The sequence below is a fragment of the Methylobacterium sp. Leaf89 genome, from assembly GCF_001422215.1.
In the GTDB taxonomy this organism is placed as follows: domain Bacteria; phylum Pseudomonadota; class Alphaproteobacteria; order Rhizobiales; family Beijerinckiaceae; genus Methylobacterium.
On the sequence record NZ_LMML01000003.1, the window covers coordinates 139,993 to 194,164 of the forward strand.

Below are 54,172 nucleotides of genomic sequence, written 5' to 3' on the forward strand. Positions count from 1 at the left end.
ATTCCCAATCCTTCCAGATCCCACCCAGCGCCCTCCGGGGCGCTTTTTCGTTGGCGGGCCATCGCTCGGCGGCGCGGCGTCAAGGTCGCGTGCGCGCGGTGGCCCGGTAGGCCGCGGGCGTCACCGCGTAACGCCGGCGGAACTGCTGGGGCAGGGTCGCTGCGGTGGCGAAGCCCGCCGCCTCGGCGACGGCCTGGAGCGGTTGGTCCGCCTGCTCCAGCAGGTCACGGGCCCGGGCGAGGCGCAGATCGAGGAGCCAACGGGCCGGCGTCGTGCCGGTGGCGGCGGAAAAGCGACGCAGGAGCGTTCGGGGACTCATGCCCGCACGGTCTGCCAGATGGGCGACCGGCCAGTCCCGGGCCGGCGCCGCCCGCATGGCATCGAGCGGCGGCCCGATCCGCGCCGCCTCGTGGAGCGTCGGCACCGCACCCGCGACCACCTGGGCCTGGCCGCCGTCCCGGTGGGGCGGCACGACGAGGCGCCGGGCGACGGCATTGGCGGCGGCCGGCCCGAAATCGCGGCGCACGAGGTGCAGGCAGAGGTCGATCCCGGCGGCCGAGCCGGCGGAGGTCAGGATCGCGCCCTCGTCCACGTAGAGCACGTCGGGGGTGAAGCGGATGCCGGGATGGCGTGCGGCCAGGGCCTCGGCATGGCGCCAATGGGTGGTGGCGCGGCGCCCCTCGAGCAGGCCCGCCGCCGCGAGCACGGAGACCCCGGAGCAGATCGACAGGATGCGCACCCCGCGGGCCGCGGCCGCCCGCAGGGCGGTGGAGAGGGCTTCGGGGACCGGCTCGTCCGCACCCCGCCAGCCTGGCACCACGATGGTGCCGGCACGCTCCAGGAGATCGAGCCCGCCATCGGCGAGGAGGCGCACGCCGCCCTCGGCCCGCATGGGCCCGGGATCGAGCCCGGCCACGGCGAAGCGGTACCAGTCCGGCCCCATCTCGGGGCGGGGCAGGCCGAAGATCTCCACGGCGACGCCGAACTCGAAGGTGCAGAGGCCGTCATAGGCCAGCACCACCACGAGACGGTCGGCGGGGGACAGGCGCGCCTGCGATTTTGGCATGATCGCGACGCTAACCGGCAATCCGGGCCGCCGCCAAGGGGCGCGCCCGCTGCTAGGTCTGCCGTCCCCTGCGACGGAGAACCCCAATGAGCCCCGTGACCGCCATACCCGCCTGTCCGCCCGCCATCGCCCGCGATCACTTCCGGCGTCGCCTGGAGTTGGAGACCGATTGCGCCGACGTGGCGGCGGCCCTGGAGGCCGGCCCGCCCGACTTCGTGCTGCTGCACGCCGTCGGCTCGGCGGCGGCGTTCCGGCGCCGTGACCTCCCCGGCGCCGTGCACCTGCCGCACCGGCTGATCACGGCCGAGCGCCTCGCCGCCTGGCCCGCCGACACGCTGTTCGTGGTCTACTGCGCCGGGCCCCACTGCAACGGAGCCGACCGGGCGGCCCTGCGGCTCGCCGAGCTCGGGCGTATGGTCAAGCTCATGCTCGGCGGCCTGACCGGCTGGGCGGACGAGGACTTGGCCTTCGCGGGTGAAGACCAGTCCGGCGGGGGCCAATCCTGAAATCGGGCATCGTGCGCGAGCCGGCTCTTCAATCTTCCTTTACCATAGGGAGAACAAAGTTGCCGTTGGGGCGGCGCCTGGGTCCGCCCCCAGCCGGACGGCCATGTTCCTCTTCACCACGCCCCCCGCCACTGCCCGCGATTCCGGCGTCAGCCGGGACCTGGGCACGCGCGACGGCGCCGCCGGGCGCACGGGGGCGTCGAGCGGGGTCATCGAGGCGATCCGCGACGGGGCACAGACCTCCGGCGCGGGCTTCGACTATCTCCTGGCCACGGCCCAGCGCGAATCCGCCCTCGACCCCTCCGCCAAGGCGGGTACCTCCTCGGCCACCGGCCTGTTCCAGTTCATCGAGCAGACGTGGCTCGGCACCCTGAAGACCGCCGGTCCCCGCCTCGGCCTCGGGACCTACGCGGACGCGATCACCAAGAGCGCCGACGGCACCTACGCGGTGAGCGATCCGGCGGCCAAGCAGACCATCCTCGACCTGCGCCGCGATCCGCGGATCGCCGCCACCCTGGCGGGGGCCCTGACCGAGCAGAACCGGGAAGCCCTGACCGGCGCCCTCGGGCGCGAGCCCACCGGCGGCGACCTCTACGCCGCCCACGTCCTCGGCGCGCGCGGCGCCGCCGCCCTCATCGCCACCGCCCAGGCGAGCCCGGCCCGGGCCGCCGCCCTCGACATGCCGGAGGCGGCGGCCGCCAATCGTGGCCTGTTCTACGACAGGACCGGGCGCCCCCGCGGCGCGGCCGAGCTCTACGCCCACCTCGCCGCGGCCCGCACGGGCGCGGCGCCGGCCACCCCCGCCGCCACGATCAGCCTGCCCGAGGGCACCACCGCCTACGCCTCCCTCAACGAGGGCGGCCTGCGCTCGATGTTCCAGACGGATCCGCGCCAGCAGGGCGGCGTCTCGGCCGGGGTCGCCCGCCTTTGGCAGGGGCGCAGCGGCGGGACCGATGCGGTTCGGCCGGAGCCGGCTCGCGCGGCGCCGACCTATTTCCCGCGCTCGGACGGCACCGAGAGCGTGACCGGGGGCGCGCCCCCCGTCGCCGCGCCGGCGATTGCCGCCAACCCCGTGCCGGCCGCCTCCGCGGCCCTGGTGGGAGCCCCCCTACCGCCGCGCCGTCCGGCGGAGTTCGGCGCCTCCGGCCAGTCGCCCCGCCCCGGCGCCCCCCTCGACCTGTCCCTCTTCACGATCCGGAGCGGCTCATGATCATCCGCCAGTTCCTCGCCTGGACGCAGCACACCTCCGCGGCGCGACGGGCGGAGGCCGCGGGTGCGCTGGCCCGGGCCTACCTCTACGACGGTCTCGGCGAGGACGTGGCCTGGGAGGCGGAGGCCGCACTCCTCGCCCTCCTGGACGACCCCTCCAGCCTGGTGCGCCGAGCCCTGGCGGAGGCCTGCGCCGCCTGCGCGAACGCCCCCCGTCCCCTGATCGTGGCGCTGGCGGGCGACCAGGCCGAGATCGCCACCCTGGTGCTGGCCCGCTCGCCCGTGCTGAGCGACGCCGACCTCGTCGACGGCGTCGCCATCGGGTGCCTCGCCGCCCGCCGCGCCATCGCGGGCCGGCTCGACCTGTCGCCGGCCGTCGCCGGGGCGCTCGCCGAGATCGCCGAGCCCGAGGCCCTGGTCGTGCTCGCCCGCAACCGCAGTGCCCACATCACCACCGGCAGCCTGATGCGGATGGTGGAGCGCCACGGCGACGTAGCCGCCCTGCGCGAGGCGGTCCTGGCCCGGCCCTACCTGCCCCTCGAAGTGCGCCAGAGCGTGACCACGCGCCTCGCCGAATCGCTCTCCGCCTTCGCGGTGTCCTCCGGCTGGCTCACCCCGGCCCGCAGCGCGCGCGCCAGCCGCGAGGCGCAGGAGCGCACGACGCTCGCCTTCTGCATTGAGGCCCATCCCGTCGACCTCGCCCGGCTCGTCGCCCACCTGAAGGCCTGCGGCCAGCTCAATGCCGGCCTGCTGCTGCGGGCGATCCTGTCCGGCAACATGGCCTTCGCCGAGATGGCCCTGGCCGACCTGGCCGGCCTCCCCGTCCGCCGGGTGGCCGGGCTGATGCACGATGCCTCCACCGCCGCCTTCGCGGCCCTGCACCGCAAGGCCGGCCTTCCGCCGGTGCTGCTGCCGGCCTTCAGCGCCGCGCTGTCGGCTTGGCGCGAGGCGGGGCAGGGTGCCATCGCCAGCGCCGGAGCGGGCCTGTCGCGCCTGATGATCGAGCGGGCGCTGACCGCCTGCGAGACGATGCCCTTCGCGGAGGCGCAGAGCGTCATGGCGCTCCTGTCCCGCTTCGAGGCGGAGGCCGCCCGCGACGAGGCCCGGGTGCTCGCCCGCGAACTCGCCGCCGAGGCCGAGCGCAGCGAGATCCTGCGGATCGAGCGCGAGATCCTCGACGCCGAATGGCGCGAGGCCCAGCGCCAGGTTCTGGCCGACTGGGACGCCCCACAGGCCCTGGAGGCCGCACCGGGCGCCGCAGCCCCCGAACCGGTCGCCGAGACCGTCGCGGCGATCGCGCGCGCGGCTTTGGAAGGAACCTCGGAAGCGATCCAGGAAGAGACCGCGCCGGTGGCCGTCGACTCCGCTGCGGAGGCGCCGCCCGTCGTCGCGGACCTGCCGACCTCGGATGCGCCGGTGGAATCGGACGTCGCCCCTGTCGTGGCGATCCGGGCCGTCGTGCCGGCCGAGGCGCCAGCCGACGTCGAGACGGGGCGCACCGACCCGGTGGGCCTGATCCTCGACGGACTCTCCGACGCGCTGCTCGCCGAGTTCGAGGGCAGCCGCGCCCGGCGCCGTGCCCTCGCCACCGAGGTCGTGCTCGACGCGATCCCCGAGGCGCTGATCGCCAGCTACCGCGAGGACCGGGCGCGCCTCGCCGCGTGAGGGGCAATCAGCCGAACTGCTCGCGCAGGATGCGCTCGTCGAGGCTGTGGCCGGGATCGTGCAGCAGGGTCAGGTTGGTGGCGTGGTCGAGCCAGGTCTCCACCGTGCAGACCCGCCGAAACTCGGTGTGGTCGGCCACCGCCGCCACCGGGCGGTGCGCGGCGTCGAGCACCTCGATGAGAATGCGGGCATAGTCCGGCAGCAGGGCCCCGTGCCAGCGCCGGGGCCGGAAGGCCGAGATCGGCGTCAGGGCCAGGAGCCGGGCGTTGAGGGGCAGGATCGGGCCGCCCACCGACAGGTTGTAGGCGGTGGACCCCGCCGGGGTCGCCGCGAGCACGCCGTCGGCGATGAGCTCCGGCAGGCGGACATGACCGTCGATCGAGATCCGCAGCTTGGCGGTCTGGTGCGTCTGGCGCAGCATGTAGACCTCGTTCAGGGCGCGGGCCTGGTGCCGGCGCCCCTCCGTGTCCACGGCCTCCATCATCAGCGGGTGGATGATGCTGCGCTTGGTGTTCTCCAGGCGCTCGATCAGCCCGTCCTCGCGGAACTCGTTCATGAGGAAGCCGACGGTGCCGCGGTTCATGCCGTAGATCGGCGTGCCGGCATGCATGAAGCGGTGTAGGGTCTGGAGCATCAGCCCGTCGCCGCCGAGCGCCACCACCACGTCGGCCTCGTCCGGCGGCACGTGGTCGTAGCGCCGCATCAGGGTCGCGGCCGCCTGGCGGGCGTCCTCCGTGGGACTTGCGACGAAGGCAAGCCGTTCGAAACGCCGGGCCATGGGCTCACATCCGCCTTGCCGACCACCTTGCCGACGCGGAGCCTTCGCTCCAGCGTCCCGTTCCCAGTCCTGCCGGCAGTCCCGCCGGCCCGCTCCCGCCGGTGGAGCGGCGGAACCCTGGTCGGAGACCCATAGCATGGAGCGGCCGCTTCTCGTCTACACCACCTTCCCGGATGCCGGCACCGCCCTGACCGTCGGAGAGGCGCTGGTGCGTCTGCGCCTCGCGGCCTGCGTCAACGTCCTGCCGGGGATGCTCTCCGTCTACGCCTGGAAGGGCGCGGTGAAGCAGGGCTCGGAGGTCGTCGCGATCCTGAAGAGCCGCGAGGGCCTCGCCGAGGCCCTCGGCGCCACCCCTACGAGACGCCGATCATCCTGCACCTGCCGGTGGCGGGGGCCGATCCCGACACCGCGGCCTGGATCGCGGCGGAGACTCAAGGGCCGCCGATCGGGTAGCTCCGGCCCTTCCACAGAGGCGTGCCGCTGCCCTTGCGCCGCAGGAGGGCGGTCCACTGGATCGCCAGGGCGACGAGGACCGTCGCCGGGTGGAGCAGAACCGTCCCCAGGGGCTCGCGGGTGACCAGGGTGATCGCCGCCCGGGTCGCCAGGGAGACGAGGGCGGCGGCGAAGGCCAGGAACGCGGCGTGGCCGGATTCAAGGCCGGTCAGGGCCGCCAAGAGGAGGAGCCAGGGCAGGACGTGCCCGCCGACCAGGAGCAGGGTCCAGACCGGCAGGGCCCGCGGGGTCGCCATGCCCTCGTGGGCGTTCTTCGAGAAGCCGGCCCAGCTCTGGGCGAAGCCGCGGTACATCCGGCAGGTCGCCAGGGCGTGCCCGGCGACGAGGTCGGTCCGGTAGCCGGCCTGCCGGAAGCGGCGCGGCAGTACGACCCCGTCGTGCAAGCTGGTGCGCACGGCGCCGTGCCCGCCGGTGGCCGCGTAGGCCTCGCGACCGACGAGAATGAGCTGGCCGCAGGCGGCCCCGAGGCTGGGGCGCGGGGAGGCCCGCATCATCGCCATCGGCAGGTAGCCGAGGAGCAGGAAGTTGATCATCGGCACCGTCAGGCGCTCGCCCAGCGAGCCCATCAACTGGCGCGGCACACCGCTCACCAGGGCGCTCTCGGTCCGGCGCGCATGGGCGGCGAGGGCCGCCGCAGCCGCGGGCGCCAGGCTCACGTCGGCATCGACGAAGAGGAGATGCGTCCCGGTCGCGGCCTCCGCCAGCCGCGCGCAGGCGTGGTTCTTCCCCGTCCAGCCCTCGGGCAGGGGCGGGATCGCGACGAGGCGCAAGCGCGGGTCCTCGGCGGCGATGGCGGCCACGATGGCGGCGGTGTCGTCGGTGGAATGGTCGTCGCCGACGAGCACTTCCAGGGCGACACCGGCGCTCGACAGGGCGGCCCGCACGGTGGCGGCGATCACCGCGGCCTCGTTGCGGGCCGGGATCAGCACCGAGACCCGTGCCCGGACGTCGAGATCCGGCTCGGGGGTGCGCAGAATCGAGAGGTTCACCCAGGCGACCAGGGCGGGCAGCAGCGCACAGGCCAGGGCCAGGATCGCGAAACCGAGCATCACGGAACCGGATCTCCCTTCTGGCGGTGGGCCGGCTCGAAGCGCCGGCCCGTGACGACGGCCCCGAGGCGCCGCCAGAGATCGTAGATCCCGCCGATCCCCTTGGCACCGGACGCGAGCGGCGTGAAGCGTCCGGCCTCGCGCGCGACTACGTCGGCGCTGAGCCAGTCGAGGGTAGCGGTCAGGTCCGCCTCCATCCGGGCGAGGCGCTCGGCCCGGGACAGGGCGAGCAGCTCGGCTCCGGGGATCGGCGCCCCGAAGGCCGCGAAGGCCTCGCCACCGCGCTCCTCCCAGAACGCGTATTCGAGGGCCAGCGGTACGAACAGGGCGTCGGGTGCGATCTCGGGCAGGCGGCCGACGCCGGCGCGCAGGCCCAGAGGCCGGGCGCGGACGTCCTGGAAGCGCCCCTGGGCGGTGATCCAGATCATCCGGTTCGGCGCCCCCAGGATGCGCCGCGTCGCCTTCAGGAACTGGGCGGCGCCGCGGGCCGAGTCGAGGTCCACCGCGAAGGCCCCCATGCGGGCGAAGACCGCGTACTTCTCCAGCATCCGCGCGTCGAAGGGCGCATAGCTCTCGCGGCGGGGAAACAGCCGTCCGGCCAGGAGGATGACCACGGCGGCGTCCCACCAGGCCGGATGGTTGCAGTAGACCACCACCGGCCCGGGATGGTCGGCGCAGGCTGGCACGCCCCAGCGGGCGAGCCGCAGGGCGTTGAGATGGCGTCGGATGTAGCGGTCGAAATACCCGACCATGAACCGCCACAGGGCGGGCGATCGGGCGGGGCCGTCCTCGCGGGACATGCGTCGGGCCTTCAGGCGCTGGCGCGCTCCTCTCCCCGGGCATCGGTGTCGAGGGCATCCGCCGCGATCCAGCCCGACATCATCACCATCGGCATGCCCGGACCCGGATGGGCCGCACCGCCGGAGAGGTAGAGGCCGCGGACCTGCCGGGAGCGGTTGCCCGGCTTGAAGGCGCCCATGAACTTGCCGTGCGAGGCCAGGCCGTAGATCGCGCCGTTGAGCACCTTGTAGCGCTCGTGGATGTCCTGCGGCGTCAGGTGGCGCTCGACGACGATGCGCTCCTCGAGGTCGGGCATGTTGCCGGTGCGCTTGAGCTTGTCGAGGATGACTTGCCGATAGGCCGGGAACATCTTCGACCAGTCGTGGTGCGGGCGTAGATACGGCGTGTGCACGAGGACGTAGAGCGCCTCGCCGCCCTCGGGCGCCACCGACGGGTCGGTGGAGGAGGGGGCAGCGAGGTAGGCGGTCGGGTCCGGGGCCGGTTCGCCCTTGCGGTAGATGTAGTCGAACTCCTCCTCGGGGTCGCGGGAGAAGACGAAGTCGTGGTGATTCAGGTGCTCGTAGCGCTTGTTCAGCCCGAGATAGAGGACGACACCGGAGCAGGCCGGCTCGAAGCTTTTCTTCTCGTAGGATTTGCCGACGTCGCCGCCGACGAGTTCCCGGTAGGTGCGTACCGAATCCATGTTCGAGATCACGGCGTCGAACGGGGTGACGCCGGAGGCGGTCCGCACGCCCTTGACCGCGCCCTGCTCGATGGCGAGGCCGGTGACCTCGTCGCCGGGCCGCAGGGTGGCGCCGAGTTCGGAGGCGAGCTTGGTCAGGGCCTCGGCCACGGCGCGGGTGCCGCCCATCGGGTACCAGACGCCCTCGGCGGTCTGCATGTGGGCGATGGCGCAGAGCACGGCGGGCGCGCCGTAGGGCGAGGAGCCGACATACTGGACGAAGTGGTCAAGCATCTGCGCGAGGCGCGCATCCTTCACCTTCGAGCGGATGGTGCCGGCGACCGACGAGCCCATGCGCAGGGACAGCACGTCGCGCAAGGTGCCGGGATTCATGTTGGCGCGGATGTTGATCGTGTCGAACAAATCCTCGACCGGCTTCCAGAAGAAGAACTTGTTCGAGACGTCGTGCAGGTGTTCGGAGATCTCGAGGAACTTCTTGTAGCCCTCGCCCGCGCCGGTGTTGGGCGCGAAGCGCTCCATGTCGGCGGCCATGGTGGGCACGTCGGCCATGAGGTCGAGCTGGGTGTCGTCGTCGAAGAAGCAGCGCCACTGCGGATCGAGGCGGCGCAGGTCCAGGTAGTCGTGGATGTTGCGTCCGGCCTCCTGGAAGATGCGCTCCAGCACTTTGGGCACCGTGAGGATGGTCGGCCCCATGTCGAAGCGGAAACCGCCCTCGTGCAGGACCGCGGCCTTGCCCCCGAGCCAGTCGTTCTTGTCGTAGAGCGTGACGGTGTGGCCGCGCGCGGCGCTCACGCAGGCAGCCGCCAAGCCGCCCAACCCTGCGCCGACGACGGCGACCGAAGACCCAGCCCGCATGTTCGTGTCACTCCCCGGGCCGGTCCGAAAGCCCATACCCTGCATGAAGCTAGACCGGATGGCCGCGCGGTCAACGCGCTAACCGGTCGCGGCGTGGACCGACGCCGTCTTCGCCCGTACCTTCCTAGCTCGTTTGCCGCGACACCAGCCCCAGCGCGACCCCCAACCCCGCCGCCGCCACGGCGGCCATCACGCCCCAGGCGGGCAGCGCCGCGGCCCAGCCCTCGCTCAAGGCGTTCTGGTAGGCCTCGATCGCCCAGGCGTTGGGAGTGAGCCAGCCAGCCTCCTGCAGCCAGGGCGGCATCAGGAAGCGGGGCACCATGCTACCGCCCACCGCCGAGAGCAGGAGGACGCCGAAGGTCGCGGCCAGGTGCGCCTGCTGGCGGGTGGCGGAGGCCGCGCACGCGGCCAGGGCGAGGCCGGCCGCCATCGCCGAGACGAGGAGGGAGGTCACCAGCCAGGCGCCCACATGGGGCAGGATGTCGACGCCGTGCAGGAGGGCGGCGGCCGAGAAGATCAGCCCGGCCTGGACGAAGCCCTGGCCCACCAGGAACAGGAACTTGCCCAGCACCACCACACTGAGCCCGCCAGGCCCCGCCATCAGCCGGTCGGCGAGCCCGGACTGGCGCTCGTCGACGAGGGAGAGGGCGCCCTGCATGGCGGCGAAGAGCAGGAACACCGCCGTGATCGCCCCCGCGTAGTAGCTGACACGATCGTTGGTGGCACCCGAGGCGGTGCTGCGTCGCTCCACCAGAGAGGCGAAGGCGAAGGGCTCCTTGCGGGCGCGCTGCTCGGCGAAGGCCTGGTTGAGGAAGGCCCGTTCGTCCGGGCCGATCTTGCCCGAGCGCTCCACGTCGGCGACGATCCGGGCCAAAACCACGTCGGGCAGGGCCTCGTTGAGGACGCGCTGGAGCTGGCCCAGCGCGATCGGGGTGGCGAGGGCCTTGGCGGGATTCTCGATCAGCACCACGGGCTGGTCGGCGCGGGACGAGCCGGCCTCGAGGTCGCCGCGCAGCACCAGGGCGACGTCGACCTCGCCCCGGCGCACCGCCGCGACGGCGCCGTCGAGATCGGAGGCGGCGAGGCGTCCGACCCGGAGGGACGGGTCCGCCTCCAGGGCCTGCATCAGGCGCTGCGTCGTCGGCGTCCGGGCCAAGTCGAGGAGGCCGACATGGATGCGGATGCGGTCGCCCAGGGCGCCGGAGAAGATCGCGGCGAAGATCACGAAGATCACGGTGGGCAGCACGAAGGCCATGACCAGGGCGGCCCGGTCGCGCACCAGGCCGAGCAGCATCACGCGGAAGGCGGCCGAGATCATGCGGGGGTCTCCCGTTCGGCGAGCTCGTCCGCGGCCGGCGGCGCGGATCCCGCCAGCGCATCGCGATACACCGCCTCCAGCCCGGGGGCTCGGATGCGGATCTCGGCGATGGGCACGCCCGCGCTCCGGAGGTCGGCGAGCAGGTCGGCGCCGTCGCGGGGCGTGCCGCTCAGGCGGCGCGCCCGCCAGGTCGAGCCGGTGTCGAGGGGCACAAAGCCCGCTTGGCGCAGGACCGCCTCCGCCGCCCCATCGGCGGGGGCGACGAGGGCCGCCTCGTGCTCGGGGGCCTCGGCGCGGATGCGGGCGAGGAGATCGGACAGGCGGCCGTCGGTGACGATCCGCCCCTGCGCCAGGATGGCGACCCGGTCGGCCAGGCGCTCGGCCTCGGCGAAGTCGTGGGTGGCGACGAGGAGGGCCGTGCCGGCCTCGCGCAGGCGCGCGAGCACCGCATGGATGGCCGCCCGGGCTTGCAGGTCGACGCCCTGCGTCGGTTCGTCGAGGAGGACGAGGCGGGGTCGCGCCATCAGGCTGGCGGCGATGTTGACCCGGCGCTGGTAGCCGCCCGAGAGCAGCCCCACCGGGCGCCGGGCGACCTCGCCGAGGGCGCAGAGGGCGAGGCCCGTCGCCACCGCCTCGGCCCGCCCGCGCCGGGGGATGCCGGCGAGCTGGGCGAAGACCGACAGGTTCTCGGCCACCGAGAGGCGGGGATAGAGGGCGATTTCCTGGGGCACCCAGCCGATCGCCCGGCGCGCCGCCGGCGTCCGATGGGGATCGTCGCCGGCCACGCGGACGCTGCCGGCACGGGGGGCGAGCCGACCCGCGACGAGGCGCATCAGCGAAGTCTTGCCGGCGCCGTTGGGGCCGAGGAGCGCGAGGGTCTCGCCGGCGCCGAGGGCGAGGTCGACGCGCTCCAGCACGCGGGTGCCGCGATAGGCGAGGGCGGCGCCGGCCACCCGCAGGAGCGGCTCGGAAGGGAGGCTCACGCGGCGCTCAGCGGGGCGGCAGCGCGCGCGACAGGCGAACCCGCACGCCGACGCCCGGCTCCCGCACGGTGAAACGCGCGCGCGCGAAATCGGGGCGGGCGGACCGGACGGACTCGCCGGAGAAGCCGTAGGGCTCGAGGGGCAGGCCGAGGCCGGTCCGGTCGAGGCGGCCGTTGCGGTTGGTGTCCTGATAGGCCACCGCCGCGTAGATCCCGGGCCTCACGTTCGCGAAGACGAAGCGCTGGGCAGCGGCCTGGGGCTCGGCCTGCTGCCCGGTCCGGCAATCGGCCTCGGACAGGCCGTCCTGGCACAGGGCGACGGAGACAAGGCCGCCGGGCTCGATGCCCTCGACCTCCACCGCCACGGAGGCCGCCCGGGCCGCCCCCGAAACCAGGACGAGGGCGCAGAGACCGGCCAGGGGCCGCGACAGCCCCCTCAAGTGGCGTCGCCCGAGGTGGCCAGGGGCGCGGTGGCCGGGATGCCGGCACTGGCGGCCCCGACGCGCCCGGCGGAGAGCTCCTCGATCAGGAGGCGGGCGGTGATGCGCGCGCCCTCGTAGATCACCGGCAGGCCGGAGCCCGGATGGGTTCCGCCGCCGACGAGGTAGAGCCCCGGCCCGAAGCGGTTGTGCGGGCGGAAGTAGAGCATCTGCATCAGGTCGTGGGCGAGGTTGAAGGTGGCCCCCTCGTGCACGAAGAAGTCGTCGCGCCACTCGGTCGGGTCGACGATGCGCTCGTACCGGATGCGCGATTCGATGTCGCCGAGGCCGAGCAGCTTCAGGCGGTCGAGGACGAGGCGGCGATAAGTCTCCCGTAGCCCCTTCCAGTCGATGCCCGCCTTCAGGTTCGGCACCGGCACCAGCACGTAGAGGCTGGTCTGACCGGGCGGCGCCATGCCGCCGTCGGTGAAGCCCGCATGCTGCACGTAGAGCGAGGGCTGCATCGGCAGGATGCCGTCGGTGATCTCCCGGATGTTGCGGGCGTAATCCTCCGACAGCAGGATGGTGTGGTGGCCGAGGGCCTCCGGCATCGGCCCGTCGAGGCCGAGATACAGCATGAAGGTCGAGCAGGAGAGGCGCGCCTTCGCGATCTTGGTGTCGCGCCAGCGCGGTCGATGCTGCTGCGGCACGAGGTCCTGGATGACCTTGGCGAAGTCGCCGTTGATGACGACGGCGTCGGCCTGCAGGGTCTCGCCGTTGCAGACGACGCCGCTGGCGCGCTTGCCCTCGAACAGCACCCGCTCGACGCCCGCCCCGAGGCGGATGTCGACGCCCATCCGGCGGGCGAGGCCCGCCATCGCCTCCGAGACGGCGCCGCACCCGCCGACCGGATGGTAGACGCCGTGCTCGTATTCGAGGAACGACAGGATGGTGAACAGGCTCGGGCACCGGAACGGCGACATGCCGAGGTATTTGGTCTGGAACGCGAAGGCGAGGCGGACCCGCGGGTCCTTGAAGTAGCGCTGCAGGTCCTTGTCGACGCTGCGCCCCGGATGGAGGTGGGGCAGGGCGGCGATCATGGCCGGGGAGGCCATGGCCCGCAGGGTATGGAAGGCCTGCTCCAGGACGGGCTTGAAGAACTTCAGCTTGACCCGGTTGTCGGCGAAGAACTTGCGCACGTTCTTGGCGTCGTCCGGCGCGATGCGCGCCACCTCGGCCTCGAGGCGGTCCATGTCGTTCGTGGCGCGGATCTCGCCGCCCGCCTCGAACACGAGGTGGTACTGCGGATCGAGGCGCTCGAGCTTGACGTGGTCTTCCAGGCGCTCGCCGCAGGTCTCGAAGATGTCGGCGAGGATCTGCGGATAGAGGAAGAAGGTCGGGCCGATGTCGAACCGGAAGCCCCCGGGCGCCTCGACGGTCTTTGTGCGTCCGCCCACCGCCGGATCCTTCTCCAGCAACGTGACGTGCACGCCGGCGCGGGCGAGGAGGAGTGCGGTGGCGAGGCCGCCGGGACCGGCACCGACGATGATGACGCGGCGTCCGGACAAAGTCCGCAAGCCGTCCCGTGACTGCAACAACGCTCAAAACTCCATCGTCTACAGGCCCACGCGCCTCATCCATGTGGCGCGGGAGCATGGTCCGTCCAGGGCTCGCGGTCTAATCTTGACCGTAGCGGTGCAGGCGGCAATGGGGGCGCAGTGTCGCGCATCCCCGGCCCATCGGGCCGCGGACGCCCGCGATCCGCCGTCAGGCGGCCCGGGACAGGTGATGCAGCGCGATCGCGCCCGCCGTGGCGACGTTGAGCGAATCGAAGTCCGGCGCCATCGCGATGCGGACGGTGCGCAGGCGCGCCATCAGGTCCGGCGGCAGGCCCGGCCCCTCGCTTCCGAGGAGGAGCAGGGTCCGGTCGGGGGGCGCCAGGGCCGCCAGGGTCTCGGCTCCGCCGGGGCTCAGGGCCAGGGGCTCCAGGGCGTGACGCGCCGCGAAGGCCAGGAGCGCGTCCGCATCGGCGAGTTGCAGGAAGGGGACGATCAGGGCGGCGCCCGCCGAGACGCGGATCGCCTTGCGGTAGAGCGGATCGCAGGTGCCGGCATCGAGGAGCACCGCGTCGGCCCCGAAGGCGGCGGCGTTGCGGAACAGGCCGCCGACATTGTCGTGGTTGGTCAGGCCGACGAGACCGACCACGAGGGCCGGTGCCGGGGCGGGCGGCAGGCCGGGGAGGACGGCATCCGTGGCCTCCGCCCCGCGCAGGCCCACGCCGAGGACGCCGCGATGGATCGGAAATCCGGTGATCGCGCTCATCACGGGCTTCGCCGCGGTGTAGACGGGCACGGGCTCGGGCAGACGGGCCAGGGCCGCCTCCAGGCCGGCCAGGCGCTCGGGCGCCAGCAGGATCGATTCGAGGCCGAACCGGGCTCGGGCCGAGAGCATGACCCGCAGGGTCACCTCGCCCTCGACGATGAAGCGGCCGGCACGCCCGACGAGGTCGCGCTCGCGCATCGCCGTATAGGGCGCGAGGCGCGGGTCGGCGGGATCCTCGATGGCGATCGGCGCGGGTCGGCAAGGGGCGGCCAAGGCGGCGTCAGGCGCTCGCCGGACGCCCGCCCATGCGCACCGCCAGGGGATCGGCCTCAGCCTTGGTCGGCACCTTCACCAGGGCCTCGCCGTCGAGGACGACCTCACCGGCCACCGAGCAGGTGCATTTCAGGCGGGCACGGCGGCGCTCCGGGACGAGTTCGGCCACCTCGACCGTGACCTCGACGGTGTCGCCGATGCGCACGGGCGCGCGAAAGTTCAGGGTCTGGCTGATATAGACCGCGCCGGGGCCGGGCAGGCGCGTGCCGAGCACCGCCGAGATCAGGCCGGCGGTGTAGAGACCGTGGGCGATCCGGGTGCCGAAGGGCGTGCGCGCCGCGAAGTGCTCGGACAGGTGGATCGGATTGCGGTCGCCGGTGATCTCGGCGAAGCCCACCACGTCGGAGGAGGCGATGACCTTGTTCAGCGTCTCGGACAGGCCGACCTCGAGATCCTCGAAGTACAGGACGCGCAGTTCGGGCATCATCGGCAGTTTCCCCTGACTTCGGGTGTGGCACGCGGGTCTCGTGCGGCGTGGCTTTTCGCCTCGCACAGGCGGCGGGCCAAATCCAGTATCCGGCAGCCGAAAAGCATCGCGCCGAGTCGTGAGCCTCGACAGACGGAGGCACTTCGCGCCATGGAGACCCTTGCCGCGAGGCGCCGGGCCCGGGTCCGGGGACCTCACCTTGAAGACCGCACCGTCACGAGACGAGCCGCCGCCCGTGTCCGCCACGCCCACCCCGTCCGCCACCCTGCGCCCGGTGGTCGCCCGCGTCGCCGGGCTGAACCTCGCGTATTTCGGCATCGAGATCACGGTCGCCCTGGCGATCGGCTCGCTGGCGCTCATCGCCGACAGCCTCGACTTCCTCGAGGACGCGGCGATCAACCTGCTGATCTTCGCCGGGATCGGCTGGAGCGTGCTCAACCGGGCGCGGCTCGGGGCCGTCCTCGCCGTCATCCTGCTCCTGCCGGCGCTCGCCACCGCCTATGCCGCCTGGATCAAGTTCGCCACGATGGCGCCGCCGGCCCCGATCCCCCTGACGCTCACGGGCATGGGGGCGCTGGCGGTCAATCTCACCTGCGCGATGATGTTGGCCCGCCACCGCTCGGGCGGCGGCAGCCTGACCCGGGCGGCCTACCTCTCCGCCCGCAACGACGCCTTCGCCAACCTGGCGATCATCGCCGCCGGCCTCGCCACCGCCCTGACCCTGTCGGCCTGGCCCGACCTCATCGCGGCGGCCGGCATCGCCATCCTCAACGCGGATTCGGCGGGCGACATCCTGAAGGCCGCCCGCGCCGAGTGGCGCGCGGCCAAGGCCGTGTCCGAGAGTCCGGTTCCCTGAGAGGCTTCGAGCCCCCGCCATGCGCCTGTTCCCCATCTCCGACCTGCACCTCGAGCGCCGGCGCCTCGACGTCATCCCGCGCCCGACCCGGCCCTTCGACGTGCTGGTCTGCCCCGGCGACCTGCACGAGGGCAGGCCCGAATCGGGGCTCGCGGCCCTGATGACCCTGGCGCAGGGACGCCCGATCGTGCTGGTGCCGGGCAACCACGAGCACTACGCGCCCACCGGCGACCGGCGCACGGCTCCGGAACTCCTCGCCGCCCTGGAGACCGAGGTACTGCGCCTGAACGGGGAGGGGGCGGACATCCACCTGCTCCAGCGCGGGGCGGCGATCGTCCTCGACGGTGTCCGCTTCGTCGGAACGACCCTGTGGAGCGACTGGTCGCTGGCCGGCCTCTGGCTCGACGAGAGCGGCGCCGACGCGCCGTCGGATCCGGTCGCCTACGCGGCCGCGCGGATGACCGATCCGGTCACGGGCTCGCGGGAGTATCGGGGCTCCATCCGCAACGGTGACGGCACGGCCTGGTCGCCCGCCGACGCGATGGCGGCCCATGAGCGGGAGCGTGCCCTGCTGGCCGCCGCCCTGGCGCAGCCCCATGCCGGCCCGACCGTCTGTGTCACCCATCACCCGGCGAGCCCGCGCGCGGCCGAGGCGTTCCGCCACGTGCCCGGCGTGCCCTGGTGGGTCCCGGCCTTCTACGCCACCACCGCCCTGGAAGACCTGCCCGAGGCGGACCGGCCCGACCTCTGGGTCTCGGGCCATTTCCATGCCGGGCACGACCTGTGGATCGGCCGGACCCGCTGGGTGGCGAACCCGGTGGAGGGGCGGGACTTCTCCGCCGATCACATTCTCACGATCGATTGAGACCGGAGGGGCGCCGGTGGCGTACCTGTCCGGCAACGAACCGCCGGAGCTCGCCCATGAACGCTTTCATCGCCGTGGTCCTCGTCTGCGCCAACGGGATCCCGATCGAGGCCTGCACCGACGACAAGGCCAGCGAAGTCCGCAAGGTCCGCGTCGCCAACGAGCTCGGCTGCACCAACGGCTGGCAGGAGATCATCGCCCGCACCGACCTACGGGACGAGGTCGGCAAGACGAGCTACCTCAAGACCGAGTGCCGCCGGGTGAAGCAGGCCGACTGACCCGGACGCGGCCGACTACTTGTCGTACTTGATGTAGGCGAAGCGCGGATCGGTGGGGGTGCCCTCGAGCGCGCCGCCCTCGGTGCCGGGCTGCCAGCCGACCACCTCCTCGATCTTGGCGGCCAGGGCGAAGTCCTTCTCGGTGATGCCCTTGGCGGCGTGGTTGGTCAGCCGAACCTCGACCCAGGCGTAGGAGGCGGTGATGTCCGGGTGGTGCCAGGCGGCCTCGGCGAGGTGGCCGACCGTGTTGATCACCATCAGCGTGCCCTTCCAGCTCGCGGTCTTGTAGGTGCGCCGGATCCAGCCCTCTTCCAGGCGCCAGGCCGGAAGCTCGCGCGCGAGGCGCTCCGTGACGGTGGCGTCGTCGATCACGTCGTCCCGTGTGCCGGCCATGGTCCCACTCTCCCTCGAACACGCAGCGTTGCCGACTCTCTGCGCCCGGCCCCGGCCGTGCGCAAGGGATCACGCCCGGTTCGCAAGGTGTCGCGCCGGATCCGGAAGGATTGGCCAGTTCGGAAGCGACCATCCGCCCGTTGGACTTGCCAATTCGTCCTGTGGACGCCCTGGGCCCGACCTCCTATGAAGATTGCCAACCAACGCCGGCCTTCACGGGACACCCCGAGCGTTCGACTTGGAAACCAGGGAGAGTCCCTCATGCTGTCACGGCGCGGATTGCTCGCGACGGCGGCACTGTTGCCCCTGCCCTGGAGCCTCGCCCGGCCGGCGCGGGCGGCCGGGCCGTCCTTCCGGGTGGGCAGCCTGCCGTTCGGCACGGTCTCCTGGGAAGCGGCGGTGATCAAGGCGCGGGGCCTCGACAGCGCCAACGGCTTCACCCTCGACGTGGTCAAGCTCGCCGGCAACGACGCGGCACGGATCGCCTTCCTGGGGGGCCAGGTCGACACCATCGTGGGCGACCTGCTCTGGGCCGCACGGCTCGGCAACGAGGGCCGCGCGATCCGCTTCTTCCCCTACTCGACCACCGAGGGCTCGCTGATGGTGCCGGGCGACAGCCCGATCCGGACGCTGGCCGACCTCAAGGGCAAGCGCCTCGGCGTGGCCGGGGGCCCCCTCGACAAGAACTGGCTCCTGCTCAAGGCCCAGGCCCGGGACACCGTCGGCATCGACCTCGAGACCCAGGCCACCATCGCGTTCGGCGCGCCGCCCCTCCTGGCGCTCAAGCTGGAGCAGGGCGAGCTCGATGCCGGGCTGCTGTACTGGACCTACTGCGCCCGCCTGGAGCCCAAGGGTTTCCGTCGCCTGATCGGCTCGGACGACATCATGCGCGCCTTCGGCGCCACCGGCTCGATGGCCCTGATCGGCTACCTCCTCGACGACGCCACCGTGAAGGACAAGGGCGAGGCGGTGACGGGGTTCGCCCGCGCCTCCAAGGCCGCCAAGGATCTCCTCGCCAACGATCCCGCTGCCTGGGACGTGGTGCGCCCCCTGATGTCGGCTGACGACGAGGCTACCTTCCAGGTCCTGAAGCGCGACTTCCTCGCGGGCATCCCGCGCCGGCCCCTCGCCACGGAGCGCAAAGACGGCGAGACGCTGTTCAGCGTGATGGCCCGGCTCGGCGGCGAGCGCCTGGTCGGCGCGGGTACGACGCTCCCCGCGGGCCTGTACTTCGACGGCACCGGCAATGGCTGAGGCCGCCCCGCGCCCGCCCTCCGCGCGTCCGACGCCCTGATCCGATGGGCTTTGCCACCCGTCTCGCCTCCGTGCTGGTCCTCCTCGCGGGGTGGCAGGTCGCGGCCTCGGCCGCGGGCTCGCGGCTGCTGCCGGCGCCCCTGGCGATCCTGGACTTCATCGTGCGCGAATCCGCCACCGGCGACCTGTGGTGGAACGTCGGCATCACCCTCTCGCGGGTCGGCATCTCCTTCTTCCTGGCCATGACACTGGGCGTGCTCCTCGGGATCGCCCTCGGGCGCTCGCGCCGGCTCAACCTCGTCCTCGACACCCCGCTCCTCATTCTCCTCAACACGCCCGCCCTGGTGATCACGGTGCTGGCCTACATCTGGGTCGGCCTGAACGAGGCGGCCGCCATCGTCGCCGTGGTCCTGAACAAGCTGCCGAACGTCGCCGTGATCCTGCGCGAGGGGGCCCGCGGCCTCGATCCGCAACTGGAGGAGATGGCGCGCAGCTACCGCTTCGACCGGCGGACCTGGATCGCGCACGTGCTGGTGCCGCAGCTCCAGCCCTTCGCGGTGGCCGCCGCGCGCTCCGGCCTGTCGCTCGCCTGGAAGATCGTGCTGGTGATCGAGCTTCTCGGCCGGCCCAACGGCGTCGGCTTCGCGATCAACTACTACTTCGTCCAGAGCCTGAACGTGGCGGCGATCGTCGGCTACAGCATCGTGTTCATGAGCGTGATGATCGCCATCGACATCCTCATCCTCCAGCGGCTCGAAGCCTATGTCCGACGCTGGCGCTGAGGGGATGGCCGTTTCCGCCTCCGACGGCGCGGGCGCGGCCCTGCGGGTCGACATCCTCCGCAAGGTCTATGGCAGTGCCGGCCCGGAGCCCGTGGAGGCGGTGCGCGACCTCGCCTTCACGGTGACGGCGGCCGCCATCACCTGCCTGATCGGCCCCTCGGGGGCCGGCAAGACCACGACCCTGCGCATCCTCCTCGGGCTCGACGCCGATTACGAGGGCCGCGTCACGCCGCCGCCGGACGAGGCCGGCATCGCCATGGCGTTCCAGGAGCCGCGGCTGCTGCCCTGGCGCACCGTCGAGCAGAACGTCCGCCTTGCCCTGCCGCGGCCGGCCCGCACCCAGAACCTCGATGCCCTGTTCGACTCTCTCGGCCTGACACCCTGGCGGGGCCGCTACCCGGGCGCTCTGTCGCTGGGCATGGCACGGCGGGTCTCGCTCGCCCGGGCGCTCGCGCAGAAGCCGCGCATCCTCATCCTCGACGAGCCCTTCGTCTCCCTCGACGACAATGCGGCGGCGGCCCTGCGCGGCCTCGTGGTCGCGGCGGTGGAGGGCTCCGGCATGGGCGTCCTCATGGTCACCCACAACGTGGCCGAGGCCCTCGAGATCGCCGATCGCCTGCTCCTGGTCTCGGGACGACCGGCGAGCCTCCTCGGCACGATCACCCTGGATCGGCCGCGGGGCCAGCGCGAACGCGGCTGGATGGAGGCAAACCGAGCGTCCCTCGCCGCCCGATTCCCGGGCATCATCGCAAGCTGATTCGCCCTGGATCGGACAATGCTCGCGCCTCGATCGCGCGCTGTCTTCACTTCTGCCATGCCGGATGCGGCGAGACCGCGCATCCGATGAGCATCCTCCAGGGTTCCGCGGATGCCGGATATGACCATCACAATCCCCCGCCCCGGCACGTGATTTTGAAATATACCTCCTTTTTAGCATTTTATTTCACGAACGCATCTCCTCGCAGGGGCTCCTTTGACGCGAACGCAGCTTCGATCGCATGACCACACCGGCCAAGCTCAGGCTACATGCGCCAAACGCATGATGATGAGGCCAAGCTGTTTAAAACACTTTGTCTTACCAATTTGAGATATTGCAACGCACAATCCGATGCTGCGAAGCGTGAGCCTGACAGAATGTCGGCCAAAGGCTCACGAGGACTTGTGCGAAGCCTGGAAGCACAGGGCGCAAGCGAGTTGACGCCGGCCGAATTTTTCTTAGAGTTCATTCAAGCTTCGGTTTCGAGGGGCGCCGCAAAGGGATAGCGGCCCCTGACTACACAAACCCCGTCCTGGCCATTAGTGGTTTGGAAATAAGGGTTTGGCGTCCGCTACCGAGGCGAACCTATCCCTGTCGCAAACAGTCAGATCACGGCGTGATCCTGCGGGTTTTCCGCATGATGGCGGCTGCAAGATCTGTCGGAGGAATCCATGAGAGCGGTACATCTTCTCGCACTCGGCGCCGGCATGGTCGCTTCGACCACGGCGTTCGCCAACGAAGACGTCCTGAAGCGCACGGCCAACCCGGCCGAGCAGGTCCTTCAGACCGTCGACTATGCCAACACGCGCTATTCGAAGCTCGACCAGATCAACGCCAGCAACGTCAAGCAGCTCCAGGTGGCCTGGACCTTCTCGACCGGCGTGCTGCGCGGCCACGAGGGCTCCCCGCTCGTCGTCGGCAACATGATGTACGTTCACACCCCATTCCCGAACATCGTCTACGCCCTCGACCTCGACAAGGACGGCGTGATCGTCTGGAAGTACGAGCCCAAGCAGGACCCGTCGGTCATTCCGGTGATGTGCTGTGACACGGTCAACCGTGGCCTCGCCTACGCCGATGGCGCCATCATCCTGCACCAGGCCGACACGACCGTCGTCTCGCTGGACGCGAAGTCCGGCAAGGTGAACTGGTCGGTGGTGAACGGCGACCCCAAGAAGGGTGAGACCAACACCGCCACCGTTCTCCCGGTGAAGGACAAGATCATCGTCGGCATCTCCGGCGGCGAGTTCGGCGTGAACTGTCACGTCACCGCCTACGACGCCAAGACGGGCAAGAAGGTGTGGCGCGGCCACTCCCAGGGCCCCGACGCCGACATGATCATGGACCCCGAGAAGACCACCTCGCTCGGCAAGCCGGTTGGCAAGGACTCCTCGCTGAAGACCTGGGAAGGCGATCAGTGGAAGACCGGCGGCGGCTGCACCTGGGGCTGGTTCTCCTACGATCCCAAGCTCGACCTGATGTACTACGGCTCGGGCAACCCCTCGACCTGGAACCCCAAGCAGCGTCCGGGCGACAACAAGTGGTCCATGACCATCTGGGCGCGTAACCCCGACACGGGCGCCGCCAAGTGGGTCTACCAGATGACCCCGCACGACGAGTGGGACTACGACGGCATCAACGAGATGATCCTCACGGATCAGAAGGTTGACGGCAAGGAGCGTCCGCTCCTGACCCACTTCGACCGTAACGGCTTCGGCTACACCCTCGATCGCGCCACCGGCGAGCTCCTGGTCGCCGAGAAGTTCGATCCGGTCGTGAACTGGGCCTCGAAGGTCGACATGGACAAGAGCTCCAAGACCTACGGTCGTCCGCTCGTCCAGGCCAAGTACTCCACCGAGCAGAACGGTGAGGATACCAACTCCAAGGGTATCTGCCCCGCCGCTCTCGGCACCAAGGACCAGCAGCCTGCGGCCTACTCGCCGAAGACCAACCTGTTCTACGTGCCCACCAACCACGTCTGCATGGACTACGAGCCGTTCCGGGTTTCCTACACCCCGGGTCAGCCCTACGTCGGCGCGACGCTGGCCATGTACCCGGCCCCCAACAGCCACGGCGGCATGGGTAACTTCATCGCCTGGGACGGCGTCGCTGGTAAGATCAAGTGGTCGAACCAGGAGCAGTTCTCGGTGTGGTCCGGCGCCCTCGCCACCGCTGGTGACGTCGTGTTCTACGGTACCCTCGAGGGTTACCTGAAGGCCGTCGACTCCAAGACCGGCAAGGAGCTCTACAAGTTCAAGACCCCGTCGGGCATCATCGGCAACGTGATGACCTACAGCCACAAGGGCAAGCAGTACGTCGGCATCTTGTCGGGTGTCGGTGGCTGGGCCGGCATCGGCCTCGCGGCCGGCCTGACCGACCCGAACGCCGGTCTCGGTGCGGTGGGTGGTTACGCCGCCCTCTCGAACTACACCAACCTCGGTGGTCAGCTGACCGTCTTCTCGCTGCCGAACTAATCGGTCGCACGCAACGGTAGATCATAGGGTGCCGGCGCGGGTTTCCGCGCCGGCACCTTTATGATTAGAATTGGAAGAACAACACGCGAAACACGCGGCTGGTGAGCCGACGTGGTGTTCCTGGGAGAAACGTCGTTGTACACCTTTAGCAAAGCCGTCATCCGCCCTCTCGCGGCAGCGTTCGCTCTCGCGTCGGTCTCAACGCTCGCCGTGCAGGCCCAGGATGCGAAGAAGGCTGATCCGGCCCTCGCCAATCAGCTCGATCCGAATGCACCCGAGAAGGACCCGAAGCTGATCGACAAGTTCGCGGCCGTGAAGGTCGAGGACGGAAAGTATCAGGACTCGGAAGGTCACCCCACCTACCACATCACCGCTGATGGCAAGAAGTTCGACTGGTACGCCTACTCGGGCTACCGCCGCTATCACGCCGAGTGCCACGTCTGCCACGGACCCGACGCCATGGGTTCGACCTACGCGCCGGCCCTGAAGGACTCGCTCAAGACGATCGGCTACGAGGAGTTCATCGGCATCCTCGCTGGCGGCAAGCGTGACTCGCAGGCCGGCCAGGAGCGCGTGATGCCGGCCTTCGGCGATAACAAGAACGTCATGTGCTACGCCGACGACCTCTACGTCTACCTGAAGGCCCGGGCGTCCGGCGCCATGCCGCGCGTCCGCCCGACCGACAAGGAAGACAAGCCCGAGGCCGCCAAGACGGCTGAGAAGGAGTGCCTGGGCGGCTAATGGCGCATCCAGGCTCCCGGACGGGCCTCGCGCTCGCGCTCCTGTTGCTTGCAGCCGGAGCGCGACCTGCGTTGGCACAATCGCTGCCGGACCTCGTGACGACGGACACTCTGCGTGTCTGCGGCGATCCCGGCAACATGCCGTTCTCCGAGCGCAAGGAGGACGGCTTCGAGAACCGAATCGCCGCGATCATCGCCGACGAGCTCAAGGTCAAGATCCGGTACTACTGGCTGACGCAGGGGCCCGGCTTCGTCCGCAATACCCTCGGCACGGGCCTCTGCGACCTTATCATCGGCTCGGCCGCCGGTGGAGAGCTCGTCCAGCACTCGAATCCCTATTACCGCTCCGCCTATACGCTGGTCACCCGCACGGGCGAGTTCGACGGGGTGACCCGGCTCGACGATCCCAAGCTGAAGGGTAAGTCCATCGGCGTCATCGGCGGCACGCCCCCGGTGAACCGGATGGGCGAGGTCGGCCTCGTCAGCTCCATGAAGGCCTACGCGCCCTATCAGCTCGATCCGGCCCGCAAGCACCAGACGGTCTCGGCCGAGGTCATCGCGGATCTCGCCGAGAAGCGCATCGATGCCGCCATCCTCTGGGGACCCGCCGCCGGCTGGCTCGCCAAGCACAGCGGCGTGCCGATGACGGTGGTGGCGCTGCTGCAGGAGCCCGATCGGCCGCCGCTCACCTTCCGGATCGCCCTCGGGGTGCGCCTGGAGGAGAACGACTGGAAGCGCACCCTCAACACGATCCTGCGCAAGCGCCGCGCCGATATCGAAAAGGTGTTGCGCGACTACGACGTGCCGCTGCTGGAGGAAGAGGGCAACAAGCTCCTCGACGCTCCAAGCCCCTGATATTGTCCCCAAGGATGTCGGGGGCGACAGGAGAGAGAGACCGCGATGGCGGCGATCGGATGGGCTCCGTCGCCGCCATCGTCGTTCAGACCCCTGCGCGCGCATCGTCGACCAGAGCCCATGGCGGCGGTTCGCGACGGCCCTTCGGATCGAACCGGACAGGGCCGATCGCATCCGCGTGGAGCTAGGCATTCGCCGCCTGACGCCTCTCTGCGCGGGAGCTGGGATCCTCGTGCCCCGATCCGGTCTCCCTCGGGGTCAGCCCGGAGGGCCAGAAATCCCGCGCGGGCGACGGGCGCATGCCGGAGAGTACCGACGCGATCGCCGAACGCAACTTGGGCTGTCCCGTCTCGGCCCCTTGCACCGCCTCGTCGCCTGGACCGACGGCTGCGTCGGCGTCTCGAATGCCGAGAGGGCGGCTCTTTCCGCCGGGGTCGATCCCAGATCCCCGATCGAGATCCGGCCCAGATCAGACCCGCTCGATGCCGGCGGCGTCGAGCTTGGCGAGGGCTGCGGCGACCGTCTCCGGCCCAATGCGCAGGGTGGGGGCGATCTCGGCCAGAGGCACCAGCACGAAGGCGCGCTCGCGCACGAAACGGTGTGGCAGTACGAGGCGCGCATCCGAGATCGTCGCGCCCTCGTAGGACAGAACGTCGATATCGATCACCCGCGGACCCCAACGGCGTTCGCGCACCCGGCCCATGGCGGTCTCGATGGCGAGGCCCACCTCCAGGAGTTCGTGCGGGGTGAGGCTGGTCTCGATCCCGATCGCGGCGTTGAGGAACCAGTCCTGGTCGGTGTCGCCCCAGGGCGGCGTGCGATAATTCGACGAGCGCGCGGTGACGCGGATGCCCGGTGTGGCCGCCAACCGCGCCACCGCATCGGCCAGGGTCGCGGCCTTGTCGCCGAGATTGCTGCCGAGGCCGAGATAGGCGGCGTGCCAGTCCGGTCCACTCCTCATCGAGCAGCCTCGCGGCGACGCACGATCTCGATGGCGACGCCGTCGATCACGGCCGGGACAGGCGCGCTCGGCTTGTCCACCCGCACGCGGATCTCGGTGATGGGCGAGTGACGGTCGAGGATCTCGCCCGCGATGGCTTCCGCGAGGGCCTCGATCAGGTCGAAGCGCCGCTGCGTGGCGATCCGGGTCACGATCTCGGTGAGGTCGGCGTAGCTCACGGTCCGGGCGACGTCGTCGGAGCGCCCGGCCGCCCCGAGGTCGAGGCGCACATCGAGCGAGACGTAGAAGCGTTGCCCGAGGCGAGCCTCCTCGGGCAGGAGGCCGTGGAAGGCAAAGACCGCGATCCGGTCGACGAGGATGCGGTCGCTCATGCGGAGCGTCCCATCACGGCGTCGACCACCCGCAGGGCATCGACGTGCGGGCGGACATCGTGAACGCGCACGATCAGCGCCCCGAGGGTCGCGGCGAGGACGTGACTGCCGATCGAGCCGAAGAGCCGGTCCACCGGCTTGGTCTCGGCATCGTGCAGGCGTCCGAGGAGGGATTTGCGCGAGACGCCGACGAGGACGGGAAAGCCGAGGGCCACGATCTCGGGCAGGCGCCGCAGGGCTTCGAGGTGCTGCGCCCAGCTCTTGCCGAAGCCGATACCGGGATCGAGCACGATGTCGCCGTCGCGCAGGCCGGCGGCCCGCGCGATGGCCAGCGAGCGCTCGAAGAAGCGCAGCATGTCGGCGACGATGTCGAGGGCCGGATCGATCGTCTCCCGGTTGTGCATGATCATCACGGGCGCGCCGTAATCGGCGGCGACCCGGGCGATGTCGGGCTCGCGCTGCAGGCCCCAGACGTCGTTGACTATGCGGGCGCCGGCCTCCAGCGCCACCCGGGCGGTCGAGGCCTTATAGGTGTCCACCGAGATCGGAACGGGCAGGCGGGCCGCGAGGTCGCGGATCACCGGCAGGATCCGAGCCTGCTCCTCCTCGGCCGGGACGGGCACGTGGCCGGGGCGGGTGGATTCGCCGCCGATATCCACCAGGGCCGCGCCCTCCGCCACCAGGGCCTCGGCCTGGGTGCGGGCGGCCACGACATCCGCGAAGCGGCCGCCATCGGAGAACGAATCGGGCGTGACATTGAGAATGCCCATCACGAGCACGCGCCGACCGAGATCGGGCAGGAGCGTCGTCAGCGGAGCCGGCAGGTCTGGGGGCACGAGATGCTCGGGTTCGAAGGCGGGCGCGACCGGAGCGCGTCCTCGGCCGGGATGCCGCTGTCTTTGAACGCAATGCTCGGTCGGAGCAACGCCCCTGCCGGCGCTGGGGCCGAACGGGGCCAAGTCCTGCGCCGCCGCCGGGCGGCGCCCCTGCGACGTCCGCGTGACCCGGTCAGGTCCCGCCGCGGTAGCAGCGGATCTCGGCCTCGGCCTGGGCCCGGCGCAGGTCGGCCACCTGATCGTCGAAGACCTTGGTCGACTTGAACTGGGCCGTGCGCTGGCCGATGCCCTGGCGCAGGGACAGCACGGTGCTGGCCTGGACATACTTGTCGTAGGGCAGCAGCGAGGCGAGGGCATCCAGGGAGCAGGAGCAGCGCGACAAGGATTCGCGCGACTGGCCGTTCGCCGCCATGCAGCCGAAGATGTAGTCGGCCCGGGCCTCCGTGGGGTAGTCGTTCTCGGACTCGGCCGCGGTCGCCGCACCCGCCAGGAAGGCCGCGGCGCAGGCGCCGGCGGCGAGGTGCGGGAGCCGCTTAACCAGCGTTCGGATCATAGCTCAGGTTCTCCTGCAGGAGTTCGCCGCCCTCGGCGTTCTTGGAGCTCGCCTCGATCGAGACGAGCTCGCCCGGCACGGCCGCGGACGTGACGAAGGTGTATTTCAGGTTCTCGAAGCCGCGCATGCGCTCCTTCATCTTGTCGTCGAGGAAGGGCTGAGTTTCGATGCGCCAGGCGTCGACCTTCTGGCCCTTGTAGTCGATCTGCATCGGCGTCACGGTGGCGTTGTCGCGCAGGCCCTTGCGGATGGCGTTCTTGATGTAGCGCGGATTGGCCATCAGCACGCGGGCGAGATCCATGAGATGGTGCTCCAGGAAGAGCGTCATCACCGGGTTGCCGGGCATGTCCTCGAACGGGCCGGCCGGGAAACGGTTGGCCCCGGAGAACATCTCCACGCGGATGTTGCGGTTCTCCGCAGCGTTGCCGGGCTCGATCCCGAGCTTGATCGTGTCGTTCAGCGGCGGTCCGAACGGGCCCTTCGAGATGCCGCTGCGGCGCAGGTAATCGTAGGTCAGCTTCGACCCGGGCGGGACGTTCTTCATCTGCGGCTGCTCGAAGAGCAGGTCCGAGGCGTCGGGCGTCGTCGCGGTGCTGGCCTTTGTCACGGCGGACGCGTCGGGCGTCGCCGGTGGCGCGGGGGTGGTCGGCGGGGTCTGGGCGAGGGCGGGTGCGCCGGCGAGCATCAGCAGCGCGGCGAGTGTGACGGGCTTCAAAGCGGCGCTTCCTCATTCAGCGGCGGACGCACATTGGGCTGCACGTTACTGCCGATGGTCCGGTAGATGTAGTCGGGCGGGATCTCGGCCGCCTCCTCGGCGGCGAGGCCCCGCACCTTGGCGTGGAGCGGCGAGAGCGAGCAGGCCGGATCGGTGGCCGCCGCATCCCCGGCGAGAGCCAGGGCCTGGCAGCGGCAGCCGCCCCAGTCCTTCTCGCGCCGGTCGCAGGAGCGACAGGGCTCCTGCATCCAGTCCGTGCCGCGATAGGCCGTGAAGGCCGGCGCGTTCGCCCAGATGTCGCCGAGCGAATGGTCGGACACGTACCAGAATTCGAGGTTCGGGATCGTCTCGGCCGCGTGGCAGGGAAGCACCTTGCCCTGCGGCGTCACGTTCATGAGCTTGCGCCCCCAGCCGCCGGCGCAGGCCTTGGGGTATTTCGCGTAGTAGTCCGGCACCACGAGGTCGATGACGAGCTGGCCCTTCAGGCGCTCGCGGGCGGCCTCGACGATGCGGATCGAGCGGTCGACCTCCGCTTTATTCGGCATCAGGGCGGCGCGATTCACGTAGGCCCAGCCGTAATACTGGGTGTGGGCCACCTCCAGGCGCTTGGCCCCGAGCTTTACCGCGAGATCGATGAAGCCCTCGACCTCGTGGATGTTGCCCCGGTGGATCACCGAGTTCAGCGTCAGCGGCAGGCCGAGCTGGGTCACCCGCTCGGCGAAGGCGAGTTTCTGCGGCTGGGCGTTCTTGAGGCCGCCGATCTTCTCGGCATTGGCCGCGTCGACGCCCTGCACCGAGAGCTGCACGTGGTCGAGGCCGGCCTCGTAGAGCGCGTCGAGCTTCTGCAGGGCGCCCCCGACGCCGGAGGTGATGAGGTTGGAATACAGGCCGAGTTTCGCGCAGGTCGCGGTGATCTCGACGATGTCGTTGCGCGCCGTCGGCTCACCGCCCGAGAGGTGGACGTGCAGCACGCCGAGGCCCGCCGCCTCCGTCAGCACCCGCTGCCACGTGGCGGTGTCGAGCTCGCCCGAGCGCCGGTCGAGCTCGAGCGGGTTCGAGCAGTAGGGACAGCGCAGGGGGCAGCGATGGGTGAGCTCCGCCAGGAGTCCGACCGGTGCCGGCAGGGTGGGGACGTTCGGCGTGATCGCGTTCATCGCTCCAGGACCCGTTTCGTGGCCAGATCGTTCAGCATCACGAGGATGTCGGCCTCGATCACGGCGGGGTCCGCCGTGAATTTCTCGCCCAGCAGGGCGGCGATGGCGCGCACGCTGCGCTGCCCGTCGACCAGTTCGAGGACCGCCACCGCGTTGGCGTCGAGGTCGAAGGTGCGCTCGGGCGCCAGGAGGACGTGCTGGTTGCGCACGGCATCGTGGCGCAGTCGCACGCCCCGGGGCAGGCGCGGCACGTCGTGCGCCGCGAGGGTGCCGGTCCCGGCCGCCTGCGCCACGGCGGGCTCGGGGACGAGCCCCGTGCCGGGCGTCCAGGCGTCGGGCGGGGTCAGGCCGGGGGCCACGTAGGCGAAGTAGAGGGCGTCGAGCTGGGTCCAGAGCACATTGCACTTGAAGGTCAGGGCGTCCATCGCCTGGCGCTGCAGGGCCGGCGTGGTGGCGTGCTCCTTGACGTACGCGATGGCGAAGTCGGCGTCGCGCGGAGCCTGGGTCAGGCGCTTGTCGAAATAGGCCAGCGTGTCCTTGGTGATGAAGTCGTAGTTCTTCAGCATCCCGGCCACCCGCTCCGAGATGATGGTCGGCGAGAACATCTCGGTGAGCGAGGAGGCGATGGCCTCCAGCAGCGAGCGCTCCTTCACGAAGTGCACGTAGGCATCCACCGAGAACCGGGTCGCCGACAGGATGCCTTGCGTCGATTCCACGTAGTCGCGGGCAAAGCCCACGCCCTCGGCGAGCTTGAGCCAGCGCTCGATGCCGCCGTCGCCGGGGGCGTCGCCGTCGTGGTCGACGATGCGCTGGCGCCAGACCCGGCGCAGGGACGCGTCGGTCATGCGCGCGAGGACGGCGGCGTCCTTCACCGGGATCATCGCCTGATAATAGTAGCGGTTCAGCGCCCAGGCCCGGACCTGATCCTTGCTGAGCTTGCCGTCGTGCAGGAGTCGGTGGAACGGGTGCAGGTTGTGGTAGCGGCGCGCGCCGATGTCGCGCAGGGCCGCTTCCAGCTCCTCCGGCGAGAGCAGGCGCTGGGCCTCATCGGTCTTCGGGGTCGGGAAGGGCGCGGTCATGGCGTGGCTCGCGGATCAGCGTGGAGCGGTTTTAGGAACTTTTCTTATCAATCGCGCCGCGCCCCGTGAAGGCCGCGGGCGCGCCGACGCAATTCAATCGGACACAATGTATGTCGTCGGCACTAAACTGCCAGATGGACGCCTCACGAAAGAGTCAGCGTCAAACCGTCATGGGCCACGGTCCAGCCCGCAGCCTCGACCTGGCGCCGCGCCTCGGAGCCCTCGACCAGCACCGGGTTGGTGTTGTTGATGTGGACGAAAACCCGGCGGCCGATCGCGACGTCGGACAGGGCCGCGATGGAGCCGCCCTCGCCGGTCATCGGCACGTGGCCCATGCGCCAGCCGGTCTTGGTGCCGACGCCGGCGCGGATCATGTCGTCGTCGAGGAGCACGGTCCCGTCGAAGAGCAGGCCGTCGACCCCGCCGATGCGGGCCTTCAGGTCCTCGGTGACGCGGGCGCAGCCGGGAATGTAGGCGAGGCGCCGCCCGCCGGACTCGATCATCGCGCCCACCGTGGTCTCGGTCTCGGCGCCGATCTGCAGGGTCTCGTCCTCCAGCCAGAGGGGCACCTTGCCGGGCACCGCGAACAGGGTGACGTGCAGGCCCGGCACCGGCTCGAAGCGCCGGTCGAGGGCGATCGGCTCGCGGGCGACGACGCCCGTGGCCATCACGTCGAACACCCGGTTGGCGTTGACGGAGTCGAGGATGCCGGCGGTGCCGTAGAGGGTGAAGGGCTGGCCCTCGCGCAGGGTCAGCAGGCCGGCGACGTGGTCGACGTCGCCGTTGGTCAGCAGCACGGCCTGGATCGGCGAGTGCCGCAGCCCCGTACGCGGGTGCATCGCCGGATTGTCGAACAGCTGCTGGCGGAGATCGGGGGAGGCGTTCACCAGGAGCCAGCGCTCTCCATCGGGGGAGACGGCGATGCTCGACTGGGTCCGCGGCCTGACGCGGGTCTCGTCCTCACGGGCAAGGGAGCAGATCGGGCAGCGGCAATTCCACTGGGGAAGGCCGCCGCCCGCGGCCGAACCGAGGATCACGACATGCATGGTGGAACCGACGCTGCCTTCGGACCCTCGGGTTCGATTAAACTCAGTTGAAGGTGTCGATCTCAGCCGACTCGTAGCTGGTGACTTCCATGCCGACGCAGATCTCGGAAACGATGGGGGCAGCCCAGGTCATGGTGTTTCTCCTGAAGGTTTCTTCTGAACGTCAGCAGCATCCCGATCGCCTCTAAGAAGATCGTAAGACACTGACGGCGCAGAGATTTCTGTCGCCGCGCTGGTATCGACAATTTGGCCCGGCAGTTCAAGCGCTAAATTGCCGGTTCCTCCCGTCCACCCCCGCGAATCCGGTGTCGGCGTTAACGCGGCATGCCCGTTTCAGTGCCGGAAATCCTGTCCCTTCAGGTCCAGCATGAAGCCCCGGCCCCGCACCGTGACGATGACCGGGCCGCCGAGGCGGACGAAGTCGGACAGCTTGGTCCGCAGGTAACCCACGTAGACATCGACGACATTCAGGGAGAGGCCGCCCTGGCCGGCCCAAAGCTTGTCGAAGATGTCGCCCCGCGAGACCGGGTGGTTGGCGTTGTCCATCAGCAGGGCGAGGAGCTCGGCCTCGCGGGGGGTGAGGCGCGCCGTCGCATCCGCGAATCCGACCTGACGGACGGTCAGGTCGAGCATCAGCTTGCCGGCGGTGACCAGGGTGCGGGGCTCCTCCGAGGCCTTGCGGCGCAGGAGGTGGGTCTGGAGGCGGGCCAGGAGCTCGTCGAAGACGAAGGGCTTCACGATGTAGTCATCGGCCCCGAGCGCCAGCCCCTCGGCGCGGTCGCGGACCTCGTCCCGGGCGGAGAGGAAGAGTATCGGCCCCGGATAGCCGCCCTCGCGCAGGGAGCGGCAGACATCGTGGCCGGAGCCGTCCGGCAGGGTGATGTCGAGAACCACCGCCTCGGGCGCCTCGGCGCGGGCGGCCGCGAGGGCGTCGTCGACCCGTCCGGCGACGCCGACGGAGAAGCCCTCCGCCTCCAGGCCGCGGGCGAGCATGGCGCGAATGTCGCTGTCATCCTCGACGATCAGTACGCGCGTCATGCCACGGTCTCCTGGGCGCCCGTCGGGTGAGGCGAGGGGGGATGCTCGGCGTCGCTGGGGGACAGCGCGGGCAGATCGAGGGCCACCTGCGCACCGCGCCCGCCCGGACCCGCCCCGAGGCGGATCGTGCCATCATGCCGCTCCACGACCCAGCGCGCCAGGGCCAGACCGATGCCGAAGCCGGCCTCTCCCGTGGGGCTGTCGCGGCGGAAGCGCTCGAACAGGCCGTCGCCGAGGTCGGGGAAGCCGGGCCCGTCGTCGGTGATCGTCACCACCGCGTGCCCCCCCTCCGCCCGCGCCAGGGCGACCACCACCCGGGTGAGCCCGGTGGCGTGGCGCAGGGCGTTGTCGATCAGGCTCTCGACCACCTGGCGCAGCCATTCCCGGTCGGCGAGCAGCATCGGGTCGGCCTCGACCAGAGCGAGGCTCAGCGCCACGCGGCGGCGGGCGGCCTCGGAGCCCATGCCGTCGACGGCGTCGGCGAGGATCTCCCCCGCGCCCACCGGGCGGCGGTCGAGCTCGATCTGCCCCGATTCGGAGCGGGCGACGCGCAGCAGGTCCTCGACCCGGCGCTTCAGGCGCAGGGCGCGCTTGCGGATGGTGGCGAAGACCGGGGTGACGTCGGTCTGGCGCCCGGCCGAGCGGGCCGCGATGTCACATTCGCCCAGGATGACCGTGAGGGGCGTGCGCAGCTCGTGGCTGACATCGGCGAAGAAGCGCCGGCGCGAGCGGTCCACCGCCTCCAGGCGGGCATTGGCGGCGCGCAGATCGAGGGTGCGGGCCGCCACCGTGTCCTCCAGGGCGGCCCGGTCGGCCGCGAGCCGGCCCTCGCGCCGGGCGAGGCGGGCGGCCATGCGGTTGAAGTTCGCCACGAGCAGGCCGAGCTCGTCGCGGGTCGCCACCGACAGGCGGGTGTCGAGCTCGCCCCGGCCCACGGCGCCGGCGGCGCGGCGCACCGCCTCGATCCGGGCCAGCACGGGACGGGTCACCGCCCGGTAGAGCAGGAGCACGAGGGCGAGCGCCCCCGCCACGGCGGCCAGCGACGCGACCCGCAGGGTGCCGGAGAGCGCGCGCGCCGCGTCCGAGCCGGCGATCATCGAGCGCCGCTCCACCTCGATCAGGAAGGAGAGCGGTTGCCCGGTCATGGCACCGAAGCCGTTCAGGGCGCCCCGGATCGCCGCCCGGCGCGACTCGTCCTCCGACTGGCGCAGCACCTGGGTCACCTGCCGGTCGAGGACGGCGCGGGCCGCGCGCAGCTGGGCGAGGGGCCGGGTGCGGGCGGCGTACTGGGTGCGGTCGAGGGGGTCGTCACTCGACGCGATGGAGCGCCCCAGGGCCTCGTCCACCGCCACCAGGGCGCGGTCGACATGGGCGCGCGCCACCGCGAGTCCCTCCGGCTGCGCATCCGGGTTGCTCACCGCCTCCAGGGCGGCGAGCCCGTACTGGGTCATGCGCCCGGAGAGTTCGACCAGAAGTTCGAGGCGCCCCTGGGCCGCCAGCGTCCGGTCGATGGTACGCTCGGCGGCGCCGATCGAGGCGAGGACGCCGAGGGCCGCCAGGACCACGAGGAGCGCGGTGCCGCCGAGCAGGAGCGCGAACCGGACCTTCAGCGAGCGCATGGTCGTGCCGACATCGTCTTGCCCGATCGTCCTGCCAAACCGTCTTGCGCAATCGTCCCGACGTGTTTCTCGGGCCTTGACCAGGACGGCCACCCGGACTGCACTGCATTCCGCGTTTGCCTGATCATCCCGTCTGCTCCGACGACCTTGCGATCAACATCGGGCGCGCATGCTCTGTAGGCTCAGGGCCGGTTCGGTTGCAAGCGTTGCCGCGCGGCGGGCGCGGGGCGCGCGCCCCTGATCGCGGGCGCCCCGCTTACAGGTCGCGCGGCTGGCTGCCCCGGACGGCGCAGCGCCACCGCGTCACCTGCCATTCCGGGTGCTCCGCCTGCCACTTGGCGATGGCGCTCTGGGAGTTGCGCAGGCAGATGTTCGGGCTGCGCGCCTCGAACGAGAGGTCGATCTTGTCCTCGCGGCACTGCGAGGGCTGCGACAGGAGGCAGATCGAGAGCAGGATGAGCATGAGGAGGCCGGGTTCGCGCTGGGGACAAGCGGGACACCGGCACTATGGTACCGCCCGCGGACCCAGAAAATTGTCCGATCGGGAGGATTGTGCAAGTCCGGAGGGTCATCGGCCCGGCATCGAGGGCCGCCCCTCCGGGGCCGAGACGGTGGGCCCGGCCCTCCAATTCGCCGTGGGCGCGCCCGAAAGAGCCGGAAACGGCCTCAGGCCGCCACCCAGAGCTCGCCCTTGCCGAGGGTGGCGAGGTCGCCGGAGTAGCGCGTCAGGGCCCCGGCGGCGAGATCCGCGTGGGCTGGGCTGAGGGGGCGCAGCGAGCGGGCCAGGAGGCGCAGGAACACGAGATCGTGCGTGCCGGTCTCGACGAAGCTCGGGGACAGGGCCCCGACGGCGCCGGCCAGGAGGGTGCCCCGGCGCATGCCGTAGCCCGGATGGTCGCCCAGACTCGTCGCCGCGATGGTGCCGGCGATCATCCGCGCGCCCGCATGGGCGCCCGCCCGGCCGACCAGGATCAGGCCACGCCGCATGCGGTCGCCGAGATAGTCGCCGGCGCTGCCGCGGATCACCAGGGTGGCGCCGTCGAGGCCGGCCTTGGCGGCGTAGACCGCGCCGCCGGCATGGTCGCCGGCATCGCCCTCGATCGTGATCGTGCCGCCGGTGGCACCCGAGCCCGCGAAGGGACCGGCCGACCCCGTGACCGTCACCGAGCCGCCGGCCATGCCTTCGCCGAGGCGCTGCCCGACATCGCCGGTGACCCGGATGCGGCCGCCGCTGAGCGATGCGCCGACCCGGTCGAGGCGCGACGAGCCCCCCTCGATGACGAGGCCGTCGGAACCGTCGAGGGACAGCGTGAAGCAATCGCCGAGCGTCAGGCCGCGCCGGCTCGTGCCGACGGGGAGCTTGCCCGCCTCGGCCTCGGTCAGGCCGCTGAGCGCGAGCGGGGTGACGTGCCGGAAATCGAGCCGCTCCGGCGGCTCCTGGCGCAGGGTGAGGGTACTCATGCCGCTCCAGCCTCGCTGCCCGGCTCCTTCGAGAGCAGGTTCTTCAGATGATAATGGTGGCGGCCGAGATTGCCGCCGTAATTGCCGGCCGTGACGGCCACGAGCCCGTGCGCCGCCCCCGCTTCGGTCGCCGCATGCAGGGCCGCGCGCATGGATTCGGCCACCGCGTCGGAGGTGAGCGCGTCGATGACGATTTCCAGCACGACGCCGACCTCGGCCGAGAGCTCGGTGCCGGCCCGGCCCTTGAGGGTCGGGCAATAGGCGTCGTTGGTCGAGGCCATCATGCCCTTGGTGCGCGCGCCCACCTTCGAGCCGGAGCGGACGATGCCGCCCGGGAAGGGCAGGATCGCGCCGGAGACCGCGCGGGCGGCCTCCACGGCGATCTCAGCGACCTTCAGGGTGTCGGCGTGCTTGCGCCCGAGGAACAGCAGGTTGCCGCCGCCGACCGCGCCGTCCACCGCGCGGACGAAGTCCTCGCACAGGAACTCGCCGTCCATGACGGGGATGCGCCAGTAGCGCCGGGCCTTTCCGGTGACCGGGTCGGTCAGGCGCTTGGCCACCGCGAAGCCGTCGCCGAAGTAGCGGATCGCGCCGCCGAGCTTGATCTTCGTGGGGCCGTCCACGCCGGCGTAGCAGGCGGTGCCCGGGCAGGTGAGGATGCACTGGCCGACCCGCTTGAGGAGCTGGTCCTTGAGGCCGTTCGGCTCGAAGCCGAACAGCAGCACGCGCACGCCGGGGCGCCCGTCCGGGGTCTCCTCGGGGGAGAGCTCGCAGTCGATCCCGGCCTCGGCGCCGCAGCCGATCACCGAGGTGGCGAAGCCCGTCATCACGGTGGCGGCGATCATCGCCCACTTGGCCGTGTCGTTGGTGATGATGATCGCCGTTCCGGCGACGTCGAACGCCTCCGCGAAGGTGTCGATCACCGGAATGCCGTTGAGGGTGAGGTCCGTCATCTCAGTCACCCGTCCCCACGCGACGCATCTTTCTCACGACCGACATGCGACCTCCGCGAACACGTCCGGCTTCGGGAAGGCCTCGTCCGGCACCGCGAAGCTCTTCAGGCCGGTGCCGAAGCGGTCCTGCAGGTAGGTCTCGGAGCGGGCCACCATCGCCTTGTCGGACTCGACGGCGAGTTCCAGGGTGCGGCCCGAGCGCCAGGCCACCACCTCGCCGTCCTCCACGATGGTCTCGCCGTCCTTGAGCACCAGCTTGGCGCGGGCGAACATGGCCGTGCGGTCGGGGTCGTCGCGGTAGATCGCGACGTCGGCCCGGGCGCCCTCGCGCAGGTGGCCGCGATCGGCAAGCCCGAGGAGCTTGGCGGGACCCGAGCGCGTCAGCTGGGCGATCTCCGAGAAGCTGTACTCGCGCTCGATGGCGCAGAGGCCGGAGCGCTCGGCGATCACCTTGTGCAGGGAGGATATCTCGCGGTCGCGCTCCTCCTTGTCCATCAGGAAGTGGATAATGCGCGGGTAGTCGGTGAAGGGACCGCCGTTCGGATGGTCGGTGGTCAGGATGGTGCGCTCCGGCTCCTTGGACAGGAGCATGAGCTCGAGGCCGATCGCCCATTGCAGGGAGCTCACGGCGCCGCGCGGCTTGTAGAGGAACGGCACCACGCCGCCGCCCTCCGCGTCGCCCGCGGTGACGATCCACTTCTTCGGGTTGGCGCCCTTGCGACCGGCGAACTGGCGCAGGATGTCGAGGGAGATCGTCACGGTCTGGCCGAAGGCGACCTGGCCGACGTCGTAGGTGGCGTTGGGGTGCGCCTCCATGGCCTCGGTGATGCGCTCGGCCGCCGAGCGGAAGCCGCCCGTGAGGGGGTTCTCGGGGTCGGCGACGCCGTAGCCGTAGAACTGGGCATGGGCGAAGTGGATGCGCCGCCCCTCCGCCGCCTCCAGGGTGTCCACGAAGGACTCGTCGGCGCCCGGGATGCCGAGGTTGTTGCAGTGGACGTGCAGCGGGTGCGGCACGCCGATCTCCTCGACCGCGTCGAGGAGGGCGCCCATGATCTTGCGGGTGGAGAGGCCGTAGACCGGGATCTCGTCGTCGAGGCTGAGCTTCAGCATCCCGTCCTTGAAGGCCGAGGCGCCGCCCGCGTTGATGCACTTGACGCCGAGGCCCCGCGAGGTCGCCACCGAGAGGGCGACGAGGTCGCGCACCGCCGCCTTGCCCTCGCGCGCCCGCAGGAGCTGGAGCAGGTGGTCGTCGTTGCCCATCACCGTCAGGGCGCCGCGGTCGAGCAGCGGGATGTCGGCGAGCTCGAGCTGGGTGGCGAGCGCGTTGGCGGGCGGCATCGCCGGCTCGACCGCCAGGGTGTAGCCCATCCGGGCGTAGTTCGCGCCGATCCAGGCGGCCGAGCCGCCCGCATGCGCGAACGGATGGCCCTCGGGCGCAGCCTCGCTGGCGTAGAGTTCGGGCAGCAGCAGGCGGCTCATCACCACGTTGCCGCCGGCGATGTGCGAATGGACCTCGACGCCGCCCGCCATCACCACGCAGCCGGTGGCGTCGACGGTGCGGTCGGGCGCGCGGTCGGAGACGGGCACGACGCGCCCGTTCTCGATCCAGACCTCGCCGACCGCGTCGCGGCCGGCCGTCGGGTCGACGACCCGGCCTCCGTGAATCCGGATCAGCATGCGGCGGCCTTCTTCTGCATGAGGCGGTGTTGAAGTCGATCGTGGATGGCGGTGAGGATGCCGGCCGCGCTCAGCTCGGCGGTCGGGCCGGGGGCCGGCGCGTAGGTGATCGCCGCCCGGCGCTCGTCCCACAGGCTGCCGCCGGCGCTCTCGCCGGGAACGCCCACGGCGAAGACCACGTCGGCGACGTCGCCGCCGGCCTCCGGGCTGCCGACGCCCACGATGGCGACGCTGGGGAGGGTGCCGAGCCAGTCGGGGCGCGGGGCGGGCAGGGAGGCGAGCCACAGGGCGGCGTCCGCCTCGCCGGCGGCGATCTGGCGGGCGCTGTCGAAGCGCCAGGGATCGTGCTCGGGCACGTGCCGGCCGAAACCGACGCGGGGGGCCTGGCCGGTGGTCCAGGCGGCGAGCTGCAGGAGGGCACGGCCCTGGAACGGATCGGCGAGGGGCAGGCCGAAGAAGCGCGTGACCTCGTTGAGGTCCTTGATCATGCCCTGGAGCATCTCGACGCCCAGTTCGCCGATCTCGGCCGGGTCGTACAGCACGACGCCGTACTGCGCGGCGGCGAGGCGCCGGGCCAGGTCGGCATAGGCCGCCTCGCCGCCGAGGTTGCCCTTCAGGAAGGCGCGCAGATGCGCGACCGAGACGGCGAGGCCGCCGACCTCTGCCGGATAGGCTACGTGTCGGGTGGCGCCGTTGCGCGGGCCGCCCAGGGACAGGATCACCCGCTCGGAACCGGCGGCGCGGCCCCGCGTCGCCTGCGTGCCGGCGATGTCCTGGACGATGGGGCGGTCCCAGGGGGCGTTGCCCACGATGAGGACCGCATCGGCCCGGCCGACGGCCTCGGCGGGCGTCGTCGTCATGGCCCCGCTGCGGCTGAGCGATCCGAGCTCGGCATAGAGGCTCGGGCCAGCCACGGGATCGACGGAGGCACCGAGGGCGTCGGCGAGATGGTAGGCGGCGCGCACCGCGCTCAACTCGGCGCAGAGCCCCGCCAGGACAACATTCTGCGCTGAAGCGAGGAGCGTGGCGGCGGCCTCCACCGCCGCGTCCGCGTCCGTCGCACCACCCTTCACCCAGGCCGCCATGCGTTGCACCTTGGAAAATCGAGGGCCCGGCGCGCGCCGTATTCGGCGTCGCGCACGGCGGGACTGAGCCAGTCCGTGTCGTTGGGGCGGCACGTTTGCATCGCCGCCGCCCCCCAGGCAACCCCCCTGAACCGCGTCGGGCGAATCAGACGCCCGGCACCGCGGCGGGAGATTTGTCCGATGCGCTTGCGACGGGTCGGCGCTCCGTGGGAGAAGCCGGCGGCGCGGGATCGGCGGCCCGCGGGGGCACGAGGCCGTTCGGAGCGGGGAGGACGGGGCACGATGGAGGGGATCGACGTGATGCGGATCCCGAGCGGGCCGGGCGGACCCGGCGCCGGCCTTCGCGTGCACGCCCCGGCCCGCCTGCATTTCGGTTTCCTCGACCTGCATGGCGGCCTCGGCCGGCGCTTCGGCAGCATCGGCCTCGCCCTCGACGCCCCCGCCGTGACCCTGACCGCCCGTCCGGCCGAGCGCCTCGACGTGACCGGGCCGGAGGCACGCCGGGCCGCCGCCTACGCGCTGGCGGCCGCGGGCCACCTCGGCATCGCCGGTCACGCCGCACTGACCATCGAATCGGCGATCCCCGCCCATGCGGGCTTCGGCTCCGGCACGCAGCTGGCGCTCAGCGTGGCGGCCGCGCTGGCTGGCCTGGCCGGGCGGCCCTTCGCGCCAGAGGATTTCGCCGACGCCCTCGACCGGGGGAACCGCTCGGGGGTCGGCCTCGCGGCCTTCACCCAGGGGGGCCTCATCGTCGATGGCGGCCGCGACCCCGACGGCAACCCGCCGCCGGTGATCGCCCGCCTGGCCTATCCGGAGGCCTGGCGCGTGGTGCTGATCCTCGACACCGAGATGACCGGCGTCCACGGCACCCGCGAGGTCGCGGCCTTCCGCGACCTGCCGCGTTTCCCGGAGGCGCAGGCGGCCGAGATCTGCCGCATCGTGCTGATGCAGGTGCTGCCGGCCGCGGTCACGGCCGAGCCGGAGGGGTTCGGCGCCGGCATCACCCGGATCCAGCAGCTCATCGGCGACCACTTCGCGCCCCACCAGGGCGGGCGCTTCGCCAGCCCCGCCGTGGCCGCGGCGCTCGCCGCCGTCGCCGACCTCGGACTCGCCGGCTACGGCCAGAGCTCCTGGGGGCCCACCGGCTTCGCCCTGGTGCCCTCGGAGGCCGAGGCCCGCGCCCTCGTGGGCATGCTGGAGCGGCCGGGTCCCCTCAGGTTCCTGATCGCCCGGGGACGCAACACCGGCGCGTCGGTCACCGCGCTTTAAGACGAATCCCGCTAGAGCCGAGCTTCCGCCCACCCGAACCCGGCGGGCTTTGACAATTCGACGCCTCCGCGCACGATCGGGCCGCGTCACAGCACGAAGGGAGTCCGACGATGGCCCGCTCGATCCTGCACATGATCACGCCCCTGAAGCACATGAGCCCGTTCGACGTGAACATGGCGGTGGATGCGGGCTTCGAGACGATCGCGACCTACACCAACGCCACGCTCGCGGACGTGACGACCCTGGTCCAGGACTCGATCTTCTCGCGCAGCCCCCAGGACGGCGTCCGCACCGGCATCTTCATCGGCGGCAAGAACGCCGAGGACGCCCTCGACATGGTCGACCGGGCCAAGAAGGCCCTGGTGCCGCCCTTCGCCAACCACATCTTCGCCGACCCCGCCGGCTCCTTCACCACCGGCGCCGCGATGGTGGCCGAGGTGACCCGCGCCCTGAAATCGAAGTTCGACACCGGCCTCGAGGGCAAGCGCATCGTGATCTTCGGCGGGGCCGGCGTCGTCGCCTATGTCGCGGCCGTGATCGGCGCCCTCCACGGCGCCAACGCGGTGATCGTCGGCCACGACGGCGAGGAGCGGGTCAGCAAGATCGCCAACACCATGCGCTGGCGCTTCGGCGTCGAGGTCGAGGCCGTGGACGGCTCCACCGTCGCCGCGCGCCGCGCCGCGATCGGCAAGGCCGACGTGATCCTCTCGGCCGGCCCGGCCGGCATCCCGATCCTCACGGCGGAGGATCTTGAATCCGCCCCGAACCTGCTCGTGGCCTCCGACGTCAACGCCGTGCCGCCCGCCGGCATCGCCGGGATCGACGTCAACGCCATCGACGTGCCCCTGCCCACGGGCCGGGGCGTCGGCATCGGCGCGCTGGCGGTCGGCAACGTCAAGTACCAGACCGAATCCCGCCTGTTCCGCCGCATGCTCGAATCCCACGAGCCCCTCTGCCTCGATTTTCGCGATGCCTACACCCTGGCGGTCGAGGTGGCGGGCTGAGGGCGGCCCACCCGGGGCTGGGCCCCGGACAGACCCTCCTCGTCGCCGCCCAGTCCGGCCGCGCCCTGGCTCAGGCGGCCCGGCGGGCGGGCCTGCGGCCCCTCGTCCTCGACCTGTTCGGCGATGCCGACACGCAGGCGCTGGCCGAGGGGTACCGCCAGGCCGAGGGCCGCTTCGGGGCCGGGCTTGCGGGTGATGCCCTCGTCGCCCGCTTGGACGAACTCGCGTCCCTGGGATCGGAAAAGCCCCTCGGCATCGTGCTGGGCAGCGGCTTCGAGGCGGCGCCCGCGCTGATGCGGGCCATCGCGAGCCGCTACCGTCTCCTCGGCGCCGGCCCGGATTGCGTCGGTGCGCTGAAGGACCCGGCCACCTTCGCGGCCCTGTGCCGGGCGCACGGCGTGCCGCACCCGGCCGTAACCCGCGCCCCCGTGCCGGATCGGTCCGCCTGGCTCCTCAAGCGGGCCGGGGGCTCGGGCGGCACCCACATCCGCCGGGCGACCGCCGGTGCGGCGCCGCCCGGCGCCTACTTTCAGGCCCGGGTGCCAGGCCGCGCCGTCGCAATCTCGGTCCTGGCTGCCGGCGGCGCCGTCCGAGTCGTGGGCGTGACCGAGCAATGGTGCGCCCCGTCTCCCCTGCACCCCTTCCGCTATGCCGGCGCTCTGGAACGGGGCCGCCACGAACCACCGATCCTCGAGCCACGTCTGCAGGCGGACATCGTCGCGGGCGTGACCCGCCTCGCGGCGGCGACCGGCCTCGCCGGCCTCGCCAGCGCCGACTGCCTCGTCGACGGCGAGGCCTGGTGGCTGACCGAGATCAATCCCCGCCCGGGGGCGACCCTCGACGTGCTCGACCGGCGCGCGACACCCCTGCTCGGCCTGCATATCGCCGCGAGCCTCGGCCGCCTCGGCGATCCGGAACCCGCACCGGTGGATGCGGCGGCGTCCGAAATCTGCTACGCGGCCAGCGGCTACGCGCCGATGCCGCCGATCACCTGGCCGGATTTCGTGCGCGACCGCCCAAGACCCGGCACCACGGTGGCGCGCCACGCGCCCCTGTGCACCCTGTTCGCCACAGGGCCGGACTCGGCCGCCACGAGAGCGATGTTGCGAGGCCGGGCCGCCGAATTGCGGATCCAGCTCGCCCTGACGGAGGGACACCCATGACCACGAGCCCGAGCGGCGCGAAATTCCCGTTTCCGAGCGTCAACGCTCTGACCGCTCCCCTGGTGGAGCGGCTGGTCGCCGATGCCGAGGCCCTGCGCCTGTCCGTGACCACCGAGAACGGCGCACGCATGATCGATGCCGGCGCCACCGTGCGCGGCTCCATCGAGGCCGGCCGCCGCATCGCCGAGATCTGTCTCGGCGGCCTCGGCACCGTCTCGATCGCGCCGTCCGGCCCGATCGCGTCCTGGCCCTACTCGGTGATCGTGCACGCCGCCGATCCGGTCATCGCCTGCCTCGGCAGCCAGTATGCCGGCTGGTCGCTGGCCGACGAGACCGGGGATTCGGGCTTCTTCGCCCTCGGCTCCGGCCCCGGCCGCGCCGTCGCGGCGGTGGAGGACCTCTACGGCGAGCTCGGTTACAAGGACACCGCGCAGCGGACCGCCCTGGTGCTGGAAGCCGCCGGCGGCCCGCCGGCCTCCGTCATCGCCAAGGTGGCCGAGGCCACCGGCCTCAGCCCCGAGCAGCTCACCTTCATCTACGCCCCAACCCAGAGCCTGGCCGGCTCGACCCAGGTCGTCGCCCGCGTCCTCGAGGTGGCCCTGCACAAGGCCCACACGGTCGGCTTCGACCTGCACACGATCGTGGACGGCATCGGTTCCGCGCCGCTCTCGCCGCCGCACCCGGACTTCATCCAGGCCATGGGCCGCACCAACGACGCCATCATCTACGGCGGCCGGGTGCAGCTCTTCGTCGAGGCCGACGAGGCCGACGCCCGGCAGCTCGCCGAGCAGATCCCCTCGTCGAACTCCGCCGACCACGGCGCGCCCTTCGCCGACATCTTCTCCCGGGTGAACGGCGACTTCTACAAGATCGACGGCGCCCTCTTCAGCCCGGCCGAGGTCATCGTCACCTCGGTCACCACCGGCAAGAGTTTTCGCGGTGGCAAGCTGATGCCGGAGCTGGTCGAGGCCTCGTTCCGCTGAGCGGACGTGCAAGAACCCTCCCCCCCTCTGCGGGGGAGGGTACCTGCGGAGCAGGCGGGAGAGGGGGCGACGTATCCGGATATGGCGCTCCCCTCATCCGACCCGCTGACGCGGGCCACCTTCTCCCGCAGGGGGGAGAGGGAACCGACGTTGAGGTTGTGAGAAAGCATGCGGATCGGGCTCGCGGCCGATAACGGCAACTGGCACAAGGCACGCCTGAGGGCCGCCCTCGAACAGCTCGGCGCCGCGCCGGTGCTGTTCTCCATGGCCGACGTCGCAGTGGTGACGGGGGGCCCCGAGCCCCTGCGGGTGCCCGGCTTCGAGACCCTGCCGGACGGCGTCCTCCTGCGCACCATCGCGGGGGGCACCTTCGAGGCGACCACCATGCGCCTGGGCGTGCTGCACGCCCTGGTGGCCAGCGGCACGACCGTGTGGAATTCCCCGAGCGCGATCGAGCGCTCCGTCGACAAGGCCATGACGAGCCTGCTCATCGACCGGGCCGGCCTGCCGACGCCGGAGACCTACGTGCTCTCGAAGCGGGACGCCGCCGCCGCGGTCGTGGCCCGGGAGGCGCGCCCCGGCCGGCCCCTGGTGCTGAAGCCGCTGTTCGGCTCGCAGGGCGAGGGCCTCCAGCTGATCGAGCGCCCCGAGGACCTGCCAGACGAGGAGGCGGTGTCCCGGGTCTACTACCTGCAGCGCTACATCGCCCGCACCGACGGGCTGTGGCGCGACTACCGGGTCTTCGTCTGCGAGGGCCGCGCCATCGCGGGCATGATCCGCGAGGGCGACGGCTGGATCACCAACGTCCATCGCGGGGGCCGGCCGCTGCCCTGGACGATGCCGCCCGCCGCGGCCGAGCTCGCCGAGCGCGCCGCCGCGGCGGTCGGCGTCGACTATTCCGGAATCGACCTCGTCGAGGACGGGCAGGGGGGCTACCTCGTGCTGGAGGTGAACTCGATGCCGGCCTGGTCCGGGCTGCAGCAGGTCACCGAGGTCGACATCGCCCTCGCCGTCGCCCGCGGCTTCCTCAACGCCGTGCGGGCCGCCCGTCCGCCCCGCCTCGTCTCGGCCCTCGGATGATGGCACCCGGGACCGTCGCCGCCGCCTACCGCGCGAGCTGCCTCGACGAGCTCGACGCCCTGAAGCCCGGCAACGTCCACGCCTTCGCCGACGGCCACCGCATGGCGGTGGCGGATTTCGTGACGAGCGCCGAGGTCTCGGCTCCGGCCCTGGCCGAGGCGGGCGCGCCGGCCGGCCGGCGGGTGCTCCGGGCCGTCGAGGCGACGATGGACCGCGTCGGCCAGAACACCAATCTCGGCATCCTGCTCCTCTGCGCGCCCCTCGCCCGGGCGGCGGAGAGCGCCCCTCCGCTGCGGGCCGCCCTCGCCACCGTGCTCGACGGCTTCGACGCCGCCGATGCCCGCGACGTCTTCGCGGCGATCCGCCGGGCCAATCCGGGCGGCCTCGGCCGGGCCGAGCGCTACGACGTCACCGATTCGCAGGGTCCCGATCCACAAGGCCCCGCCTCGCTTCGGGCCGCCATGGCGGAGGCCGCCCCGCGCGACGCCATCGCGCGGGCCTACGTGACGGGCTTCGCCGATCTGTTCGCCATCGGCCTGCCGGCCCTGGCCGCGGCCCGGGCGCGGGGTCTCGCCCCTCCCTGGTGCACCACCGCCCTGTATCTCGCCTATCTCGCCCGGGTGCCCGACAGCCACGTGGCGCGCAAGCACGGCCCCGACCGGGCGGAGGCCCTGCGGGCCGAGGCCGAGGCGCTGCTCGCCCTCGATCTCGCCGCGGCCCCCATGGACGCCCTCCTCGACCGGGACCGCGCCTGGAAGGCGGCCCGACTTAATCCGGGCACCAGCGCGGACTTCACGGTGGCGACGCTGTTCCTCGATCGCCTCCTCCGGGCCGAAGCCTGAATCCGGCCGATCGACCGGGATTTCACGGCCTCTCGGGAAGGTTCCGTCCACCGATGAATAAATTGCCAAGCCGACCGGGCTGCGCAGGGTTGTTCCCGGCCGGACCCCAGAGTAGGGTCCGCGCCGCGATCCGGGCTAACCGGTCCGGTCCCTCGATGGACTGGACGCCGTGAACAAGGATAGCTGCCGGCCGCCCCCTGAGCTCGGGAGCGGCCACGTCTTTTCAAGACTTTGGGAGAAACCCCACATGGCGAAGATCAACAAGGTTCTGGTCGGCGAAGCCCTCGTCGGCGATGGCAACGAAGTCGCCCACATCGATCTGATCATCGGACCGCGCGGTTCGCCGGCCGAGGCCGCTTTCTGCAACGGCCTCGTGAACAACAAGCACGGCTTCACCAGCCTGCTCGCGGTCATCGCGCCGAACCTGCCCTGCAAGCCCAACACCCTGATGTTCAATAAGGTCACCATCAACGACGCCCGTCAGGCCGTCCAGATGTTCGGCCCTGCCCAGCACGGTGTCGCCAAGGCCGTTCAGGATTGCGTGGCCGAGGGCACGATTCCCGCCGATGAGGCCGACGACCTGTTCATCCTGGTCGGCGTGTTCATTCACTGGGAAGCGGCCGACGACGCCAAGATCCAGAAGTACAACTACGACGCCGTGAAGCTCTCCATCGAGCGCGCCGTCAAGGGCGAGCCCACCGCTGCCGTCGTCACCGAGCAGCGCAACTCCGCGTCGCACCCCTTCGCGTCGAACGCTTAGATCGGGGGCAGTCCTGGGCAGAGCGCGCCTCCGCCCGCACCGCGGGGCCTGCTCCAGCGACTGGCTTCCATCTTCCTCGGACGATGAACATGAGACGGGGCGGCCTTCGGGCCGCCCCTCTTTTTTGGGCGCGCCCTCAGCCGCGCAGCGTCCCGTCATGGATGGCGGAGGCCACGAGGGCGCCGGCCACGCCGCGGCGGCGCAGGACCTCCACATCCGCCGGGCCCCGCACACCGCCCGCCGCGTAGAGGCGCGTCGCCGGGCTCGACGCCGCCACCGCCGCCAGACGGTCGAGGTCCGGCCCCGCCCCGACGCCGATCCGCCCGAGGGTCATCACGATGACGTCGCGCGGCCAGTGGGCCGGCGTGTCGTGCAGGCTGGACGGCCCGAGGCGCTCGCCCTCCCGCGTATCGAGCGAGAACACGGCACGCTCCCCCAGGGCGCGCACGAGCCCTTCGTCGGCCTGGCTCTCGCTGCCGATCACCGGCCGGCCGAGACCGGTCGCCAGGAAGGCCTCGACCCCGGCCGGCCCGGAAAATCCCGCATCGACCCAGAGGGTGATGCCGGGGCAGGCGGCCGCGATCGCGGCGAGGCTCGCCCGGTCGGGGGCCGCGCTGTCGACGATCGCGTCGAGGTCGGCCACGTAGAGGATGCGGGCCGGCACCGCCGCCAGGAGCCCGCGGGCGACGTCCGCCGGCGCCGACCCCTTTGCCAAGGGCGTCACGATCGGGGCATAGGAAGCACGGTCTCCGGCCCGCGCCCGCACCACCGCTCCGTGGCGCAGGTCGAGCACCGGAATGATCTCGAATTCGTCCGCCATCCGGCTTTCTCCCGTGTTCAGGCCCGCCCGTGACCCCACAGACTCCATCCCCTGACACGCCGGTGATCGGCTGGGATCTCGGCGGGGTCCATGTCAAGGCGGCCCTGGTCCGCGACGGCCGCGTCGCGGCCGTGGTGCAGGCGCCCTGCCGCCTCTGGCGGGGGCTTCCCGCCCTCGACGAGACCCTGGCGCAGTTGCCCGACTGGGCGCGGGACACGGCCGATCACGTCGTCACCATGACGGGGGAACTCACCGACTGCTTCGCCGGCCGCACCGACGGCGTGCGGCAGATTTCCGCCTGGGCCGAGGCGACCCTCACCGGCCGGGTGCGGATCTATGCCGGCCGGTCCGGCCTCCTCGCCCCCGAAGCCGCCGCGGCGCACGCCGCCGACATCGCCTCGGCGAACTGGCACGCCACCGCCGCCCTGATCGGCCGCCACGTCGCCGACGGGCTCCTCGTCGATATCGGCTCCACCACGGCCGACTTGATCCCGATCGCCGCCGGGGTTCCGGTGGCGGCCGGCTACAGCGACGCCGAGCGCCTGGAGACGGGGGAACTCGTCTATACCGGGGTGGTGCGCTCGCATCTCGTGGCGCTGGCCGACCACGCCCCGTTCCGGGGCCGGCGCACCGGTCTGATGGCCGAGACCTTCGCCACGGCCGCCGACATCCATCGCATCCTCGGCGACCTGCCGGAGGGCGCCGACCAGCAGCACAGCGTCGACCTCAAGGGCAAGTCGATTCCCGAGAGCGAGACCCGCCTCGCCCGCATCGTCGGCCGCGACCGCGACGAGGGCAGCGCCGCCGAGTGGCGCGCCCTGGCGGCCCATTTCGCAGAACGTCAGCTTCGGCTGCTGCACGATGCGGCGGCCCTGGTGCTCTCGCATCGGCCCCTGCCGGACGCGGCGCCCGTGGTGGCGTGCGGCGCCGGCCGCTTCCTCGCCGAACGCCTGGCCGCGCGCCTCGGACGGCCGGTCGTCGCCTTCACCGACCTGATCGCCGGCCGCCTCGCCGAGGCCGGGGCCGACTGGGCCTCCACCTGCGGCCCCGCCGTCGCCGTGGCGCTGCTGGCCGCCGATCCGTCCTGATCCCCTGGAGAGACCCCGCGCATGAGCACGCCGCAGAAACTCGCCCGCATCCTCGCCACCCGCTCCGGCGGCGGCATCGAGCTCGCCCTCGCCACCGAAACCGGCCAGACCGTGCGGGTGCTGGCGACGCAGGACCAGATCGACATGCTGGTGGACGAGCTGGAGGACATCCTCAACTCGCCCGAGGAGCCCGACGCCCCGGAGCCGCCCGCGGCGGCCTGAGGGGCAGGGGGTCGCAGGCTCTCGCGGTCGGAGCTTGATGCCCGGTCCCATCCGTTTGCCACCCCAGAAGCTTCGCTTCGCGCCAGCTTGGTGGAGGATAGGCTACGTTTGGGTGGGGTGGTTTCCGCAGGTCCGCTTTCGAGTGGCTGCGGCATCAGAGCCGACGTCGAAATAGCGTTAGCCCAGGCCACGACGCGGAGGCATCTTGGGCTGATGCAGGAAGCGTCTCGGTTCCGAGCCGGGACGCTTCGCCTGCCGGCTTAGTCGCTGAACCCGGCGAGGACGACCTTGCCCCTCGCCTTCCCGCTCTCGACGAGCGCGTGGGCGCGTGCCAGGTTGGAGGCGTTGATCGGACCGAAGGTCTCGCTCAACGTCGTGTGCAGCCGTCCCGCATCGATCAGGCGGGCGATCTCGGTCAGGATCGCGTGCTGTCGTTCCATGTCGGCGGTCTGGAACAGCGAGCGGGTGAACATCAGCTCCCAATGCAGCGACAGGCTCTTGGGCTTGAGCGGCATCACGTCCAGGGTCTCGGGGTCGTCGATCGGGCCGAGGCGTCCTTGCGGCGCGAGGAGCTCGATGATCTGCGGGAGATGCGCACCGGTCTGCGTGGTCGCGAATACGAACCCGGGCTCGCCGGGAAGACCGAGCGCCGCGACCTCGGCGGCGAGGGGCTTCGCATGGTCGATCACGTGGTGGGCCCCGAGGTCCCGGCACCATTGCGCCGTCTCCGGGCGCGACGCCGTGGCGATCACGGTGAGATCCGTGAGCTGCCGGGCGAGCTGAATCGCGATCGAGCCGACACCGCCGGCGCCGCCGACGATTAGGATCGCCGGTGCGGCACCTGGCACGGGCTTGGCGACGTCGAGCCGGTCGAACAGCATCTCCCAGGCGGTCAGGGCCGTGAGCGGCAGCGCCGCGGCGGCGGCAAAATCGAGGGTGGCCGGCTTGGCACCGACGAGGCGCTCGTCCACGCATTGGAACGCGGCGTTGCTACCCGGCCGGTCGAGCGCTCCGGCATAGAACACCGCATCGCCGGGCTTGAACAGGCGCGCCTCCGGTCCGACGGAGACCACGATCCCGGCCGCATCCCAGCCGAGGATCTTCGGTTCGCAGCCTTGCTTGTAGGCGCCCTGACGCACCTTCGTGTCGATCGGGTTCACCGAGACCGCCTCCACGCGCACGAGGAGGTCGCGTCCGGTTGGAACAGGATCGGGGAAAGTCGTGTCCAGGAGGGCGTCCGGCGCATCGATCCGGGCGCCTTCGGTGTAGGTAACGGCACGCATGAGCATCTCGCAGGATGTGGCGACGGGCGGCTCCGCGCCACCGTCTCAGACCGTCTAATCGCGAGCCGCTTCCTTTGGCGCAGCGGCGTGACGCGCACATCACGCCCGTGCTGCTGAAACCGTGAGGCAGTGGCGGGATGTCGACCCGAACGAATTTCGAGATCGGCAATCTAGCGACCTCGAATCTAGACGTCGATATGCACCCTCGCTTCATCTGCAGCAGAGCTGAGCTGACATGACGACAGGGCCTCGTGGACGCCCCCCCCCGCACGTCCGCGCCTAAGCCGGTGGGAGCGCAGGCGGTGTACCGCGTGCGAGCACTCCGAGTGGCCGACGAATGTCCGCTTCGGGGCGACAGACTCGTACCCTCTCTCCGCACGATCCGGCCCCTCACGCGCGGCGCACCCCGCCTCCGATACTCACCGCAAGAAATCCCCGAACGCGCGCGGCCCGTCCGGGACCTTGATCTCGCCCGTCACCTTGAGCGTGGTCGCGTCGATCAGACTCAGGGTGTTCGAGCCCCAGTTCGCCACCGTGAGGGTGCGGCCGTCGCGGGAGGCGGCGATGCCCTCGGGGTGGTCGCCGACCTCGATGGCGGCGACGTTGGTCAGCGTCTTCAGGTTGAACACCGTGACGGTGCCCGAATACTGGTCGGTGACGAAGCCGCGCGGGCCGGCCAGCGCGATCACGTAGGGCCGCTCGCCAGTGGTCACCCGTCCGATCTCGAGCCGGCCGGGCACGTCGATCACCGAGACGTCGTTCGAGGTCACGTTGGCGGTGTAGGCGCGGGCGCCTTCGGCATCGAGGGTGATGCCGAACGGATGCTGGCCGACCGGGATCTTCTGGACTTCCCGGGCCGTGGCGACGTCGACCACCGAGACCGAATCGCCCTCGCGGTTGGCGACCAGCAGCGTGGCGCCGTCGGGAGTCACGGCGAGGCCGGACGGGGAGGCGCCGACCTGGATCTCGGTCACCAGCGTCGTGCCGTCGGGCGAAACCACGAAGATGCGGCTGCCGTACCAGTCGGCCACGTAGACGGCGCCGGATTTCGGATTGACCGCGATGCCCAGCGGCCCGCCGGGCAGCGCGAGGGTGCGGGTCACCGTGCGGGTGGCGAGGTCGACCACCGCGAGGCCCGGCCCCTCGGGGCGGGTGACGTAGGCGGTCCGCCGGTCGGGCGAAAGAGCGATGCCGGCGGGCGCGCCGTCGATGGGGATCTGGGCGGCCACGCTGCCGGCTTCGAGATCGACGATCGCAAGGGTGTTGGCGCCCTGCGCGGTGACGAGGGCCTCGTCGGCCCGGGCCGGCGCGCCGAGCAGCAGCAGGCCGAGAAGCGGGAGGCCGAGACGTGTGCGGCCGAGATACGTGGGGCCAAGGCGTGACAGGCCGGGGAGGAGAGGGCCGGCGAAGCGCCGGCCCGTCCCCGTTCTCGAACGTGGAGCGATCAAGAACCGCTCTTCTCGAGCTTGGCCTTGAGGGCGTCGAGGCCCGTGCGATAGAGGCCGCGCACCGCCTTCTGGGAGGCCTCGTCGTTCAGCTCGGGCGGCGGATCGTTGTTCATGTAGCCGCGGTAGAAGGCGCCGTCCCAGACGACCTTGGACTTGCCGCCGCCGGCATCCTCGACCTTGAGGGTGGAGGAGTAGTCGTTCACCGGCAGGGTCTTCACGTCGACCTTGGTGATCCGGTACGAGTAGCTCATCTTCTCGGCGGAGTACTTGTACAGCTCTTCGTCGACGGTGGCGCCGCCCTTGAGCGTCAGCGTCCGGGTCGCCTTGACCTCGTTGCCGCCCTTGCCCTCGGTCTTCTCGACCGGCGGCAGCCAGCTCATGTCCTGGAAGTTGCCGATCACGGCCCAGACCTTGTCGGGAGCCGCGTTGATCTCGACGGTCTCCTCGACCTTCTTGCGGGTCGGGCCGTGCGCCTGGGCGCCGAACGACACGACGGCGAAGGCCGCCACGGTCGCCAGAGTGAGTAGCTTCATCGGGTCCTCGTCTCCTCGGGAAAGCACAGTCTAGGGTGCTGGGGGGGAACGCTCGAGGATGCGGTCGTCGCGGCCGAGGGCCGCAGCGACCTTGTCCTCGATCCAGTCCCAGGCCTCGCGCTCGGCGGGCCCGGCGGTCTTGGCGATCGCGATGGCGTGGTAGCGCATCTCGGTCAGGATCTTATCGGGCTCCAGCATGTGCAGGCGGGTGGAGAGGATCGCCGCCTCCAGTACCGCCGCCTGCGCCCGGTTATAGCCGAAGAACGGCATGTGCGCGGCCGAATGGACCATCCGTCCCCGGTAACGCGGCCGCACCGGGTCGTCCTCGATCGCCACCACCTCGAACTCCGCGTGGCCGAAGCTCTCGGCGAGGCGGCGCCCGGCGATCCGGTCGCAGGGCAGGGTCGCCCAGTCGCGTCGGCCGGTGACGGCGCCGGCGATCACCCGCACGTCGCTGGGGCTCGAGGCGGCGAAGACCGGGGTGTCGGCGAGGTTGAGGATGGTGGGGGAGGGCCGGAACGGGGCCAGGATCCAGTCCGCCCCGTCCTGGATCAGCCCGAACGGCACCAGGTGCAGCGCGCCGTCGCGGGCGGTGGTGGTCACCACGGTCTCGAGGATCAGCGGCACGGGATCAGGCCTCGCCCGCCGGCACGCGCTCGCCTGCGGGCACGAGCTTGCCGCAGACGATGCGCGCGTCCGCGTCCGGGGGCGTCTCCGACACCGCGTCGGCGGCCGGCGTCCGATCCGGCCCGGTGGTTTCCGGCGAGGCCGCGCCGGCCTCGACCGGGGTCGCGTCGCGGGCGGCCGTCTCGGCGGCGGACGGCCCGGAATGCTTCGTGTGCCCGGCCTTCTTGAAGGCGGTGGTGTCCTCCACCTCGGCATCGGCGGCCGCGCCCCAGGCCAGGGCCTCGTCCTGCACGTAGCGCTTGCCCAGCCGCCAGGCAGTCTCGGCCTTGGTCAGCTCTCCGCCGAGATAGAAGGCGTGGGCGCCGTCGCTCGCCAGGTCGCCGGTTCTCTGGAGGTCGGGGAAGAACGCCATCGCGTCGGTGCCGATCGCGTGGACGTCGCGGTTGAACACGTGGATGCCGTCCTCGGCCACGGCGATGCGGTAGTTCGGGTCCTTCACCTCGGCCGCCTGCATCGCGATCTCGTCCGGGGTCTGCACATAGGGCCGCTTGTCGTGGAGCGCCAGCAGGCTCCGGCCATAGCCCTTGGGCAGGGCCGAATCGGCACGGGCCGCGAACATCACCCGTCGGGCGGCGTCGTGCTCCTCCACCGTGCGGCGGGTGTGGTTCGAGACCTGGACGATGAGCACGTTGCGGATGGCGAGCTCCGAACACATGCCCACCAGCAGGGCGGTGACGCCGAGGCTGTCGGCCTCGGTCAGCTCGGTGAGGTTGCCGGTGCCCATCATCATCTCGATGCCGGGCCAGCGCCGCCGGGTCTCGTGGTAGCGGGTGATCGACTCGACGAAGCCGAAATGGATCGGCTCCAGGATCGGGTCGGCCATGTAGGGCCGCCCGGCCTTCTCCATGCGTTCGATGGCCCGGTCGAGGGAGGGCAGGTCGTCGGGCCGCACCGGCACCAGCACCGGCACGGCGTCGGTCTCGAAGGCCAGATCCAGGGTCTGCTCGTTGAGGCTGAGCAGGTAGTCGGCTCCCGCCCGGGCCCCGCGCGTCAGCTCGTCGAGGGAGAACGAATCGACGCTCACCTTCAGTCCGGCGCCCTTCAGCAGGCGAACGCAATCCTCGAGATGCGGGAAGTCGGTGTCGGGCAGGCCGCCGAGGTCGATCACGTCGGCCCCGCGCCGGGCGAGGTCGAGGCCCTTGGCCAGGATCTGCTCGGGCGTCATCTTCGAGGCGTCGACGATCTCGGAGAAGATGCGCAGGTCGTGACGCGACAGGTCCACCTGGCGCCCGGCGAGTCCCAGATAGGCCGGCAGGTCGACGATCTCGTCGGGGCCGCGCTCCACCGGCAGGCCGAAATGCGCGGCCAGCGCCTCCGGATTGGCCCGGCAGCGCCCGGGCAGGACGATGCGGGTGGCGCCCTCGGGAATCGTCACCCGGCGGCGGATGATCTCCTCCGTCATCAGGGCGGCGACCTTCACGCCCGCATCGGCGATGCTCCAGGCGTAGCGCTCCGGCGGCAGCGTGGCGGCGACCTTCTCCAGGCGCGCCTTGGCCATGCGGCCGGTGATGAAGACGAGGTGCTCGGGCGAGCCCTGCGCCGGCGGGACCGGCCCGGATGGCGTCGGGGTGCTCATGCGGCGGCCCTCCGCAGGTCCGTGCCGGGGCCGAGGATCTCGATGCGCCCGGGATAGCGTTCGGCGAAGGCCGGGAAGGCCGCATCGACCAGACCCATCCGGGCGAGGTCGGTCCAGCGGGTGCGCAAGGGGCGGTCGACCGACTTCACCAGGAGGCAGAGCGGCGCCCCTACGGCGCCGGCGAGCCAGAGCGCGAGGCTGTCGGAGGTGACCTCCCAGGTTTCCGGAATGTCGGGATGCCCGGCCTTGAGGGCGACGGGGTCCCAGACCGGGACCCGCCCGGCCGCGAGGGCGTCCGCGATGGCCGCGAGGTCGCGGGCGACGACGAGACGCGGCTCCAATTCCGAAACAATCTCGGCCATGTGACCCATGGCGTCGAGGGCGAGGCGATGGGCGAGGGCGTCGGGAAAGCCCAGCGCGCTCTGCGTCGTCCGCACCGCGTCGGCGAAGGGGCCGCCCCCGGGCACGAGGAGGCAGGGGCCGAGTTCGCCGTCGGCGAGGCGCACGAGCTGCGCCCGCAGGCGGCGGGCATCGGCGACGAGGCTGCCGCCGATCTTCACCACGGTCGGGGCGGTGCCCGCGCCCATCAGGCGGCGTCCCGCCGGGACTGGGCGCGCAGGAGGCGCACCGCCTCCGCCACCCGGGCGGGATCGAGACCGCCCCTGCGGTCGCTTGCCGCGCAGAGGC

57 protein-coding genes, 1 tRNA gene and 1 pseudogene (2 of these 59 running past the window's edge) are annotated in these 54,172 nt (G+C 71.5%); 23 read left to right on the forward strand and 36 right to left on the reverse strand.

Features of this window, described 5'->3' with window-relative positions:
- Positions 1–27 (forward strand) — tRNA-Gly (locus tag ASF18_RS24190); it begins 77 nt to the left of the window's first position.
- 52 nt (positions 28–79) lie between these two features.
- Here ASF18_RS24190 and ftrA read toward each other — a convergent pair.
- Positions 80–1,066 (reverse strand): transcriptional regulator FtrA, encoded by a 987-nt coding sequence (gene ftrA / locus ASF18_RS01075; RefSeq protein ID WP_056348553.1) that lies wholly within the window; start codon positions 1,064–1,066, stop codon positions 80–82.
- An 86-nt stretch (positions 1,067–1,152) separates the two neighbouring features.
- Here ftrA and ASF18_RS01080 point away from each other — a divergent pair, with 86 nt between their 5' ends.
- From ASF18_RS01080 to ASF18_RS01090, 3 genes are all read left to right on the forward strand, one after another.
- Positions 1,153–1,572 (forward strand): rhodanese-like domain-containing protein, encoded by a 420-nt coding sequence (locus tag ASF18_RS01080; protein WP_056348555.1) that lies wholly within the window; start codon positions 1,153–1,155, stop codon positions 1,570–1,572.
- Between the two features lie 103 nt (positions 1,573–1,675).
- Positions 1,676–2,782, forward strand: a complete 1,107-nt coding sequence (locus ASF18_RS01085; protein WP_056348558.1) for a hypothetical protein — start codon at positions 1,676–1,678, stop codon at positions 2,780–2,782.
- On the forward strand, positions 2,779–4,446 hold the full coding sequence (locus ASF18_RS01090) for a DUF2336 domain-containing protein (RefSeq protein ID WP_056348561.1): 1,668 nt from the start codon (positions 2,779–2,781) through the stop codon (positions 4,444–4,446). The genes ASF18_RS01085 and ASF18_RS01090 overlap by 4 nt, the downstream gene beginning before the upstream one ends.
- Positions 4,447–4,453: 7 nt before the next feature.
- Here ASF18_RS01090 and ASF18_RS01095 read toward each other — a convergent pair whose 3' ends face one another.
- Entirely contained in the window at positions 4,454–5,224 is a 771-nt protein-coding gene (locus ASF18_RS01095) for an NAD kinase (RefSeq protein WP_056220208.1), read from the reverse strand.
- Between the two features lie 136 nt (positions 5,225–5,360).
- Here ASF18_RS01095 and cutA point away from each other — a divergent pair.
- Positions 5,361–5,677: pseudogene (cutA, locus tag ASF18_RS22695) on the forward strand (divalent-cation tolerance protein CutA).
- Here cutA and ASF18_RS01100 read toward each other — a convergent pair.
- From ASF18_RS01100 to croR, 9 genes are all read right to left on the reverse strand, one after another.
- Positions 5,656–6,786: a glycosyltransferase gene (locus tag ASF18_RS01100; protein ID WP_056348565.1), complete on the reverse strand. Its 1,131-nt coding sequence runs from the start codon at positions 6,784–6,786 to the stop codon at positions 5,656–5,658. The pseudogene cutA and the gene ASF18_RS01100 sit on opposite strands and share 22 nt — an antisense overlap.
- Positions 6,786–7,586 carry a lysophospholipid acyltransferase family protein gene (locus ASF18_RS01105; protein WP_056348568.1) on the reverse strand — a complete coding sequence of 267 codons (801 nt, stop codon included), beginning with the start codon at positions 7,584–7,586 and terminating at the stop codon, positions 6,786–6,788. The genes ASF18_RS01100 and ASF18_RS01105 overlap by 1 nt, the downstream gene beginning before the upstream one ends.
- An 11-nt stretch (positions 7,587–7,597) precedes the next feature.
- Positions 7,598–9,124, reverse strand: coding sequence for a phytoene desaturase family protein (gene crtI, locus ASF18_RS01110; RefSeq protein WP_056348571.1), 1,527 nt, complete (start codon positions 9,122–9,124; stop codon positions 7,598–7,600).
- A 124-nt stretch (positions 9,125–9,248) separates the two neighbouring features.
- The gene (locus ASF18_RS01115; RefSeq protein WP_056348574.1) at positions 9,249–10,442 is read right to left on the reverse strand and encodes an ABC transporter permease; all 1,194 of its coding nucleotides are present in this window, start codon (positions 10,440–10,442) and stop codon (positions 9,249–9,251) included.
- Positions 10,439–11,425 (reverse strand): ABC transporter ATP-binding protein, encoded by a 987-nt coding sequence (locus ASF18_RS01120; protein ID WP_056348578.1) that lies wholly within the window; start codon positions 11,423–11,425, stop codon positions 10,439–10,441. Before ASF18_RS01120 ends, ASF18_RS01115 begins: the two co-directional genes overlap by 4 nt.
- Before the next feature lie 7 nt (positions 11,426–11,432).
- On the reverse strand, positions 11,433–11,864 hold the full coding sequence (locus ASF18_RS01125; RefSeq protein WP_244472513.1) for a DUF2141 domain-containing protein: 432 nt from the start codon (positions 11,862–11,864) through the stop codon (positions 11,433–11,435).
- On the reverse strand, positions 11,861–13,441 hold the full coding sequence (gene crtI, locus ASF18_RS01130) for a phytoene desaturase family protein (protein WP_056220235.1): 1,581 nt from the start codon (positions 13,439–13,441) through the stop codon (positions 11,861–11,863). The genes ASF18_RS01125 and crtI (ASF18_RS01130) overlap by 4 nt, the downstream gene beginning before the upstream one ends.
- 169 nt (positions 13,442–13,610) lie before the next feature.
- Entirely contained in the window at positions 13,611–14,363 is a 753-nt protein-coding gene (locus tag ASF18_RS01135; RefSeq protein WP_056348691.1) for an RNA methyltransferase, read from the reverse strand.
- A gap of 82 nt (positions 14,364–14,445) precedes the next feature.
- On the reverse strand, positions 14,446–14,925 hold the full coding sequence (croR, locus tag ASF18_RS01140; RefSeq protein ID WP_055949554.1) for a 3-hydroxybutyryl-CoA dehydratase: 480 nt from the start codon (positions 14,923–14,925) through the stop codon (positions 14,446–14,448).
- Positions 14,926–15,160: 235 nt separating this feature from the next.
- Here croR and ASF18_RS01145 point away from each other — a divergent pair, with 235 nt between their 5' ends.
- The 3 genes from ASF18_RS01145 to ASF18_RS01155 are packed head-to-tail and all read left to right on the forward strand — an operon-like array spanning position 15,161 to position 16,924.
- Positions 15,161–15,781 carry a cation transporter gene (locus ASF18_RS01145; RefSeq protein ID WP_056348581.1) on the forward strand — a complete coding sequence of 207 codons (621 nt, stop codon included), beginning with the start codon at positions 15,161–15,163 and terminating at the stop codon, positions 15,779–15,781.
- 19 nt (positions 15,782–15,800) lie between these two features.
- Positions 15,801–16,646 carry a metallophosphoesterase gene (locus ASF18_RS01150; protein WP_056220241.1) on the forward strand — a complete coding sequence of 282 codons (846 nt, stop codon included), beginning with the start codon at positions 15,801–15,803 and terminating at the stop codon, positions 16,644–16,646.
- Positions 16,647–16,702: 56 nt separating this feature from the next.
- Positions 16,703–16,924, forward strand: a complete 222-nt coding sequence (locus ASF18_RS01155) for a hypothetical protein (RefSeq protein WP_055949561.1) — start codon at positions 16,703–16,705, stop codon at positions 16,922–16,924.
- 15 nt (positions 16,925–16,939) lie between these two features.
- Here the strand turns inward: ASF18_RS01155 and ASF18_RS01160 are convergent, their stop codons facing one another.
- Entirely contained in the window at positions 16,940–17,317 is a 378-nt protein-coding gene (locus tag ASF18_RS01160; RefSeq protein WP_056348584.1) for a 4a-hydroxytetrahydrobiopterin dehydratase, read from the reverse strand.
- Between the two features lie 261 nt (positions 17,318–17,578).
- On the opposite strand from ASF18_RS01160, the gene ASF18_RS01165 reads away from it, so the two are divergent.
- From ASF18_RS01165 to xoxJ, 6 genes are all read left to right on the forward strand, one after another.
- Positions 17,579–18,571, forward strand: coding sequence for an ABC transporter substrate-binding protein (locus ASF18_RS01165; protein ID WP_056270584.1), 993 nt, complete (start codon positions 17,579–17,581; stop codon positions 18,569–18,571).
- A 44-nt stretch (positions 18,572–18,615) separates the two neighbouring features.
- On the forward strand, positions 18,616–19,353 hold the full coding sequence (locus ASF18_RS01170; protein ID WP_056220251.1) for an ABC transporter permease subunit: 738 nt from the start codon (positions 18,616–18,618) through the stop codon (positions 19,351–19,353).
- Entirely contained in the window at positions 19,334–20,110 is a 777-nt protein-coding gene (locus ASF18_RS01175; protein ID WP_056348587.1) for an ATP-binding cassette domain-containing protein, read from the forward strand. Before ASF18_RS01170 ends, ASF18_RS01175 begins: the two co-directional genes overlap by 20 nt.
- A gap of 671 nt (positions 20,111–20,781) precedes the next feature.
- Positions 20,782–22,584 (forward strand): lanthanide-dependent methanol dehydrogenase XoxF1, encoded by a 1,803-nt coding sequence (xoxF1, locus tag ASF18_RS01180; protein WP_056220255.1) that lies wholly within the window; start codon positions 20,782–20,784, stop codon positions 22,582–22,584.
- A 159-nt stretch (positions 22,585–22,743) separates the two neighbouring features.
- Positions 22,744–23,325 carry a c-type cytochrome, methanol metabolism-related gene (locus tag ASF18_RS01185; protein WP_056220468.1) on the forward strand — a complete coding sequence of 194 codons (582 nt, stop codon included), beginning with the start codon at positions 22,744–22,746 and terminating at the stop codon, positions 23,323–23,325.
- Positions 23,325–24,179, forward strand: coding sequence for a rare earth element methanol dehydrogenase accessory protein XoxJ (gene xoxJ, locus ASF18_RS01190; protein ID WP_056348590.1), 855 nt, complete (start codon positions 23,325–23,327; stop codon positions 24,177–24,179). Before ASF18_RS01185 ends, xoxJ begins: the two co-directional genes overlap by 1 nt.
- 469 nt (positions 24,180–24,648) lie before the next feature.
- Here xoxJ and folK read toward each other — a convergent pair whose 3' ends face one another.
- The 16 genes from folK to ASF18_RS01270 form a co-directional block, all read right to left on the reverse strand.
- Positions 24,649–25,140: a 2-amino-4-hydroxy-6-hydroxymethyldihydropteridine diphosphokinase gene (gene folK / locus ASF18_RS01195; RefSeq protein WP_056348592.1), complete on the reverse strand. Its 492-nt coding sequence runs from the start codon at positions 25,138–25,140 to the stop codon at positions 24,649–24,651.
- Positions 25,137–25,511 carry a dihydroneopterin aldolase gene (folB, locus tag ASF18_RS01200; RefSeq protein WP_056348596.1) on the reverse strand — a complete coding sequence of 125 codons (375 nt, stop codon included), beginning with the start codon at positions 25,509–25,511 and terminating at the stop codon, positions 25,137–25,139. The genes folK and folB overlap by 4 nt, the downstream gene beginning before the upstream one ends.
- On the reverse strand, positions 25,508–26,281 hold the full coding sequence (gene folP, locus ASF18_RS01205; RefSeq protein WP_156649540.1) for a dihydropteroate synthase: 774 nt from the start codon (positions 26,279–26,281) through the stop codon (positions 25,508–25,510). Before folP ends, folB begins: the two co-directional genes overlap by 4 nt.
- Before the next feature lie 238 nt (positions 26,282–26,519).
- Entirely contained in the window at positions 26,520–26,888 is a 369-nt protein-coding gene (locus tag ASF18_RS01210) for a hypothetical protein (RefSeq protein WP_156389802.1), read from the reverse strand.
- Entirely contained in the window at positions 26,881–27,615 is a 735-nt protein-coding gene (locus ASF18_RS01215; RefSeq protein ID WP_244472515.1) for a hypothetical protein, read from the reverse strand. Before ASF18_RS01215 ends, ASF18_RS01210 begins: the two co-directional genes overlap by 8 nt.
- The gene (pqqE, locus tag ASF18_RS01220) at positions 27,612–28,769 is read right to left on the reverse strand and encodes a pyrroloquinoline quinone biosynthesis protein PqqE (RefSeq protein WP_056348602.1); all 1,158 of its coding nucleotides are present in this window, start codon (positions 28,767–28,769) and stop codon (positions 27,612–27,614) included. Before pqqE ends, ASF18_RS01215 begins: the two co-directional genes overlap by 4 nt.
- On the reverse strand, positions 28,766–29,848 hold the full coding sequence (gene pqqC / locus ASF18_RS01225) for a pyrroloquinoline-quinone synthase PqqC (protein WP_056220277.1): 1,083 nt from the start codon (positions 29,846–29,848) through the stop codon (positions 28,766–28,768). Before pqqC ends, pqqE begins: the two co-directional genes overlap by 4 nt.
- A gap of 143 nt (positions 29,849–29,991) precedes the next feature.
- Complete coding sequence (gene pqqB / locus ASF18_RS01230) at positions 29,992–30,894, reverse strand: pyrroloquinoline quinone biosynthesis protein PqqB (RefSeq protein WP_056348605.1); 903 nt, start codon at positions 30,892–30,894, stop codon at positions 29,992–29,994.
- A gap of 43 nt (positions 30,895–30,937) precedes the next feature.
- Positions 30,938–31,027 (reverse strand): pyrroloquinoline quinone precursor peptide PqqA, encoded by a 90-nt coding sequence (pqqA, locus tag ASF18_RS01235; protein ID WP_055889187.1) that lies wholly within the window; start codon positions 31,025–31,027, stop codon positions 30,938–30,940.
- Between the two features lie 200 nt (positions 31,028–31,227).
- The gene (locus ASF18_RS01240) at positions 31,228–31,932 is read right to left on the reverse strand and encodes a response regulator transcription factor (protein ID WP_055951546.1); all 705 of its coding nucleotides are present in this window, start codon (positions 31,930–31,932) and stop codon (positions 31,228–31,230) included.
- Entirely contained in the window at positions 31,929–33,551 is a 1,623-nt protein-coding gene (locus ASF18_RS01245) for a HAMP domain-containing sensor histidine kinase (RefSeq protein ID WP_056270609.1), read from the reverse strand. The genes ASF18_RS01240 and ASF18_RS01245 overlap by 4 nt, the downstream gene beginning before the upstream one ends.
- A 256-nt stretch (positions 33,552–33,807) precedes the next feature.
- The gene (locus ASF18_RS01250) at positions 33,808–34,014 is read right to left on the reverse strand and encodes a hypothetical protein (protein WP_056270611.1); all 207 of its coding nucleotides are present in this window, start codon (positions 34,012–34,014) and stop codon (positions 33,808–33,810) included.
- Positions 34,015–34,217: 203 nt separating this feature from the next.
- Positions 34,218–35,012, reverse strand: coding sequence for a formylmethanofuran dehydrogenase subunit C (locus ASF18_RS01255; protein WP_056348607.1), 795 nt, complete (start codon positions 35,010–35,012; stop codon positions 34,218–34,220).
- Positions 35,009–35,965 (reverse strand): formylmethanofuran--tetrahydromethanopterin N-formyltransferase, encoded by a 957-nt coding sequence (gene fhcD, locus ASF18_RS01260; RefSeq protein ID WP_056220295.1) that lies wholly within the window; start codon positions 35,963–35,965, stop codon positions 35,009–35,011. Before fhcD ends, ASF18_RS01255 begins: the two co-directional genes overlap by 4 nt.
- A gap of 33 nt (positions 35,966–35,998) precedes the next feature.
- Positions 35,999–37,642, reverse strand: a complete 1,644-nt coding sequence (locus ASF18_RS01265) for a formylmethanofuran dehydrogenase subunit A (protein ID WP_056348610.1) — start codon at positions 37,640–37,642, stop codon at positions 35,999–36,001.
- Positions 37,636–38,727 carry a hypothetical protein gene (locus ASF18_RS01270; protein ID WP_056348613.1) on the reverse strand — a complete coding sequence of 364 codons (1,092 nt, stop codon included), beginning with the start codon at positions 38,725–38,727 and terminating at the stop codon, positions 37,636–37,638. Before ASF18_RS01270 ends, ASF18_RS01265 begins: the two co-directional genes overlap by 7 nt.
- 282 nt (positions 38,728–39,009) lie before the next feature.
- On the opposite strand from ASF18_RS01270, the gene ASF18_RS01275 reads away from it, so the two are divergent.
- The 7 genes from ASF18_RS01275 (at position 39,010) to fae (ending at position 45,828) form a co-directional block, all read left to right on the forward strand.
- Complete coding sequence (locus ASF18_RS01275) at positions 39,010–39,996, forward strand: beta-ribofuranosylaminobenzene 5'-phosphate synthase family protein (protein ID WP_082486903.1); 987 nt, start codon at positions 39,010–39,012, stop codon at positions 39,994–39,996.
- A gap of 110 nt (positions 39,997–40,106) precedes the next feature.
- Entirely contained in the window at positions 40,107–41,000 is an 894-nt protein-coding gene (locus ASF18_RS01280) for an NAD(P)-dependent methylenetetrahydromethanopterin dehydrogenase (protein WP_056220304.1), read from the forward strand.
- Positions 41,001–41,212: 212 nt separating this feature from the next.
- Complete coding sequence (locus tag ASF18_RS01285; RefSeq protein ID WP_348271385.1) at positions 41,213–42,163, forward strand: ATP-grasp domain-containing protein; 951 nt, start codon at positions 41,213–41,215, stop codon at positions 42,161–42,163.
- Complete coding sequence (gene mch, locus ASF18_RS01290) at positions 42,160–43,146, forward strand: methenyltetrahydromethanopterin cyclohydrolase (RefSeq protein WP_056220310.1); 987 nt, start codon at positions 42,160–42,162, stop codon at positions 43,144–43,146. Before ASF18_RS01285 ends, mch begins: the two co-directional genes overlap by 4 nt.
- A 168-nt stretch (positions 43,147–43,314) precedes the next feature.
- Positions 43,315–44,226: a RimK family alpha-L-glutamate ligase gene (locus tag ASF18_RS01295; RefSeq protein WP_056270623.1), complete on the forward strand. Its 912-nt coding sequence runs from the start codon at positions 43,315–43,317 to the stop codon at positions 44,224–44,226.
- Positions 44,226–45,068, forward strand: a complete 843-nt coding sequence (locus ASF18_RS01300; protein WP_244472516.1) for a triphosphoribosyl-dephospho-CoA synthase — start codon at positions 44,226–44,228, stop codon at positions 45,066–45,068. The genes ASF18_RS01295 and ASF18_RS01300 overlap by 1 nt, the downstream gene beginning before the upstream one ends.
- Positions 45,069–45,315: 247 nt before the next feature.
- Positions 45,316–45,828, forward strand: a complete 513-nt coding sequence (fae, locus tag ASF18_RS01305; RefSeq protein ID WP_056220318.1) for a formaldehyde-activating enzyme — start codon at positions 45,316–45,318, stop codon at positions 45,826–45,828.
- 136 nt (positions 45,829–45,964) lie between these two features.
- Here fae and ASF18_RS01310 read toward each other — a convergent pair whose 3' ends face one another.
- Positions 45,965–46,648 carry a HisA/HisF-related TIM barrel protein gene (locus ASF18_RS01310; RefSeq protein ID WP_056348623.1) on the reverse strand — a complete coding sequence of 228 codons (684 nt, stop codon included), beginning with the start codon at positions 46,646–46,648 and terminating at the stop codon, positions 45,965–45,967.
- 62 nt (positions 46,649–46,710) lie between these two features.
- On the opposite strand from ASF18_RS01310, the gene ASF18_RS01315 reads away from it, so the two are divergent.
- Positions 46,711–47,736, forward strand: a complete 1,026-nt coding sequence (locus ASF18_RS01315) for a hydantoinase/oxoprolinase family protein (RefSeq protein WP_244472517.1) — start codon at positions 46,711–46,713, stop codon at positions 47,734–47,736.
- Between the two features lie 21 nt (positions 47,737–47,757).
- Positions 47,758–47,958 carry a hypothetical protein gene (locus tag ASF18_RS01320; RefSeq protein WP_056348629.1) on the forward strand — a complete coding sequence of 67 codons (201 nt, stop codon included), beginning with the start codon at positions 47,758–47,760 and terminating at the stop codon, positions 47,956–47,958.
- 260 nt (positions 47,959–48,218) lie between these two features.
- Here ASF18_RS01320 and ASF18_RS01325 read toward each other — a convergent pair whose 3' ends face one another.
- The 7 genes from ASF18_RS01325 to ASF18_RS01355 form a co-directional block, all read right to left on the reverse strand.
- Positions 48,219–49,241, reverse strand: coding sequence for a zinc-binding alcohol dehydrogenase family protein (locus ASF18_RS01325; protein ID WP_056348694.1), 1,023 nt, complete (start codon positions 49,239–49,241; stop codon positions 48,219–48,221).
- Between the two features lie 419 nt (positions 49,242–49,660).
- The gene (locus tag ASF18_RS01330) at positions 49,661–50,566 is read right to left on the reverse strand and encodes a beta-propeller fold lactonase family protein (protein WP_244472521.1); all 906 of its coding nucleotides are present in this window, start codon (positions 50,564–50,566) and stop codon (positions 49,661–49,663) included.
- A gap of 119 nt (positions 50,567–50,685) precedes the next feature.
- Entirely contained in the window at positions 50,686–51,222 is a 537-nt protein-coding gene (locus tag ASF18_RS01335) for an SRPBCC family protein (protein WP_056220328.1), read from the reverse strand.
- Positions 51,223–51,252: 30 nt separating this feature from the next.
- Positions 51,253–51,849, reverse strand: a complete 597-nt coding sequence (locus ASF18_RS01340; protein ID WP_056220330.1) for a DUF447 domain-containing protein — start codon at positions 51,847–51,849, stop codon at positions 51,253–51,255.
- A gap of 4 nt (positions 51,850–51,853) precedes the next feature.
- A complete protein-coding gene (locus ASF18_RS01345; RefSeq protein ID WP_056270631.1) occupies positions 51,854–53,485 on the reverse strand; it encodes a DUF6513 domain-containing protein in 1,632 nt (543 codons plus the stop codon).
- Positions 53,482–54,072 (reverse strand): uridylate kinase, encoded by a 591-nt coding sequence (locus tag ASF18_RS01350; RefSeq protein ID WP_056348632.1) that lies wholly within the window; start codon positions 54,070–54,072, stop codon positions 53,482–53,484. Before ASF18_RS01350 ends, ASF18_RS01345 begins: the two co-directional genes overlap by 4 nt.
- Positions 54,072–54,172, reverse strand: the 3' end of a protein-coding gene (locus ASF18_RS01355; protein ID WP_056348637.1) for a (5-formylfuran-3-yl)methyl phosphate synthase. The gene runs 628 nt beyond the window's last position; only the last 101 of its 729 coding nucleotides appear in the window; its start codon lies beyond the right edge, outside the window; its stop codon occupies positions 54,072–54,074. Before ASF18_RS01355 ends, ASF18_RS01350 begins: the two co-directional genes overlap by 1 nt.

What these genes read in the sequence shown, in the direction of transcription:
- ftrA (WP_056348553.1), bottom strand. Translation starts at nt 1,066, where the DNA reads ATGCCAAAATCGCAGGCGCGCCTGTCCCCCGCCGACCGTCTCGTGGTG.
- ASF18_RS01080 (WP_056348555.1), top strand. Translation starts at nt 1,153, where the DNA reads ATGAGCCCCGTGACCGCCATACCCGCCTGTCCGCCCGCCATCGCCCGC.
- ASF18_RS01085 (WP_056348558.1), top strand. Translation starts at nt 1,676, where the DNA reads ATGTTCCTCTTCACCACGCCCCCCGCCACTGCCCGCGATTCCGGCGTC.
- ASF18_RS01090 (WP_056348561.1), top strand. Translation starts at nt 2,779, where the DNA reads ATGATCATCCGCCAGTTCCTCGCCTGGACGCAGCACACCTCCGCGGCG.
- ASF18_RS01095 (WP_056220208.1), bottom strand. Translation starts at nt 5,224, where the DNA reads ATGGCCCGGCGTTTCGAACGGCTTGCCTTCGTCGCAAGTCCCACGGAG.
- ASF18_RS01100 (WP_056348565.1), bottom strand. Translation starts at nt 6,786, where the DNA reads ATGCTCGGTTTCGCGATCCTGGCCCTGGCCTGTGCGCTGCTGCCCGCC.
- ASF18_RS01105 (WP_056348568.1), bottom strand. Translation starts at nt 7,586, where the DNA reads ATGTCCCGCGAGGACGGCCCCGCCCGATCGCCCGCCCTGTGGCGGTTC.
- crtI (WP_056348571.1), bottom strand. Translation starts at nt 9,124, where the DNA reads ATGCGGGCTGGGTCTTCGGTCGCCGTCGTCGGCGCAGGGTTGGGCGGC.
- ASF18_RS01115 (WP_056348574.1), bottom strand. Translation starts at nt 10,442, where the DNA reads ATGATCTCGGCCGCCTTCCGCGTGATGCTGCTCGGCCTGGTGCGCGAC.
- ASF18_RS01135 (WP_056348691.1), bottom strand. Translation starts at nt 14,363, where the DNA reads ATGCGCGAGCGCGACCTCGTCGGGCGTGCCGGCCGCTTCATCGTCGAG.
- croR (WP_055949554.1), bottom strand. Translation starts at nt 14,925, where the DNA reads ATGATGCCCGAACTGCGCGTCCTGTACTTCGAGGATCTCGAGGTCGGC.
- ASF18_RS01150 (WP_056220241.1), top strand. Translation starts at nt 15,801, where the DNA reads ATGCGCCTGTTCCCCATCTCCGACCTGCACCTCGAGCGCCGGCGCCTC.
- ASF18_RS01155 (WP_055949561.1), top strand. Translation starts at nt 16,703, where the DNA reads ATGAACGCTTTCATCGCCGTGGTCCTCGTCTGCGCCAACGGGATCCCG.
- ASF18_RS01160 (WP_056348584.1), bottom strand. Translation starts at nt 17,317, where the DNA reads ATGGCCGGCACACGGGACGACGTGATCGACGACGCCACCGTCACGGAG.
- ASF18_RS01165 (WP_056270584.1), top strand. Translation starts at nt 17,579, where the DNA reads ATGCTGTCACGGCGCGGATTGCTCGCGACGGCGGCACTGTTGCCCCTG.
- ASF18_RS01170 (WP_056220251.1), top strand. Translation starts at nt 18,616, where the DNA reads ATGGGCTTTGCCACCCGTCTCGCCTCCGTGCTGGTCCTCCTCGCGGGG.
- ASF18_RS01175 (WP_056348587.1), top strand. Translation starts at nt 19,334, where the DNA reads ATGTCCGACGCTGGCGCTGAGGGGATGGCCGTTTCCGCCTCCGACGGC.
- xoxF1 (WP_056220255.1), top strand. Translation starts at nt 20,782, where the DNA reads ATGAGAGCGGTACATCTTCTCGCACTCGGCGCCGGCATGGTCGCTTCG.
- xoxJ (WP_056348590.1), top strand. Translation starts at nt 23,325, where the DNA reads ATGGCGCATCCAGGCTCCCGGACGGGCCTCGCGCTCGCGCTCCTGTTG.
- folK (WP_056348592.1), bottom strand. Translation starts at nt 25,140, where the DNA reads ATGAGGAGTGGACCGGACTGGCACGCCGCCTATCTCGGCCTCGGCAGC.
- folB (WP_056348596.1), bottom strand. Translation starts at nt 25,511, where the DNA reads ATGAGCGACCGCATCCTCGTCGACCGGATCGCGGTCTTTGCCTTCCAC.
- folP (WP_156649540.1), bottom strand. Translation starts at nt 26,281, where the DNA reads ATGGGCATTCTCAATGTCACGCCCGATTCGTTCTCCGATGGCGGCCGC.
- pqqE (WP_056348602.1), bottom strand. Translation starts at nt 28,769, where the DNA reads ATGAACGCGATCACGCCGAACGTCCCCACCCTGCCGGCACCGGTCGGA.
- pqqC (WP_056220277.1), bottom strand. Translation starts at nt 29,848, where the DNA reads ATGACCGCGCCCTTCCCGACCCCGAAGACCGATGAGGCCCAGCGCCTG.
- pqqB (WP_056348605.1), bottom strand. Translation starts at nt 30,894, where the DNA reads ATGCATGTCGTGATCCTCGGTTCGGCCGCGGGCGGCGGCCTTCCCCAG.
- pqqA (WP_055889187.1), bottom strand. Translation starts at nt 31,027, where the DNA reads ATGACCTGGGCTGCCCCCATCGTTTCCGAGATCTGCGTCGGCATGGAA.
- ASF18_RS01240 (WP_055951546.1), bottom strand. Translation starts at nt 31,932, where the DNA reads ATGACGCGCGTACTGATCGTCGAGGATGACAGCGACATTCGCGCCATG.
- ASF18_RS01245 (WP_056270609.1), bottom strand. Translation starts at nt 33,551, where the DNA reads ATGCGCTCGCTGAAGGTCCGGTTCGCGCTCCTGCTCGGCGGCACCGCG.
- ASF18_RS01250 (WP_056270611.1), bottom strand. Translation starts at nt 34,014, where the DNA reads ATGCTCATCCTGCTCTCGATCTGCCTCCTGTCGCAGCCCTCGCAGTGC.
- ASF18_RS01255 (WP_056348607.1), bottom strand. Translation starts at nt 35,012, where the DNA reads ATGAGTACCCTCACCCTGCGCCAGGAGCCGCCGGAGCGGCTCGATTTC.
- fhcD (WP_056220295.1), bottom strand. Translation starts at nt 35,965, where the DNA reads ATGACGGACCTCACCCTCAACGGCATTCCGGTGATCGACACCTTCGCG.
- ASF18_RS01265 (WP_056348610.1), bottom strand. Translation starts at nt 37,642, where the DNA reads ATGCTGATCCGGATTCACGGAGGCCGGGTCGTCGACCCGACGGCCGGC.
- ASF18_RS01270 (WP_056348613.1), bottom strand. Translation starts at nt 38,727, where the DNA reads ATGGCGGCCTGGGTGAAGGGTGGTGCGACGGACGCGGACGCGGCGGTG.
- ASF18_RS01275 (WP_082486903.1), top strand. Translation starts at nt 39,010, where the DNA reads ATGGAGGGGATCGACGTGATGCGGATCCCGAGCGGGCCGGGCGGACCC.
- ASF18_RS01280 (WP_056220304.1), top strand. Translation starts at nt 40,107, where the DNA reads ATGGCCCGCTCGATCCTGCACATGATCACGCCCCTGAAGCACATGAGC.
- mch (WP_056220310.1), top strand. Translation starts at nt 42,160, where the DNA reads ATGACCACGAGCCCGAGCGGCGCGAAATTCCCGTTTCCGAGCGTCAAC.
- ASF18_RS01295 (WP_056270623.1), top strand. Translation starts at nt 43,315, where the DNA reads ATGCGGATCGGGCTCGCGGCCGATAACGGCAACTGGCACAAGGCACGC.
- ASF18_RS01300 (WP_244472516.1), top strand. Translation starts at nt 44,226, where the DNA reads ATGGCACCCGGGACCGTCGCCGCCGCCTACCGCGCGAGCTGCCTCGAC.
- fae (WP_056220318.1), top strand. Translation starts at nt 45,316, where the DNA reads ATGGCGAAGATCAACAAGGTTCTGGTCGGCGAAGCCCTCGTCGGCGAT.
- ASF18_RS01310 (WP_056348623.1), bottom strand. Translation starts at nt 46,648, where the DNA reads ATGGCGGACGAATTCGAGATCATTCCGGTGCTCGACCTGCGCCACGGA.
- ASF18_RS01320 (WP_056348629.1), top strand. Translation starts at nt 47,758, where the DNA reads ATGAGCACGCCGCAGAAACTCGCCCGCATCCTCGCCACCCGCTCCGGC.
- ASF18_RS01325 (WP_056348694.1), bottom strand. Translation starts at nt 49,241, where the DNA reads ATGCGTGCCGTTACCTACACCGAAGGCGCCCGGATCGATGCGCCGGAC.
- ASF18_RS01335 (WP_056220328.1), bottom strand. Translation starts at nt 51,222, where the DNA reads ATGAAGCTACTCACTCTGGCGACCGTGGCGGCCTTCGCCGTCGTGTCG.
- ASF18_RS01345 (WP_056270631.1), bottom strand. Translation starts at nt 53,485, where the DNA reads ATGAGCACCCCGACGCCATCCGGGCCGGTCCCGCCGGCGCAGGGCTCG.
- ASF18_RS01350 (WP_056348632.1), bottom strand. Translation starts at nt 54,072, where the DNA reads ATGGGCGCGGGCACCGCCCCGACCGTGGTGAAGATCGGCGGCAGCCTC.